The sequence below is a fragment of the Adhaeribacter soli genome (assembly GCF_008727925.1).
GTDB lineage: Bacteria > Bacteroidota > Bacteroidia > Cytophagales > Hymenobacteraceae > Adhaeribacter_A > Adhaeribacter_A soli.
This window is the reverse complement of sequence record NZ_VTWT01000011.1, coordinates 115,343-171,415: the sequence shown is the minus strand read 5'-3', so window position 1 is coordinate 171,415 and position 56,073 is coordinate 115,343. Positions and strand designations below refer to the sequence as shown.

At 47.1% G+C, this 56,073-nt stretch carries 31 protein-coding genes and 1 pseudogene (1 of these 32 running past the window's edge); 22 read left to right on the top strand and 10 right to left on the bottom strand.

Translation table 11 applies throughout. The features are described 5' to 3' along the window. On the bottom strand, positions 1 to 3,262 hold a 3,262-nt coding region (locus tag F0P94_RS17400), incomplete at its 3' end, for an FG-GAP-like repeat-containing protein (protein ID WP_191907088.1). Positions 3,263 to 4,291: 1,029 nt separating this feature from the next. Between F0P94_RS17400 and F0P94_RS17390 the strand changes: the two are divergent. The 3 genes and pseudogenes from F0P94_RS17390 to F0P94_RS17380 all read left to right on the top strand — a co-directional run bounded on the left by F0P94_RS17390 (position 4,292) and on the right by F0P94_RS17380 (position 15,738). Continuing rightward, positions 4,292 to 5,369 (top strand): annotated as a pseudogene (locus F0P94_RS17390) (IS3 family transposase). A 134-nt stretch (positions 5,370 to 5,503) separates the two neighbouring features. Beyond that, the gene (locus F0P94_RS17385) at positions 5,504 to 7,405 is read left to right on the top strand and encodes a 7TM diverse intracellular signaling domain-containing protein (protein WP_150905421.1); all 1,902 of its coding nucleotides are present in this window, start codon (positions 5,504 to 5,506) and stop codon (positions 7,403 to 7,405) included. A gap of 674 nt (positions 7,406 to 8,079) precedes the next feature. Continuing rightward, on the top strand, positions 8,080 to 15,738 hold the full coding sequence (locus tag F0P94_RS17380; protein WP_150905419.1) for a GEVED domain-containing protein: 7,659 nt from the start codon (positions 8,080 to 8,082) through the stop codon (positions 15,736 to 15,738). A gap of 632 nt (positions 15,739 to 16,370) precedes the next feature. Here the strand turns inward: F0P94_RS17380 and F0P94_RS17375 are convergent. Further along, positions 16,371 to 17,615 carry an InlB B-repeat-containing protein gene (locus F0P94_RS17375; protein ID WP_150905417.1) on the bottom strand — a complete coding sequence of 415 codons (1,245 nt, stop codon included), beginning with the start codon at positions 17,613 to 17,615 and terminating at the stop codon, positions 16,371 to 16,373. Between the two features lie 1,148 nt (positions 17,616 to 18,763). On the opposite strand from F0P94_RS17375, the gene F0P94_RS17370 reads away from it, so the two are divergent. Next, positions 18,764 to 20,008: an amidohydrolase family protein gene (locus F0P94_RS17370; RefSeq protein ID WP_150905415.1), complete on the top strand. Its 1,245-nt coding sequence runs from the start codon at positions 18,764 to 18,766 to the stop codon at positions 20,006 to 20,008. A gap of 653 nt (positions 20,009 to 20,661) precedes the next feature. On the opposite strand, the gene F0P94_RS17365 is transcribed toward F0P94_RS17370, so the two are convergent. Beyond that, the gene (locus F0P94_RS17365) at positions 20,662 to 21,834 is read right to left on the bottom strand and encodes an MFS transporter (protein WP_150905413.1); all 1,173 of its coding nucleotides are present in this window, start codon (positions 21,832 to 21,834) and stop codon (positions 20,662 to 20,664) included. 90 nt (positions 21,835 to 21,924) lie between these two features. Next, positions 21,925 to 22,908, bottom strand: a complete 984-nt coding sequence (locus tag F0P94_RS17360) for an adenylate/guanylate cyclase domain-containing protein (protein WP_150905411.1) — start codon at positions 22,906 to 22,908, stop codon at positions 21,925 to 21,927. 341 nt (positions 22,909 to 23,249) lie between these two features. Here F0P94_RS17360 and F0P94_RS17355 point away from each other — a divergent pair, with 341 nt between their 5' ends. Then, the gene (locus tag F0P94_RS17355; protein WP_150905409.1) at positions 23,250 to 23,912 is read left to right on the top strand and encodes an NADPH-dependent FMN reductase; all 663 of its coding nucleotides are present in this window, start codon (positions 23,250 to 23,252) and stop codon (positions 23,910 to 23,912) included. 731 nt (positions 23,913 to 24,643) lie between these two features. Continuing rightward, on the top strand, positions 24,644 to 26,275 hold the full coding sequence (locus F0P94_RS17350; protein WP_150905407.1) for a T9SS type A sorting domain-containing protein: 1,632 nt from the start codon (positions 24,644 to 24,646) through the stop codon (positions 26,273 to 26,275). Between the two features lie 301 nt (positions 26,276 to 26,576). Here F0P94_RS17350 and F0P94_RS17345 read toward each other — a convergent pair whose 3' ends face one another. Next, entirely contained in the window at positions 26,577 to 26,786 is a 210-nt protein-coding gene (locus tag F0P94_RS17345; protein WP_150905405.1) for a hypothetical protein, read from the bottom strand. 574 nt (positions 26,787 to 27,360) lie between these two features. On the opposite strand from F0P94_RS17345, the gene F0P94_RS17340 reads away from it, so the two are divergent. From F0P94_RS17340 to F0P94_RS17285, 12 genes are all read left to right on the top strand, one after another. Further along, positions 27,361 to 33,069, top strand: a complete 5,709-nt coding sequence (locus tag F0P94_RS17340; RefSeq protein ID WP_150905403.1) for a GEVED domain-containing protein — start codon at positions 27,361 to 27,363, stop codon at positions 33,067 to 33,069. Positions 33,070 to 33,613: 544 nt separating this feature from the next. Beyond that, complete coding sequence (locus F0P94_RS17335; RefSeq protein WP_150905401.1) at positions 33,614 to 33,844, top strand: hypothetical protein; 231 nt, start codon at positions 33,614 to 33,616, stop codon at positions 33,842 to 33,844. Positions 33,845 to 34,129: 285 nt separating this feature from the next. Then, positions 34,130 to 34,666, top strand: coding sequence for a c-type cytochrome (locus tag F0P94_RS17330; RefSeq protein ID WP_150905399.1), 537 nt, complete (start codon positions 34,130 to 34,132; stop codon positions 34,664 to 34,666). 43 nt (positions 34,667 to 34,709) lie between these two features. Then, a complete protein-coding gene (nosZ, locus tag F0P94_RS17325; protein ID WP_225307266.1) occupies positions 34,710 to 36,740 on the top strand; it encodes a Sec-dependent nitrous-oxide reductase in 2,031 nt (676 codons plus the stop codon). A gap of 100 nt (positions 36,741 to 36,840) precedes the next feature. Next, complete coding sequence (locus F0P94_RS17320; protein ID WP_150905396.1) at positions 36,841 to 37,446, top strand: hypothetical protein; 606 nt, start codon at positions 36,841 to 36,843, stop codon at positions 37,444 to 37,446. Between the two features lie 45 nt (positions 37,447 to 37,491). Next, on the top strand, positions 37,492 to 37,953 hold the full coding sequence (locus F0P94_RS17315) for a nitrous oxide reductase accessory protein NosL (protein WP_150905394.1): 462 nt from the start codon (positions 37,492 to 37,494) through the stop codon (positions 37,951 to 37,953). A 253-nt stretch (positions 37,954 to 38,206) separates the two neighbouring features. Beyond that, positions 38,207 to 39,466, top strand: coding sequence for a nitrous oxide reductase family maturation protein NosD (locus F0P94_RS17310; RefSeq protein ID WP_225307265.1), 1,260 nt, complete (start codon positions 38,207 to 38,209; stop codon positions 39,464 to 39,466). Further along, complete coding sequence (locus F0P94_RS17305; RefSeq protein WP_150905390.1) at positions 39,453 to 40,154, top strand: ABC transporter ATP-binding protein; 702 nt, start codon at positions 39,453 to 39,455, stop codon at positions 40,152 to 40,154. The genes F0P94_RS17310 and F0P94_RS17305 overlap by 14 nt, the downstream gene beginning before the upstream one ends. 14 nt (positions 40,155 to 40,168) lie before the next feature. After that, positions 40,169 to 40,936 (top strand): ABC transporter permease subunit, encoded by a 768-nt coding sequence (locus tag F0P94_RS17300; RefSeq protein WP_150905388.1) that lies wholly within the window; start codon positions 40,169 to 40,171, stop codon positions 40,934 to 40,936. A 286-nt stretch (positions 40,937 to 41,222) separates the two neighbouring features. Continuing rightward, complete coding sequence (locus F0P94_RS17295) at positions 41,223 to 41,594, top strand: hypothetical protein (RefSeq protein WP_150905386.1); 372 nt, start codon at positions 41,223 to 41,225, stop codon at positions 41,592 to 41,594. 117 nt (positions 41,595 to 41,711) lie between these two features. After that, the gene (locus tag F0P94_RS17290) at positions 41,712 to 42,134 is read left to right on the top strand and encodes a hypothetical protein (protein WP_150905384.1); all 423 of its coding nucleotides are present in this window, start codon (positions 41,712 to 41,714) and stop codon (positions 42,132 to 42,134) included. A gap of 63 nt (positions 42,135 to 42,197) precedes the next feature. Next, the gene (locus F0P94_RS17285) at positions 42,198 to 43,100 is read left to right on the top strand and encodes a hypothetical protein (RefSeq protein WP_150905382.1); all 903 of its coding nucleotides are present in this window, start codon (positions 42,198 to 42,200) and stop codon (positions 43,098 to 43,100) included. Positions 43,101 to 43,816: 716 nt separating this feature from the next. On the opposite strand, the gene F0P94_RS17280 is transcribed toward F0P94_RS17285, so the two are convergent. From F0P94_RS17280 to F0P94_RS17265, 4 genes are all read right to left on the bottom strand, one after another. Further along, on the bottom strand, positions 43,817 to 44,902 hold the full coding sequence (locus tag F0P94_RS17280; protein ID WP_150905380.1) for a YncE family protein: 1,086 nt from the start codon (positions 44,900 to 44,902) through the stop codon (positions 43,817 to 43,819). Between the two features lie 538 nt (positions 44,903 to 45,440). Continuing rightward, positions 45,441 to 46,640, bottom strand: coding sequence for a proline dehydrogenase family protein (locus F0P94_RS17275; protein ID WP_150905378.1), 1,200 nt, complete (start codon positions 46,638 to 46,640; stop codon positions 45,441 to 45,443). Then, positions 46,621 to 48,027, bottom strand: coding sequence for a cbb3-type cytochrome c oxidase subunit I (locus F0P94_RS17270; RefSeq protein ID WP_150905376.1), 1,407 nt, complete (start codon positions 48,025 to 48,027; stop codon positions 46,621 to 46,623). The genes F0P94_RS17275 and F0P94_RS17270 overlap by 20 nt, the downstream gene beginning before the upstream one ends. Next, complete coding sequence (locus F0P94_RS17265) at positions 48,024 to 48,458, bottom strand: c-type cytochrome (RefSeq protein ID WP_150905373.1); 435 nt, start codon at positions 48,456 to 48,458, stop codon at positions 48,024 to 48,026. Before F0P94_RS17265 ends, F0P94_RS17270 begins: the two co-directional genes overlap by 4 nt. 233 nt (positions 48,459 to 48,691) lie before the next feature. Here F0P94_RS17265 and F0P94_RS17260 point away from each other — a divergent pair, with 233 nt between their 5' ends. From F0P94_RS17260 to F0P94_RS17250, 3 genes are all read left to right on the top strand, one after another. After that, positions 48,692 to 49,324, top strand: a complete 633-nt coding sequence (locus F0P94_RS17260; RefSeq protein WP_150905371.1) for a thioredoxin family protein — start codon at positions 48,692 to 48,694, stop codon at positions 49,322 to 49,324. A gap of 9 nt (positions 49,325 to 49,333) precedes the next feature. Then, positions 49,334 to 49,780, top strand: coding sequence for a hypothetical protein (locus tag F0P94_RS17255; protein WP_150905369.1), 447 nt, complete (start codon positions 49,334 to 49,336; stop codon positions 49,778 to 49,780). Between the two features lie 194 nt (positions 49,781 to 49,974). Beyond that, positions 49,975 to 51,210, top strand: coding sequence for a hypothetical protein (locus F0P94_RS17250; RefSeq protein ID WP_150905367.1), 1,236 nt, complete (start codon positions 49,975 to 49,977; stop codon positions 51,208 to 51,210). 204 nt (positions 51,211 to 51,414) lie between these two features. On the opposite strand, the gene F0P94_RS17245 is transcribed toward F0P94_RS17250, so the two are convergent. Further along, on the bottom strand, positions 51,415 to 54,729 hold the full coding sequence (locus tag F0P94_RS17245; protein ID WP_150905365.1) for a vitamin B12-dependent ribonucleotide reductase: 3,315 nt from the start codon (positions 54,727 to 54,729) through the stop codon (positions 51,415 to 51,417). 598 nt (positions 54,730 to 55,327) lie between these two features. Here F0P94_RS17245 and ric point away from each other — a divergent pair. Further along, positions 55,328 to 56,073, top strand: the 5' portion of a protein-coding gene (gene ric, locus F0P94_RS17240; protein WP_150905363.1) for an iron-sulfur cluster repair di-iron protein. The gene runs 208 nt beyond the window's last position; 746 of the gene's 954 nt are visible here — the first part of the coding sequence; the start codon lies at positions 55,328 to 55,330; its stop codon lies off the right edge, out of view.

The following is a 56,073-nucleotide window of genomic DNA, read 5'->3' as shown; positions in this document are numbered from 1 at the left end:
TAACAAAATCTGCTTTGGCGGCAAAGCTTACCGTGCCGCTGCTGCCTATGTTCCGGAGCACTGAAACATAAGTGGAGCTAAGATTAGCGATAGCCAGGTCCGGCTTGCCGTCCCCGTCTATATCCCCGATGGCTACGGAAGTAGGCGCACCTCCTGTGGTGAAATCTGCTTTGGTGGCAAAACTTACCGTGCCGTTGCTGCCCGTGTTCCGAAGAACCGATACGCTATTGGAGCTATAATTAGCTGTAACCAGGTCGGGCTTGCCGTCACCGTCTATATCCCCGATAGCTACCGAATGAGGAGCAATTCCTGTAGTGAAATCGGTTTTGGCGGCAAAGCTTACCGTGCCGCTGCTGCCCGTATTCCGAAGCACTGAAACGGTATTGGAGTTAAAATTAGCGATAGCCAGGTCCGGCTTGCCGTCACCGTCTATATCCCCGATGGCTACGGAAAAAGGTTCATTTCCTGTAGCAAAATCGGCTTTGGGGGCCATATCGGCTGTGGTAATGCTGCCTTTGTTCGGGCTGAAGGTTGGCAGAAAGAACCGGCTGCTGTAAGTGGCCAGCGTGGTAGCTGTATTGAGCACCGTTATGGGGGCGTGGGCTGCCCCGGCCGGCACGGTTACCATTAAGCTGGTAGCGCTGGCGGCCGTTACCGTGGCCCGGGTTGCCCCGAAAAATACCACATTATTAGCGGCTGTGGCGTTGAAGTTGGTACCGGTTATGGTTACAGAAGTTCCGGGCTGGCCGCTGAGGGGCGTAAAGGAAGTTATAGTTGGCACTAGTGCCTGCCTGTCAACCGTTACCGTATAGATTGTAGCACTGCCATCCTGCGCTATTACCCTAACATTTATGGCATTGTTTCCGGTATTCAAAGCAAGTGCAGACGAAATATTGCCGCTTGCTACCGTTGAATAACCCTGGCTGTTTACCTGTACCTGAATAGTGGCATTGGTTTGGGTTTTGGTTGGCCTTACGGTAATACTTGAAACCGAATTTGCCACGCTGGCCGAATAAGAAGTGGTGGCTGAGGAAAATACCGGGCTTAAAGTGCCGGAACTGATTGTTAGGCCCGATAAAGTAGAAATATTGGAATAAGTAGTAGCTACGGTTGTACCCGAATTAGCACCCTGGCCTGTTACCGATGTTTTATCAGCCCGCACCCGGTAATAATAAGTAGTAACCGGAGAAAGACCCGTTACCGCCGACGAAGTAGCAGTACCCACATTTTTACTGTTGTAACCGCTTACGAAAGAACTGAAAGCTGAATTGGTAGAAACATCAAGCAAATAATTAGTTACCGTGCCTACTGCCGGAGCAGACCAGTTGGCTGTAAAGCCGGAAGCGGTAATGTTGCTGGCCGAAGCTACTACCGGGACCACCATCGCGTAGCTTTCCACCCAATTAGAGGTGCTGCCGCTTCTGGCCAGATTGGTTAACGTGCCATGGAAATTATTTCCGGAATGGTCAGTTAATGTACTTAAACCAGTATTATTTGCGCCAGCTGTTCCTTCATCGAAATTATAATATGCCATGAGCCCGGAAGCAGGCGAACCTATTGGGCTTACCATACCAGCCTGGATTTGCGCCTGCGACCTGGCAGTGTTCCAGATACGGATTTCATCCATAGCGCCATTAAAGAAGTTTGGAGCTTCACCATAATTGTAATTGGGCACACCCAACTTGAAATTACCAAAATTGTCGTAATGAGCTACGTAGTCGGATGCGGCTGTCTTGTCCGCACCATCGATGTACATCTTGGGTGTTCCGGAAGTGCCGGAACCTGCATAAGCCCATACTACGGCTATATGGTGCCATTTTCCATCATTCACAGCCTGGTTACTATTAATGTAATAATTGCCCCATCCTACAAATGTTGGATAGCCTGCACTATTAAGGTATAACACCTTCTCTCCCGGGTTCCAACTTGTACTCCCGTCAGAGCAAGTAACAATCCCACACGAAACTCCTGTTGTTTTGATCCAAGCTTCAATTGTAAAATTTGCTTTGCCCAACTCCGTAACAGAGGAGGTCATGTTTACATAATCGTTTGTGCCATCGAAATGCAGGGCTGTTTTTGGGGCCTCATATACGGTAACCGTTTTAGAAGAAACCCCGCTGCAGGTAGAATTAAATTGTATGGTAGCCGTGCCGGGGCTTATGCCGGTAACCAGGCCTGAAGAATTTACTGTTGCAATGCTGGTATTGCTACTACTCCAGTAGCCGGCGCTGTAATCTAAGTAGCGGATAATAACCACGCCTGAACCACCGGTGCCACCGGCGCCAACTTGGCCGCCGCCGCCGCCGCCGCTACCGGTATTTGCTGCCCCATTCGTAGCTACAGTCGGGTTGCCACCCCCGTTTCCACCAATACCGCTGCCGCCAATACCCAGCGTTGAATTGGTACAGGTCCGGCCGCCGCCGCCGCCGGCAGCATAAATTACCCCCGAGCCTGTGATGTAATAATATGATCCGCTTCCGCCATTGCCGCCAACCATATTTCCTGCTGCTGTACCAGGGCCGGCATGACCGCCGCCGCCGCCGCCGGCAGCATTGCAGCCAAAATCTGCCCAGGTGCCATTTCCGCCATTGTAGCCTTGTCCTGAAACACCGCTGCCTGCAGTAGCACCGGAAGGGTTCCCACCGGTTACGCCGCCGCCGCCGCCGCCTGAACCGCCACTCTGGGCAGCGCCGCCGGCATCGCGGCTGGCGCCGCCGCCGCCGCCAGCAACTGCAACGGTTGAAAAAATGGAATTCCCGCCGTTGCCGCCAATCGTATGAGCAGACCCACCTGCGCCGCCGGCACCTACTGTAACCGCATAATTCGTATTGGCTGTTAAACCGATTGTAACATTTCTGACCGCTCCGGCACCGCCGCCGCCGCCGCCGTTTCCGCCACCGCCGCCGCCGCCGGCCACTGTTAATACTTCTACAGAACCGCTAAAGCCAGCCGGCACACTAAATGTGCCCGATGACGTAAATTTATGAATGCGGTAACCTGAAACGGTAGTAACAGAGCCGCCGGATGGCATTGTTGGAGCAGTTGAGGTAATGCTGCCGCCGGTAGGCACCGTTGTAGCGCCGCCAATTGTTCCGGTTGGGCATTGGGCTGCGCTAAACTGTACCGGAATAATTACCAATAACACAAAAAAACAAAGCTTCTCCAGCATCTGGCAGCCTTTGGTTAAGAACCCTGTTTGCTTTCTGGTTGTAAAGACGGGCTGCCCGGAGTTGGCCTGGCGCGTTGGTACTGTTTTTCTCATATAGCATTAATAAAACATGACGTTTGTTGTGGCTTTTCAGGAAATTATACTTCCTGTGAAGCATTGTGGGTTTTGTTTATGTAAAGCGTAAAAATTAGTGAATAGCATTACCGGGCCAGCCTTCCGGAGGCCCTTTTTCCTGCGGAACGGTTAATTTGGTATGATTTTTCCGCCGTAATTGATTCTGGCAGATAATACTTGGGCACTTCCGGCTTAAAGCCCGGACTTAAATAAATTTTCAGACGCCGTACTACGCGCTGATCTCCCTTCTATTTTGAAGTGGGTTTGAGTTATTTATAACTGAAGAATATTTGATATTAGAAATCAGATAAAGCAAAAATCTATCGGCTAAATTCCAGATGGTCAAAAGTAGTATTTTATTTATTAATTTTATAATAAACAACCTTTAAATCTTTTAATTTCTTTCAAAACCTCAATCTCATTAAGATAAATGCATTTAATTACCTCATTTCTACACATCGTTATCAAGCAACAACTAGGTATTTATGACTTTCTTATATACAAGCTTATTCATAAAGACATGTTGGATATCATAATGAGTATTCCTGAATTTGATCCTTTTACTAGTAGACAAAAATCATTTTTCAATTTCAAATCATATATTTTGTGTCTAAAAATAGGCCACATCTTTGTGGATAAAGTTCGGTATTTCACTCCTTTGGTCAACTGAAACAAAAATCCTGCTTTCCATTCAACGAAGCAGGATTTTTATTTATCTAGCATCCCCTCGTGCATAAAAAATTTGACTTTAGGTTTTAAGTCCGACTTTCTGTGAAAAGAACTTTTACTTCTGAAGTAGAATAGTTGTCCCAGGCATCACCCCCAACATTTCTGCCTGCACACGGTTAATCTTGCTCCGTGTTTAATATTTGTTATTCTAAAATCAATACTTCCAGCAAGCTTAGCCTGCGCGTTAAAAAATTCTCCTCTTTAACTTCCCTCTGTAAGTATCCCTAAAAACGAGACAGTTTAAAAGTAGACAGAAATGTTTAATTTTAAACTGATAAGATGAAAAAGACAAGATTTACCGAGAGCCAGATTGTTAAGGCATTAAAGGAGCACGAAGCGGGGCCAAAGGCGGAGGACATTTGCCGGGAGCTGGAGAACAGCCGGGCGGCCTTTTACAAGTGGAAGAGCCGCTACGGGGGTATGGAAGCCTCAGATGTGCAGCGGCTAATAGAAGGGGAAGAAGAAAACCAGCGGCTCAAGAAAATGTTTGCAGACCTGAGCCTGGATCATGCTATTTTAAAGGAGGTAATCGACCCGATACTGACGCACGTCTGCGGGTCAAAAAAGGCTGGGGCTCTGGCAGCAGAAAGCCTTAGCTGAAGAGTTGGTTTCGGCATATGGCTTATCGGTTACCAGGGCCTGTAGTTTAAGCAGCCTTTCGCGCTCGAAGTACTATTATAAAAGCTGTAAGGATGATTCAGAAGTGATCACTGCCCTGCAGGAGCTGGTTGCTGCTCACCCGGCCTATGGCTTTCGGAAACTGCTCTCCTGCCTGAAAAGGGCTGGTAAAACGTGGAATCACAAACGGGTGTACCGGATCTACCGATTATTAAAGCTAAACAAGAAAAGAAGAGGCAAACGCAGACTGCCGGCCCGGGTAAAGCAGCCTTTAGTGCAGCAACCCGAACTTAATAGGAGCTGGAGCATGGACTTTATGAGCGACTCACTGGTGTCAGGCAATAAGTTCCGGACCCTGAACGTGATCGATAACTGCAACCGGGAAGCACTGGCAATAGAAGTAGCCACTTCCATTGCAGTTAAAAGCGTGATCCGCAGCCTGGAGCAATTAATAGACTGGCGGGGGAAGCCCAAAACGATCAGAGTAGACAACGGGCCGGAGTTTACCAGCGCTGATTTTACCTTGTGGTGTGAAAAGGAAAAGACCAGCATCCAGTATATCCAGCCGGGCAAGCCGATGCAGAATGGCTATATAGAACGCTTCAATGGCAGCTATCGCAGAGAAATACTGGATAGCTACCTGTTCTTTGACCTGGAGGAGGTCCGGCAGTTTTGGCCTTTAATATCCAATAACATATTATCCACACTTTTCTACCTTTCATTTTTAAGGCGATTCTAAGTTTATTTTATTATCAAATCACAAATAAAATATTGTGGCATTTAGTAATTTAATTAAAAAATTACACAGTAATTTTACATTGATCCTTTTTAAGTAAAGGGCGTACAGTCTTTTGACCTTACTACCTTATTATTTTGCCGCGATCTGCCAGCCTTCAGTTCTATTTTAAGTTAAGTTGTGTTTTTAGCTTTCTGGTAATTATCCTGGGCTGGACAACGCCTTTAATGGCCGCCGGAGAAAGCCGGGAGCCCAAAATAACCTGGCAGGTGCTGGAAGATAAGGGCTATACTTTTGAACGCGTAAGAACCGATCCTGCTTTAAAATTTATCCCTATCGATTCCTTGCGGGCCGGGAAAGTCAGTCGGTATTGGCTAAAAATAACTGCTGCCAACCAAAGCAGTTTTACCGCTTCCTATCAGCTTAGAGTGCTGCCATATTTGGACAATACCTTATTCCAGTTTAATCCGGATACTGAAAAATGGGAGTTGCAGCGGGCCGGCGTCTACGCACCCTCAGATAATAACAGAACCAGGGGCCGGTTTTCAATGCTTTTGCCAGGAAAATCCACCTCTGTTATTTATGTTAAGGTAAACCTGACCGGCCCTACCCCAATTCCGGCTGCCGTTAAGCTTTCCTTACAGTGGGAAAAAGAAGCTGAGGCCCAGGAGGCCGCCTACTTCTTTGGCGCCGCCTGGATAGTATCTCTGGCCCTGCTGGTTATTTTGTTTCTGAATAACCTTCACTTGTATTACCGCTTCCGCGATAGCACCATTGCGTATTTTCTGATACTACAGGTGGGCGGCATGCTATATATTACGGCCTACCGGTTCTTCTTTAATATCGCCTTTCCATCGCCGGTATTTAATCTGCGCCTAACGTCGGAAGGGAAAGCCAACTTTTATGATCTGAACCAGGTGCTTATGCATTTGAGCGTAGCTTTAATTTTGTTTGGAAGCGTACAATTCACCCGTTCTTACTTACAAACGAAGCTGAACCTGCCAAAGCTCGATTCCTGGCTGCGCTATGCGTTGTACACCTATCTGACTTTCACGGCAATAGTTATGCTCATAAACATAACGGTGTTTTGCATAAATCCCTATACTATAGGCTTTGATAATTTGCTTGTTTTGGGGGTAGTTACATTGTTAGTAATAACCGGAATTATAGCTTACCGACGCAATATTCCATTTGCCAAGCCCTATTTGTATGCTAACTTGGTGCCGATATTCTTCATTTTCAGCGTAGCCTTTTACCACGTATTTTTTAGCTCCGATAATGCGGGCCGCTTAGTTCTCCCGGATCTGGCCATAATTTCGCTGGGGCTATGCTTTTCGGTAGTTACAGTTTCCCGGTTGCAAACCCTGCGCGACAGCCTGGCGGTTAAAGAAGAAGAAGCCCGCCATTTGGCAAATGAAATAAGACGCAGGGAAAAGCTGCACCGACAAATAACCCTGGAAAATGAACAAATACAGGATGCCTTCCGGGAAACCGAAAACCAGCGGAATATAAAAGAACTGGAAAACCGGCAGCTCAACGTCGATATTCTGGAAGGAAAGTCCGTGAACAAAGAGCTTCAGAAAAAACTGGCCGACAATCACCGCGAACTTGCATCCATTACGCTCTATATGGAGCAGAAAAATGCCATGCTGGCCAAGCTGAAACTCCAGATTGAAGAGCTCCCTAAATTAAACCCGAACAACAAGCACAAAGAACTTTCCGAAGTAAAATCGCTGCTGCAATCTAACCTGCACCTGGACGATGACTGGAGCAAATTCAGGCTTCACTTTGAGCAGGTTCATCCTAACTTTTTCCAGGACCTCCAGGCCAAATACCCTAACCTTACCAAAAATGAACTGCGGCTCTATAGTTACTTCCACATTAACCTAACTACTAAAGAGATTGCTACTCTGCTCAACATCGAACCGGCAAGCGTGCGCCGCGCCAAAACCCGCCTTTTCAAAAAGATTGCCGAAATAGAAGAAGGCCTAAATCCTGAGAAACCGGAAGCAGAGAATGATGACGCATCTTCTGTTTGATAGCCTGCTTCTTTTTACTTTAATTGTCTCCTGAACAAAGATCTGCTATCTTGGAACCTTAAGTATATTAGATAGTTAGCGTCCGGTTTTTTGCCAAAAAACATACCGTTTGAAAAAGGAAGGTGTCTGTTTTTTCACCGAAATGCGTACTGATTTTAGTTTACATATTTTAAGGTATCAGTATTGCAAATTAGATAATCAGGCTTTAGGTAAAGTTACAAGTGATATAACAAAGTAATTAGTCATATTTAATAAGCTAATAGGGATTATTAATATTGGTTGAAGGCAATTTAACTGAAGGTAATTCAAAACTTAAAAATGCCTTCCGATCAGTCAGTTTCCGGCATTGCAGACTCAAGCTTTAACACCACCTTTTTCCCAAATCAGATACCGTTTTGGCAAATTTATCCGATCGCAATTTCCTGGATTTTAATTTCTCACTTCTGTCGCCTCCCCTTCCAACAATAAAAAAACAACCTGAAAGACAACGTATTACAAAATGTGTACACACTTTGTCTATGCCATTTTTTAGGATTTAAGTTATTATTTATTGAAACTTTGTTACTGGTTGGGTGCCTAATTCTGCTTCCTATTCTTTAACCATTGCCACGGGGTTTTACAGCAGGCCTTAGCAAAGCCCACTACAAAACCAGTAAATCTTTTTAATTGGCCTTATGCGGAATTCCTTACATTTCCTGGTTTCAACGGTACTTCTGACGTTGCAGTTTTTTTCTGGTTACGCCCAATGCCCTACCGGCGCTATCAATGGAAGTTCTGTTGTAAGTGTTGGAAGCAGCATTAATTTAACGGGCCCTGATCTTCCCACGGGGGGGACGCTTACCGTAGTAAATGGCTACCGCATCCATAGATTCACCTCCTCAGGTACCTTTACCGTACCCGCCGGCTTTAGTGGCAATGTGGGAATGCTGGTAGTGGCCGGCGGCGGAGGCGGCGGCTCTAATGGTGGCGGCGGCGGCGGCGGCGGCGGTGTGCGCAGCACCAATACCCAAGCCCTGGTTGGAGGAACCACTTATACAATTACAGTGGGTGGCGGTGGCGGCCCGGAAGCAAACGGTGGAAACTCTTCTTTTGGTACGCTAATGGTAGCAACCGGCGGCGGACGAGGGGCTAGCCGTGACGGCGGTGGAGCAGCCTATAGTGGCGGCTCCGGTGGTGGTGGCAGCGGCGCTTCCGGAGGCAACCCTACTGGTGCATCAGCTGGAGCGGGCAGTGCGGGGCAAGGAAACAACGGCGGAAATGGGACTGCGGCAGACTTAGGTTGTAGTGCAGCCGGCGGCGGCGGCGGCGGTGCCGGTGGAACCGGTTCGGCGGCATCAAGCGCTACCGGCGGAAATGGCGGCATAGGCAAGTTTGATTACATTACAGGCGTTGGGGTTAATTATGCGGCGGGTGGCGGCGGCGGCAGAACCTGTACCAATACTACTTTAGGAGTGGGTGGTTCCGGAATTGGTGGCAATGGCGGGGGCAACCCAACGTTGGCCACAAATGGTGTTGCAAATACCGGCAGCGGGGGCGGTGGCGGCGGCGGTATTGGCTTAGGCGGCTCGGGCGGCTCCGGCGTGGTGATTGTGAAGTACATAGATTATGCTTCTGGTAACTGGGCCAGCAGCAACACCGGCATTGCAACTGTAAATGCTGCCGGAGTGGTTACCGGAGTTGGCGCTGGTACGGCTACCATTTACTTAACTACTACCTGCGGCAGCTTTTCATCGAAGGTTATTACCGTAAATTCTACGAATGCGGACCTTTCCAACTTAACCCTCAGCAGCGGCACCTTATCGCCGGCGTTCGCCAGTACAACAACAAATTATACCGCATTAGTAACTAATGCTACCTCCATTACGGTTACCCCTACCAAGGCAGAGGCTAATGCCTCGCTTCAGATCCAGGTAAACGGGGGAGGATGGGCTCCCATTAACAGTGGTTCGGCTTCAGCTGCAGTGGTTTTGAACAGGGTGAAAACTACCGTTGATTTAAGAGTTACCGCCCAGGATGGCAGCACTACGAAAATTTATTCAGTAACCATTACCCGGGTAAACACGCTGGACAATGCCGGCCTTGGCAGTACCACCGGCGCCGCAGTTTACTCTTTGCGCAAACTTAGCAGCAATTATTCCGGATCGGCCATCCAGGTAATAAGAAGCAGCGATAATGCAGTGTACGATATTGGTTTTACCAGCGGCGGACAATTAGATACTGCCGCGCTGAAAGGTTTTGTGGGCAACAGTAACGGCTCTATTGTTGTTTGGTACGACCAGTCCGGTTATGGCCGCGATTTATTTCAGTTACTGGCAGCCACCCAACCGCGTCTGGTAAATGGCGGAGTTATACACCGCTTAAATAAACTGCCTGCCATTTATTTCGGCACCTCAAACCTGGCTACGGCAAAGGAAGTAATGTTCCCGGGTGCGGTAACAATGGTAGGCGTAGCGAAAGGCACCAGCCCTACCCCAGGCTCTTTTATTAGCAAGACTGGCACGGCTGCCGGAGCCAATACCAATTATCCAAGCCCCTTCGATTTTACGAATAATGGCGGCGATTTTTATATCGGAAACGCTGCTACGACCGTCGGTTCCGCCACAAGCCTTGCAAACGCAAATCCCCGCTCTGACATAAGCTCGTTGGTGCCGGCTTCGGTGTATTCCTTTACCAGCCAATTCGCTGCTGGCAGCACTACCTATTCTTACCGGAACGGAATTCAAACCGGCGCGTTTTCCGTGGCTGCTTACAGCGACAATGGAAACTCCCTCCGAATGGGTAATCGGAACGAACTTACCCAACAAGGAAATTTCTATACGCCGGAAATGGTTATGTTCAATACCGTTTTATCAACCTCGGAGCGTAATACCCTGGAAACCAACCAGAAAAATACATATATTTCTGCTGATGCCAATCTTTCCTCCCTATCTGTAAATAAGGGCACCTTGTCGCCGGTATTCGCTTCGGCAACTACCGGTTACTCCGTTACCATAGATAAATCGATGTTGCCATTTACCTTAACCGCGGCAGCTAGTCACCTTTATGCTGACGTGCGGCTACGGGTAAATGGAGGCACCTATGCCCCACTGGCCCGGAATACCCCTTCTGCTGCTTTACCGGTAACGGTTGGTAGTAACACCATTGAAGTAAAAGTAACGGCCCAGGACGGGTCTACCATTAAAACCTACACCATAAATTTAATTGTGGAGCAATATTGCCAGGCCGGCATATCTGTAAACAATCCAAAAATATCCAGCAACAATGTTCGGTATATCGATAATGTAAATTTTGCCGGAATCAACAACAATTCGGGCACTACCGGCGGTGGGTATCAGGATTTTACTTCTCAAACCGGGCAGGTAACGGCCGGCGGCACTTATACCTTTACAGCAACAAAAGCCCCCTCTAGCAATTGCCTGATTTATGTTTGGATAGATTACAACCAGGATGACGATTTTACGGATACGGGAGAGCTTATCTATTCTACGGTGGCAATAGCTGGGCCTTATACTTCTGCTATTACCATACCACTTACTGCTTCAGTGGGTACAACCCGTATGCGCATTCGGCTCGTTAATGATTCTTACGGCGGCAACTACACCCCCTGCGGCGACAGTTATTTTGGACAGGTAGAAGATTACAGCCTAAACATACTGCCTCCGCCAGCACCTGTTTGTGCAACCGGTATGTTCCCTGCTAACGGTACTGATCAGGAGTGCCTTGCTACATTAAGCTGGCAGGCTGCAACCAATGCAGCAGGTTACAAAGTTTATATGGGATCTTCGGCACAAACGCTGGTTTTGGTAAGCACCCAGACCGGTACTACCTATACTCCGCCAAGTTTACTGAGCGGTTCCACATATTACTGGAAAGTAGTGCCATACAACAGCGCCGCCGATGCTCCAGGGTGTAACATATATTCCTTTACAAAATATACTTGTTACTGTTCAACCGGCACCACGTATGCCGATAACCATCGGATTACGGAAGTACACTTTGCCGGGATAAACAACTATTCATATTTTTCAGGCAATGGGTATCAGCAATTTACTTCTTCAGATACCGGACGCGTAATGGCCGGTACTACAGTTCCTTTCGCGGCAGCCGGCAACGGGAATGGGTCGTATTCCAGGTTTTTGGCATGGATCGATTATAACCGGGACGGCGATTTTGACGATGCCGGGGAGCAAATTTATGCGAACAATACTGCGGGCCCGTACAGTGCTTCTATCACTATTCCGGTTACAGCTTCAATCGGAAATACCCGCATGCGGCTACGGCTTTTGCATACAGCTTATAGTAGCAACATCACCCCGTGCGGAACCAATGATGTTGGGGATGTAGAGGATTACACTATAAATATCCGGCAGCTTGCAGCGCCAAGATGCGCTGCCGGTTTCTCCCCTTCAGATGGCAACGAATTGTTGTGCAGCCGTTCTTTAAGCTGGCAATCCGTACTATATGCAGAGGGATACAAGGTATATACAGGCTTATCTCCGGCATCGCTTGCTCTGGTAAGCACGCAAACTACCACCACATATACTCCAACAGGCTTGTTATACGGCCATATCTATTACTGGAAAGTAGTACCTTATAACAGCGGCGGTGAGGCTGCCGGCTGCAGCACGAATTCCTTTACGGTTCAGCCTTTAGCTTGTGCAACCGGTATATCGCCGGTAAACAACGGCTCTGATAATTGTGGAACATCTACACTGAGCTGGCAGCCGGTTAGCTGCGCGACCGGCTATAAACTATACCTTGGCACTTCTCCTGCAGCATTATCACTCATCAGCAACCAAGCGGGTACTGCTTATTCTCCTTCCGGGCTAACAGGTACATCTACGTATTACTGGAAGGTAGTGCCTTATAACAGCAGCGGTGAGGCTGCCGGCTGCAGTGTGAATTCTTTTACCAAATCCATCTGCTATTGCCCGGCCGGCACCGATTATCCTGATGGTCAATTTATCAGTAACCTGAATTTCGGCGGAATAAGCAATAATTCAGGCACTTCAGGCGGAGGGTATCAGGACTTTACTGCAATTACCGGACAGGTTACCGCCGGCGGCACCTATAATTTTGATGTAAGTGGAACCGGGCATTTATATTCCAGCCTGCAGGCCTGGATCGATTATAATGGCGACGGTGACTTTACCGATGTAGGGGAACTTGTATATTCCGGCAATCGGGCGGGCCCTTACAGTTCTAATATTACTATCCCGCTTACGGCTTCGGTAGGCTTAACCCGTATGCGGGTACGGCTCGATCATACTACTAATGGCTATAATGGCACCTCTTGCGGAAACAGCTGGGTTGGGCAGGTCGAAGATTATACCCTTAACATTTTGCCGATTCCGGCGCCAGGCTGCGCTACCGGTTTTTCGCCTGCTGACGGCACCGAATTGATTTGCAACGGTTCCCTAAGCTGGCAATCTGTGCTATATGCCGATGGTTACAAAGTATATTTAGGCTTATCTCAGGCTTCGCTTGCCTTGGTAAGTACACAAACCACTACCACATATACCCCAACAGGCTTGGTATACGGCCAAACCTATTACTGGAAAATAGTGCCTTACAATAGTACCGGAGAAGCTACCAGTTGCAGCACAAATTCTTTAACGCTGCAACCGTTGGCCTGTGTAACCGGAATATCCCCGGTGAATAACGGTTCTGATAATTGTGCGGCATCAAAGCTAAGCTGGCAGGCGGTTAACTGCGCTTCGGGCTATAAAATATATCTTGGTACTTCCCCCACGGCATTATTGCTCGTAAGTGATCAGGCCGGCCTTGATTATTGGCCATCCGGATTAACAGGTAATGCTGTTTATTATTGGAAAGTAGTACCTTACAACAGCTCGGGGGAAGCCTCCGGCTGCAGCGTGAATTCGTTTACAAAAACCGCGTGCTATTGTGCGGCCGGTAGCAACAGTACGAGTAATCAATTTGTGAGCAGCGTGAACTTTGGCGGCATCAGCAATAACTCCGGCACTTCAGGCAGCGGTTATCAGGATTTCACATTTATTCAAGGGCAAATTCAGGCAGGTTCTACCGAAACCTTCGCTGCAACCGCAACCTCCCATTTGTATTCGGAGCTTATGGTATGGATCGATTATAACCGCGACGGCGATTTTACCGATGCCGGGGAAATGATTTATTCTTTGACGGGCTTCGGTCCGTATAATAGCTCTATTACGGTTCCTCCTACCGCTCGAGCCGGCCTTACGCGGATGCGCGTACGCCTGACCCATACTTATTACGGCTACAACGGTACTTCCTGCGGATACAGCGATTACGGGCAGGTGGAAGATTATAGCATAAACATATTGCCGCTGCCGGTACCGGTGTGTGTTTCCGGCACGGCTCCGGCAACGAATACTATTGGCTACCCGGCAAACCTAAGCTGGCAGGCTTCGCCGCTGGCCGAAGGTTACAAGGTTTATATGGGCCCATCGGCGGCCGCACTTACGCAGGTAAGTAACCAGACCGGGCTTTCCTACAACCTGAGCGGCTTAACAGGCGGAAAAACCTATTACTGGAAAGTGGTGCCATACAACTTAGCCGGCGATAATACGAATTGTTCTATATATACTTTCACTACCCCTAGAGCAACCACCTGGACGGGAGCTGTTTCCACGAATTGGTTTGACAGCGGCAACTGGACATCCGCAGTACCTGATTCGACCGCACTTGCCCTTATTCCGGCCAGTTTAACGGTTTATCCGGTACTGTTTTCGGGAAAGGCAGCGGCTAAAAGCCTGACTATATCCGGAGAACTACACTTTACCGGCGGGGAAATGAAAGTTTCAGATACGCTGACCTTAAGCAACGGCGGAGCGCTTACAACGGGCGGGCAAAGTATATTAACGCTGCAAAAGCAATTTACGCAGTCGGGTGGCACTTTTACGGCTACCGGCGGTACCGTTTCTTTTGTAAACCCTGCATCGTTTACGCTTCCGGCACTTACGTACTACAACCTGACTATTTATGGCGGACCAAATGCTGTAATAACCACTGCAGGAAATGCAGCAGCAAACGGCAATCTGACTTTATCGGGTTCAGGCGCGACCTTGCATAACGACTATGTGCTGGCAGTAAAAGGCAACCTGGAAGCGAATATCCCGCAAACCGGAACCGGAAAAATTAAACTGATTTCGGGCAAACTTACCGGTCACTTGCTTTCTGGCAGTGCCACGATTAATAACCTGGAAGTGGACGATATATTGGGCGCTACCATGATAGGGGACCTAACTTTAACTGGAGCACTTACATTATCCGCCGGCAATTTAACGGCTACAGCCGGCAAAACGCTTTCCCTAAATGGTACGATTTCAGAAGAAATGGGCCGTAAGTATAATGGGGAACTTGTTAAAACGATTTCCATCGGCTCCGGAATGGCCAACAGCCTTTTCGGTAACATTGGGGTTGGTTTGGATAACGCTGATGCGGGAAATTGGGGAGCCATAACGGTAACCAGGCATACAGGGACGGGCAGTTTTATTTCTAACCCAACCGCGCCAAATGTGCAAGGTATTAACCGTTACTGGAAAATTGAACCACAGTTTAGGCCAACCGGTAAAACCATTAACTTAACCTTAAGTTGGCTTTCGGATGAGAATAATGGCCTAACCTTCCCGAATAACCTGGCACAGGTCTGGAAAAGCGAAGACAATGGCCTGACCTGGATTCCGGTAGAAGGACTAAAGCCGGTAATTAGCAACGGCAACCTGCGTAGCGTAACGGTACAAACCAGCAGCTTCTCCTTATGGACGGTATCTGATGCGATGAATCCGTTACCGGTAAAGTGGCTGCATTTCAACGGTAAAGCAAATCTGGAAGGAAACCAGTTAAACTGGGCTACTGCTTCGGAAAAAGACAGCAAAGCTTTTGTAGTAGAACGCTCTCCGGATGGCCGTAGGTTTGAAGCAATTGGAGAAGTAGCTGCAGCCGGACAAAGCAACAGCGTACGGGAATATGGGTTTTTAGACAAAAACAGTAGCGTTTTGGCCGAGAAAGCAGTTTACTATCGCCTGAAGCAAATGGACTTTAATGGCCGTTATGAATATTCTTCCATGGTGGCTATTAAACGGGAAAAGACAGTCGAAATCACCGTATTGCCTAACCCTTTCCGTAGCAGTTTGCAGGTAAAACTCCCGGGAACCAGTATGGCCAGCTTTAAATTCACCACGGCAGAAGGTAAAACGCTATACCTGAAAGATAAAAAAGCCCTTTCAGGAATAGTGCAGCTGGATGATTTGCCGGTGCTGGCGCCTGGCATGTACCTGCTTCAGGTAGTGAGTGGCCAAAATGTTACGACTCTAAGAGTGATGAAGCAATAAGAAGTTCTTTTAAAACTATCATTGGAAAGCGAAAAGGTTTGGCTTGGGATTCTGGGAAGGTTCGCCCAGATAAAAAACTTAAAATAAACCAAATTGTTGTTGATAAAGTTCAATATTTTACACCTTCGGTCTACTAAAGATAAAAGAGCCGCTTTCCATAAAAAGGAGCGGCTTTTTTAGTTCGGCAAATCCCCTTTGTGTTGCCTGTTATTGCAGAATCCTGGCAGTCTCTTTGAACCTATATCCTTCAAAGGCTATTAGGTTAACTTAGTTCACTTATTGCTGAAGATCCTCGGCTACCCCACCCCTGACAAGCATTGAAACAGAAAGACAAGATGAAAAAGCAGGAGTTGTTAATAAATGGTGTTTCTTTTTCCAGGTCTTGCCACAAGACTGAAAAGATCCATGTAAATTATTACTTCTTAATTACGAAAACAAACCCATTAGAAACCATTTGAACTTTGCAAAGACCTTGATCGTGAATGTTCTAAAGGGATACAAAAGAAAAAAAGCAACCAGCTGTGGTTGCTATTTTTTTGTCGAATGAAATTCTGGTTTCAATTGGTGTAATTAAAAGGTACCAAAATGAACCACCTATTTTTTATTGGAATTCATTTTTATTTAAACAAAGATCAATGGTAGGTAGCGCACTTCAAGCTGGAAGAACCGAAGGAATTGTTTAAATCTTCTGATATCCAGGAGGCCGTAAGGGATGATTTACGTTTTACTTGTCCGCTGGAATTGAAGCCAATGTACTGCGAGCCATTCCAAACCACGGCTACTAAACTGGAAGTACCAAAGGTATTGCTCAGATCTTCGGATATCCAGGACGAGGTGAGAGTTGATTTGCGTTTAACCTGGCCACTGGAATTGAAACCGATGTATTGCGAGCCATTCCACACAACACTAACAATACTGGAGGTACCAAAAGAACTACTTAAGTCCTCATTTACCCAAACGGAGGTAAGAGTCGATTTACGCTTAACCTGACCGCTGGAATTAAAGCCAATATACTGCGAGCCATTCCAAACCACGGCTACTAAACTGGAAGTACCAAAGGTATTGCTCAGATCTTCGGATATCCAGGACGAGGTGAGAGTTGATTTGCGTTTAACCTGGCCACTGGAATTGAAACCAATGTATTGTGAACCATTCCACACCACCGTTACCAGACTGGAGCTACCGAAGGTACTGCTTAAGTCTTCATCGATCCAGGAAGAGGTAAGAGTGGATTTACGCTTCACCTGACCACTTGTATTAAAACCGAAGTATCTGCCACTCGGTGTGGAAGCACTATAAATTGCGTAAAGTGAAAGATTGCTCTGAATAGATGCCTGGGTGCCGGGAGAATAGGTTTGTCCGTTTCCATTAGGAGACGTATTCCAGCTTAAAAAGGCATTTCCATTCTGACTTAAACCTCCTGTATTACTTTTAACTGTAAATGAAGTTCCTGGAGCATAGCTGTTATTGTCAACAGGTACAGTGCCTGAAGAGTTACCGTTCCCTAAATAAGTAACCTGAAATTTAGTTGAAGCTGAATTTAACAACCACTTTGCGTACAAGGTTACATTCGATTGATTAAAAGTAAGTTTAGATCCCGCCGCATAGTTTGTACCAGTACCATCGGCTTTCGAATTCCATCCCTGAAATGAATAATTTGTTTTAACCAGATTCCCAACATTGCCTAATACAACGGCCGAACTGCCATTTTCATAAGTATTTCCATCTGTGGGCGCTACGCCGCCCGTATTCCCATTGCCACTGTATGTAACAGCATACTTTGCTCCTGCAGCCCCCCCAGGACTAGGTTTATCATCCTCTTTTTTACAGGCAATAAGTAAAATGAAGGAAAAAAGAAATAGTAAAAAATGCTTCATGTATAGGTTTTCTGTTGGTTTAGTCAAAAGTAATACTATGTTTTATTTTTCCAAAGCAGGAAACAGGTTTACATTAAAATGTTTAAACACTAAATGGAGACCATGGGCCCTGAAGTTCAACATCTTTTATATCTAAACCGAGCTGGTAATTGATCTGGTAATTTCTAATTTAGTAAGCCGTTGCGCGATCCTTTTCTTTCCGGCCGCTTAATTCAGCAATCTCAGGGGTATTTGCCGGTTTTTCGTCGTCGGGTTAACCTAGCAGTTGCCAAGAGGAGGAGGAGTACTGCAGCCCGGGCAATAGGTGTCATTCCCTTGAATTTCACAAGGCGGGCATTTTCCTTTGGTATCAAATTTATTTCAAGCATAGCCACAGGTGCATGGCCATTTGGGTTGCCATCAGGTGCCCAGCCGCCGACAAGGCATTCAGTCATTTGGCCAGGACCTTAATCTTAAAATTTTAACCTTCCAAAGCAGCGGAACCCTGGAGGATAAGGTCAGATATTTCAGTCTTTCGGTCTATCACAAAAAACTCTCCCTGGTAAATGGTGAGTTTTTTTTTGCTCGATAAATACCCTTTCCATTAACCTGCCCCTACCCTGGTAATAAAGATCTGATGAACCAATAAAATCTATCTTAGTGTACAATACACCTCATAGATTGTACTCTGCCGGTCAAGTTGATTGGTTCAATAAACCAACAATTTTGGGAAATCAGCCTAACAACCCACCAACTAAAACTTCGCTTAAATATATAAAATAAGCCTTTTTGTTTTGTATTCTCTAAACTTAAAAAGGCACCGCTAAAATATTACCCAAATTGGCAGGCACAACTTGCCCTTGCGATGGTATCCGATATAATAAGATTTGCCTTGCATACCTCAATACCCTATTAATTTTAACTGAATACCTTGAAATAAAAGCCTCTCTGGCACCATCCCGCCGGCCGTTTAAGGGAATTGCCTGAAGCGGCAAATGCCGTACTGTTCCAGGCAAGTGTTGATACTTACTTCATTTCCTGAAAAACCCTGCAAGTAGGTGGCGGTTATACTACTGTCCGATACCGGCAAAACCTACTGCTAAGATGCCCTGCTGCAACTGCTGAGGCAAAAAATTCACCTTTAAATTAAACCATAACCTTAATTTAAAATGAAAAAGAAGTTTTTTAATGCGAAACTATATCGTAATCCTTCGGCCACTGAAATAGTGGTTGAAGACGGAAAGATCACGGGGGTCGGTACCGATCTGCCGCAATGCGAAGAGGAAATAAACCTGAACGGGAAGCTTATTCTGCCCCCCTATGTAGATTCGCACCTGCACCTGGATTATGTGTATACCGGGCGGAACGATGGCGGTAAGATCAGGACCGGAACACTTTTCGAGGGCATTACCCGCTGGCATGACATTAAAAAATCGCAGACAAAAGAAGATGCCAGAGAACGGGCTCTGGCCGCGATCCGCGAAGAAGTTTCGCAGGGCGTACAATATATCCGCACGCATATCGACGTTACCGACCCAAGGCTTTTGGGAATGCAGGTCATGCTCGAGCTCCGGGAAGAACTGAAAGATACCGTAACCATCCAGATCGTATCTTTCCCGCAGGAAGGGATGTACGCTTATAAAGGCGGCTACGAACTGGTGGAGGAAGCGCTGAAGATGGGGGCCGACTGTGTGGGCGGTATTCCGCACTTCGAATGGGCCCGGGAAATCGGGGAAAAATCGGTGCACAGTTCGGTGGAGCTAGCCATGAAATACGGCAAAATGATCGATGTGCATTGCGACGAAACGGACGACCCCATGGCACGTTTCGTGGAGCTGCTCAATGCCCTGACCATGATAGAAGGGGTCGGGCACCGGACTGCGGCCAGCCACACCTGTTCTTTTGGCAGTGGCGACGACGCGTATGCCTACCGCATGATGGGCTTGTTTAAAGCCAACGGTATGAATTTCATTGCCTGTCCCACCGAAAATGCCTACCTGCAGGGCCGCCAGGATACCTATCCGAAGCGCCGCGGCCTGACCCGGGTAAGAGAGTTTCTCCGGGAAGGTATCAATGTCTGTTTCGGCCAGGACTCCATAAACGACCCCTGGTACCCGTTAGGGAACGGAAACCTGATGAATATCCTGGACAACGGCATCCACTTAACCCAGGTCGCTTCTTATGAGGAGCTGGAAACAGCCTTCGATCTGATCACCTACAACGGTGCCAAAACCATGATGCTGGAGGAGCAGTACGGGCTGGAAAAAGGGAAACCGGCAAACTTTATCGTGCTGGACGAAACCTCCGCGTTTGAAGCGATCCGGAAGCGGGCAGCCGTATTGGCATCGGTACGCAACGGCGAATTCCTGTTCCGCCGCAAAGAAACCGAATATGAGATTCCGTTGAAGCTGTAAGAAATGGTTTAAATAGTCAAATCGTTAAATGGAAGACGACAACAGCACATCGGAATTAGCTGAAGCCAAAATGGTAGTAGTGATCTTATAAATTCCCAAAACAGTTTTTTAAATCTGTCGTGACGAATAAATTTCTCTGTAGCGCAGGGTTTAGCTCCAATGCTGTCAACTTAAAAGATTGAAACTTAGAAATGCTGTTTCAGACATCTTTGTTTGAAACTAAACCTGGTGCGGCCTTCCTTGTCCGCGGGTGTGGTTACGGGAACAAGGATGTCTCCGGCAGATTACTTCCAGATATTGATGTCCGGAAGAGCAATATATTTTATATTATTGATTTCAAAAATAATCCAGATAAATAGCCTTTCCTCCCTCCGAAGGGCAGGGTTGTTTCACTCAAAACTAAAGCAGCTTTTTAGGATATTTTTATCCGAAAACTTCCTGCCGGGGATCTATTGATCCCCGGATTCTGGCCTGAAAATGGTCCACGCGGGTTAATAAACCCGCAACCGGATGTTTCCGGATCGATAGACCCGGAAGAGCAAACAGGGAGAATCCGCCAGAATGAAACGGCCCTGCCTCCAAAGGTTATCTGGATTTAGAGTTTTTAACCTAAAATGGATACCATTTTGCTTCAATAATAAGTCGTACAGCAATCAACTTAAGGTCTTTCTTGCCAAAAAGGAAATTACCATGCCCGGAACAGCTAAAGCAATAGCCATTATCGGTAATACCATAGGCGTATACTTGCCAAGCAGCAGGCCAGCCCCGGAAGTTGCCAGCATAATGGGAAAGTTGAAAGTAGAAGATTGCACCGAGGTGGCAACGTCTTTGGCTTTTTCTACCTGCTTGCTCACCGCGGCCTGAAAAAGGGTAACCAATGGGCCAAAGGAAAGTCCCCACAGAAAGAAAGCAAAATGCGAGATCCCGGTTGTTCCGCCGAAAAGGATAAAGACCACCATAGAAACGGCGAGCAAAGCAAACATGGCCACCGTTAAAAATCGCAGGTGTTGATCGGTGTATTTTATGGCCAGCAATAGGGAGATCAGCGACCCAACCCCAAAAAGTAGCAGTGCCCCTTCTATGCCGCCGGCAAGGTTAAGTTCTTCTACCAGGCTTGTGATATACACATACACGCCATAATGCGCGCTCACCCCCAGCAGGGTAAGCAAAAGCACAATTAATACTTCCGGGATTCTGAGCAGGGCAAAGGGCGAGGAGCTTTTGGTAAGTTTCTCGCCCGGAATGGAAGGCAGCATAAAAATGCACAGCAACGCAAGGACCAGAATAAATACCCCCAGCGCGATAAATTCTGTCCGCCAGCCAAATTCGTTCCCAATATAGGTTACCACCGGCATCCCCAAACTGATACCCAGGGTGTTTCCGGCCATGATCACCGCAATTGCTTTCCCGTGCTGGTTTGCATTTACCAGGCGCATGCCATAAGCCGCGATCATGGGCCACATGACGCCGGCACAAATTCCACCTATCACCCGCAGGATTATTATTACAGTATAGCTATGCAGGAGGCCCGCAACAATATTGGAAACCGCAAATCCGGCCAGCAGCAGCAGCAACAAAATTTTGCGGTTGAATGGCATGGTAAGGGATACAAGCGGTATCGCGAAAATAGCTGACGCAATGGCGTAGTATCCTACCAGATTACCGCCCTGAACCTCGCTGATATCCAGATCGGCCATCATTTGCGGAAGAACGCCGGAAGGCATCAGTTCAGAAAGGATCCCCACAAAAGTTACCGAAGACATCAGGATCATAATCAGCCAGGGGAAGACCTCTTTGCTCTCGGCTGCAGCTCGTTTTTCGCTCATGGTAGATTCTTTTTAAGCTGTTTAAAAGTTCTCTGAAAGGTGCTCTTTTTCGGTTATTATCTTTTATCCAGCCCGGTTAAGCCCTGAAACTTACAACAGGAACTGATCGGGAGGGCCGCTCAGGAGTTTGCCTGAGGATGCGTTTGAAGTACCCAGATAAGGGTGACCAATAAGTTGAACTTCATACGTACTGCTTACCCCCCTAAGGTTCAGGTGGCCGCAGCCAAGGGAATAAGGTGGTTTTTTCAGCAACCGGTACGCCAGGGCCGAGATCACAAAGTTGTTGTTGAGTTCTTTGGTGGCGGCCTGCAGCCGGGCTGCTATATTAACCGGGTAGCCCATAACTGTAAGGTTATGGCTCAACCCGATGCCTACGTTACCTACCACTACGTTGCCTGCATGCACCCCGATCCCAACTTCGAAAGTATGATTAAAGTAGGGCCGCACGTAGGTATTATTATAAATCCGGAGATCTTCCAGGATCTTAAACCCGGCCAGCACTGCCGAATCCACTGCCTCCCTTATTTTGCTATCGAGACCGAATACGGCATAAAGCCCATCGCCGGCGGTATCTATAATTTCCCCGTTGTACTGTACGATAGCATTCTTAAAAATACTCAGGATCCGGCGCATGAGGTGAATGACATCGAAAGGCAGGTTGTTTTCCAGAAAAGGCGTAAAGTTGCGCACATCAATGAAAAAGAGGGCCAGTTTACGGCGCTCGCCTATTTCGCCAATGGTATCGGCAACATTGCCGTCCACAAAAATTAACCGGTCTGTTTCGTCCCGGATCAGGCGCTGTACTTCCACGCCATCTTCCAATACATGCGTTTGGCAGGCAAGCCGGATATTTGCCGGGAACTTTTTTATATTCCTGATTACCTGTTCATTACCAGTAGGCGGGGTTAGCTTTTCTTTTCCTGTTAGCACCATTATGCGGCAGGTAGTACATTGTCCCTTGCCGCCGCAGGCATGGTAATGGGGAATACCGGCCGCAAGCGATGCCTGCAGGATCGTTTGCTCCTTTTCTACGGGAATCGCTTTTTCACCTTTAAATTTTAAGGAGAAGGACATGGGCTTAAAATCCTGATTATTTTTATTTGCTCCCGGGTTTTCCCAGGTTATTGTTCCGTGGAGCAGGCCTGATACCGTATTCCAACTTTAAGAAAACCTGTTTTTTTTCATGGCAAAAGAGGAATCAGGTTATACTTTAAAAACAAAAATTGGTCTGGCTTATACGCGTTCTTTAATGCCATAATTTTGCAGTTGGCCAAATTCGGCAGTTTAAAGAAACAAATATTTTAACCGAAGGCATTAAGTCCTGGCCTCCTTTTCCTTTTCTTCGTATCACAGGTTTTCAATGCTAATCACCTCCCGGAACCAGGTTAAATCTTAAACGCTATAAAGGCTTTCAAATGAACGAGCAACTAAAAAATAAGGAACAGGGCCAGACAAGCTTTCTGGTTTTCTCGGCTTCGTTAAGAACCGATTCGTTTAATACCAAATTAGCCAAACTGGCAGTTCAGGTCATTGAAAAACACGGTGGCAAAGTTGATTTTGCAGACATGAGAGAATTTGATTGCCCTACCTTTAACCAGGATCTGGAAGTAAACGACTATCACCCGGAAGGCGCGATAGCGTTTCGGGAACGCATTCTGGCCAACGATGCTTTTATTATTTCCTCGCCGGAATATAACGCCTCCATGCCCGGTTGCCTGAAAAATATGATCGACTGGGTTTCACGCTTTCGCCCGCAGCCTTTCCACCAGCACCATGCCTTACTAATGTCCGCTTCGCCTTCTATGGCCGGCGGGAACCGGGGGCTTTGGTCGTTGAGGATTCCTTTGGAGCACCTCGGCACCCGGGTGTATCCGGATATGTTTTCCCTGGCTTCGGCCCACCAGGCTTTCGATGAGCAGGGAAATATAAAAGATCCAGCCCTGGCCAAAAGGTTTGAAGATAACCTGGTGGCTTTCATGGATCAGGTAGAAGCCTCTAAACACTATCCTTGCATGAAAAAAGCCTGGGTAGAGTTCCTGGGAGAAAAGCTAACAAAGGAAACAGAGCGGGTGGAATAAGTCCGGCGGCAGGCTGCCCCGACTCTTCAAATCCGAACGTGAGCCATTACGTTGCTACGCTCAAATGCCATAGTAGTAGCCAATAGTTTAGCTTCGCTGAATCATCGATTTCTTCGGCAAGTTGCGGAGACCTGCTTTATTTTTTGCCAATTGGTCATAGTGTTTTCACTAACAACTACGCTTCAGCCTGCTTTTACCAGACAAAATAAAGCTTTATGAAGCACCAGTAAGATCTTTGGTAAGGATCTAATATGTATGATGCTTAAAAAGGTTTAGACCTGGTGAAATTAAAATGCTTCAGAACTTCCTCAATGCGGGCTTTTTATTTAAAATCGGTATCATTTTAACCTTAAAAACTGTTCATCATTCCTTTTAAACCCACTCCGGAGTTTTTTAGGAATAAACCAATTGTCGTGTTACCTACCACTAAGAATCTTCCAGGACCAGTAAATTCCCCTGGATACAATTCAATTTTTCTTTCCTTCGGTCTACCATGATAAAAGCCACTCCGCTAGTACCAGAGTGGCTTTTATCTGGTCTTTAAAATAAACTTTGGTTCCCTAAGCAGGCCTTCCTTTAATTCTGAAGAAATTGAATGATCAGGTTCGGATCATTGCCCGGGCTTTATAAGTTCAATTTATATTTTGTTCTGGTTATAAGTATCCATAATATTGGGAAAGATTAAGAGATTAAAAATCCATTAATTGCCATCCAAAATTCGGGCTATTATTATGAAAAAATTTACAAAACACGCTTCAATTCTCTGGCGGCCCCTGCTATTAGGCTTATTAGCAGCTCCCGTTTCCGAAACCCTTGCCCAGACCGCTCCTGCCAAATTGTGGGATAAAACGCTTGGAGGAACCGGCCAGGAAACAATTAGTTCGTTATGCCAAACCCTGGACGACGGAATAATCTTAGCTGGAGAAACAGATTCTCCTCAGGGAGGCGATATAACCGGCGTTAATAAAGGCATTTACGATGTCTGGGTAGTTAAGCTCAATTCCAACGGCGTAAAATTATGGGATAAGACCTTCGGAACGCCCAATGTAGACGCTATTTCTACGGTTGCTGCTACTTCAGATGGTGGCTGCATCTTAGGCGCGACCTCATCTGGTGGCATTGTTGGAGATAAAAGCCATGCTTCTAAAGGCGGTAGTGATTTCTGGATCATAAAACTCGATGCCGCCGGAAATAAGATGTGGGACAAGACTTATGGCGGCCCGGAGGAAGAGAGCCTGAGAGAGATCCACCAAACTGCCGATGGCGGTTATATTGTTGGTGGCACTTCTGATTTAAGCGGTGGTGACCGGTCTGCAGGTTTTGGTATTAAAGATAACTGGGTTCTGAAACTCGATGCTGCAGGTAATAAAATGTGGGAGAAATCTTTTGGTGGTAATAACGATGATTATTTCGCTTCCATAAAACCAACTGCCGATGGTGGATATATCATGGCTTCCATATCCGGTTCTCCCTTAAGCGGGAATAAATCGCAGCCGGGCCGTGGTTCAACTGATTTTTGGGTTATTAAAATGGATAATCTGGGAAATAAGGTCTGGGATAAAGTGTTTGGGGGCAACCTTAAAGATTGGCCAAGCGATGTAATACAAGCCCGCGATGGCGGATTCGTAGTAGTCGGCTATTCCCTTTCAGGCGTAGGGAATGAGAAGAGCCAGCCAAATAAAGGTTTCGAAGATTATTGGATCGTGAAACTGGATGCGGCCGGTAATAAACTCTGGGACAAGACCTATGGTGGCGATCAAACGGAAGGAGCCAATGCCATAACGCAAACCAGCGATGGCGGCTATGTGGTTACCGGATACTCGAATACCTGGTTATTCAATGCAGATAAAACCAGCAGAAGAGGGGGTATGGATATCTGGACTTTGAAGTTAGATTCTCTGGGAACGAGGGTTTGGGACCAAGCAACCGGCGGGGCTGAAAATGATGGCGCTACTTCCATGATCATTGCCAAAGATGGGGGTTTAATTCTTGCCGGCGAATCGCGCTCCAACATAAGTCATGATAAAAGCGAACCTAATTTAGGCCTTCGAGATTATTGGGTTGTAAAACTAGGTGGCGTTATTACTATTACGGGTATTGAAGAAGAAAAATCAGAGGCTAAACCAAACGTTTTCCCAAACCCTAGCCAAGGCAGATTTCAGCTGGAAATGAAAGGCTTAAAAAGCAGATCCGCTACAGTACATGTTTCCGACTTAGCAGGTAAAAACGTTTTAGAAAAACAGGTAAAAGTAGCAGATGGAATATTAAAAGAATCTTTTGATCTATCTGCTGCCAAAGGGGTTTATGTATTGCAAATTATTACTACCGACCATATTGTAACCAGGAAGATCCTGATAGAATAGTAATAGCAGCACAAATACGAATAAACCTGCATAAACTTTCAGTGAAAAGCCCGCTTAAGTACTTAAGCGGGCTTTTTAGATAAGCCTTAAAGCTGCAGGAGGAAGTCCGGTTGCCTTATTCTACCAGCAGCAGGTCAATTTGCCTGAAGCCTTCAGCAATTCTCTGAACATTGTAAATCCCCTTTGCCTGGTTTTCCAAATCCAGTATAATTTGCCTTTCGTTTAAGTCTGCATATTTATTTAAGACACCCTTACGCAGTGAATTTTAGATTTTAACCTGCGCAGCCTGCGGCTTAAACAACTATAAAGTAACTTTTCCGGTTGCTGGGTTTGGGTACAGGTTGAAACCGGAATTCTCTAACGCCTTGGTTCCCGGAATAATAAAGTTGTAATCCTGAGAAAAAGAAGAGGCGCAATTATCCCCATCTTTAACCCTTACCGAATAAGCACCGGATGCACTTACTTTCAATTTTCGCCTGGTTGCCGAAGTGGGGTATTGTTGTGTTTCCATTCGTAGCTGTTTCTCAACGTCGAAGCAATTAAAGTATCCGGGGAAATAAGGAAAACCACCGGCTGCACGAGCGGAGCTGAGATCACCACTTGTTGGATTGCTGTTCCGGTGCAGCCGTTTTGCGTAAAGGAATAAGTTAAGTTCTGGGTTCCTGCTAAGGCACTGGCTGGGCTAAATAAGCCGGTACTGCTAACACCGGGCCCAAATACCTCCCCCCGGACTGAAACCGAGTTCTGACTTCTGGCTCCGGAAATATTAGAAAAAGGATCTCCTCCCAATAAATACCCGCCATCAGCAGTAATACCCAGGCCGGCACAATTATCAGATGCAATCCCTCCAAGGATTTTATCCCAGATCTTATTACCGTTTGCGAATACTCACATCCAGATACCAATGTCTTTTTTCATTAAATGAACCGGCATTGTTATTTTTTTTATCCTCAGGCAACCATCCTCTCCTATTTCTGGTCTTGGCCATTACAGAGCCTTCCATTTGCTGTTATTCCCTAAGAACCCTTCTTTTATATGCCGCTTACAGTTAAAAAAATTAGAAACACAATCTTACTTTCTGACTTATGAAACAAAAATTACAGGTCCGGTTTTTTTATTTGTTAAGTGGAATTTTATTTCTGCTGCTTTTTCCGGTGCTGAAAGGCTTTGCCCAATGCCCGGTTGCTAGCAGTTGTACGCCCGGCAACCTGCCGGCCGGCAGCATTGTATTTGGTATGGGCATTCTGAATGTGAACCTTAATAACGGAGCCATTAATAATACCACGCCGGGAGTATCAGCCTCAACCGGCTATACCGATTATGCCTGTACTATTGGCGCCACCTTAACGGCTAATTTAACTTACCCGGTCAGCATTCAGACCAATGGTAATGTAAATGAAAACGCAGGTGTTTGGGTAGATCTGAACAACAACGGCACTTTTGAGGCTGCTGCAGAACTGGTTTTCAGTTCAACTAATAAAATGCTGCATACCGGCACCATAACGCTTCCGGCCACGGCCGTTACCGGTACCCCGCTGCGGATGCGCGTTTCAGCCGATAATTTTTCGGCCCCGGTACCTACGCCCTGTTCTACCCCGCAATATTCTGAGGTAGAAGATTACAGTATTACTATAATTTCCAATACTGCTGCGCCGGTGGCAGCATTTACCGCCGATTCCATAACCTGTACCAGCACCGTTGCCTTTACTGACCTGTCGCAGAATGGCCCGACTGCCTGGCGCTGGAACTTTGGAGATCCTGCTTCCGGAACAGCTAATACTTCTACCCTGAAAAACCCTGTACACACTTTTTCAGGGCCGGGCACTTACACCATAACCTTAGCCGTAACGAATGCCATTGGCTCCGATACCCTTACTAAAACCAACTACTTAACTTACCATACCAATGTACCGGTAGCAGCGGCCTGTACCCCTGGAACCACCAATTTCTGCTGCGGCTACGGCATTACCAACGTAGACTTCGGCAGCGGCCTTCTGGTAAATGCCTCGGCCAATGGTGCCGCTGGCTACCAGGATTTTACCTGCTCCAAATCTGTGACCGTGACAGCCGGGAACACGTATCCGGTTGCCCTAACTTCCGGCATTAATCCGCAGGATACCCGCATTTACATCGATTTAAACAACGACGGTAACTTTAGCGGGGCCAGCGAAATGGTGCTTCAGCTCCTGAATATGGTAAACCCGGCCGGAAATATATTAATCCCGGGCACTGCCGTAACCAACACGCCGTTGCGCATGCGCATTATTTCAGATGAGATCGGCAGCACCTTTACCGGATGCAATGGTATTATCAGCGGGCAGGCAGAAGATTATACCATTATTATTCAACCGAACCAGAATCTGCCGGTAGCAGACTTCTGCAGTAGCTTTTCTGCTTCCTGCGATACCGTTGTAGCCTTTACCGACCAAAGCACGAATGGACCCGGCAGCTGGCTCTGGAATTTCGGAGATCCGGCATCCGGCGCTTTAAATACTTCTACGCTGCAGCACCCGACCCACATCTATCATAACACCGGCACCTATACCGTAACGCTTACGGCAACAAATGGCAACGGAAGCAGCACCGTTGTAAAAACCAATCTGATCACAGTTGTAAAACCTTGCCAGACCGCCTGCACCGCCACCAGTAATGGCATTCAGGTCGTCTGGATCACGAATGTAAAGCTAAATAATCTGAATAAAACTTCAGGGGCGGCTCCGACCGGTTATTCTGATTTTACCGGCTCGTCGGCAGTCCTGATACCGGGGCAATCCACTACCCTGAGCGTGTCTAGGGGAGGTAATCTTAATTATACTTCTGTAAGCGCCTGGATAGATTACAACCGCAACGGTAACTTTGAAACCACGGAGCGGGTAATGACCGTAGATTACACCAATACCGTTGCCACAGCCGTTATTACCGTCCCATCCACCATCGCGTTAGGGTATTGCAGAATGCGTATCGTTACGGATTCGTATTTAACGGCGACTTCAAATCCCTGCTTTACCAGTAGGTTGCAAACCGAAACAGAAGATTATACCATAAACTTTCAGACGGACCAGCAGCCTCCGCTTGCAGACTTTACGGTAAGCACCCAGACCATCTGTTCCGGCCCGGTTACGTTTACCGATAATTCCATAAACGGACCAACCACCTGGCTCTGGAATTTTGGCGATCCGGCTTCGGGTGCAGCAAATACTTCTACCCTGCAAAACCCAATTCACATTTATTCTTCTCCGGGGCAGTATACCGTTACGTTAACTGTTACCAATGCGAATGGCTCAAGAACCCTGGTGCAACCCAATTTTATAAATTATGACCCGAACCACAGTTTTTGCACCACCGTTGTAATGCCGGCCAAGGGCACCGGCCTGACCGCTACGCGTTGCTCAGGGGCTATTTTCGATCCGGGCGGGCCGATCGGGCAGTACCCGGACGATGCAAACGGCACCCTTACCATTGCACCTACCGGAGCTGCAACCGTAACTTTAACCTTTACCGCTTTTAACCTTGAAAGTGGTAATGATCTGCTCCGGATCTACGATGGACCGGATACCAGTTTTCCGTTAATCGGAACTTATTCGGGCAATACCTTGCCAAACGGCGGAAGCATTACTTCTACCCGATCGGCTTTAACCCTGAGTTTTACCAGTAATAATCGTACCGTTATGGATGGCTTTCAGGCTTCCTGGTCCTGTACAGCGCCTGGGCTAAAACCGGCAGCTGATTTCTTGCCCGATCTGAGTTCTATCTGTACCGGATCAGTTTCTTTCCATGACAGGTCATCTAATGCTCCGACTTCCTGGTTATGGGATTTTGGCGATCCGGCCTCTGGGGCGGCTAATACTTCTACCTTGCAGAACCCGGTGCATACTTATCCGGCTGGCACGGCCGGCGCTTATACGGTTACTTTAATAACCTGTAATAGTATTGGCTGCGACACACTTGTGAAAACCAATTATATAAACATTGCGACACCCTGCTTAACTTATTGTGCTTCCAGCAATCACCGGAATGCTATTCAATGGATCAGCAACGTAACTGCCGGCACCATTAACAATACTTCGGCTGCTGAATTAAACGGATACGGTAATTACACTTACCTGCGTACCGACCTGATACAGGGGAATCCTTTGAACCCGGTTTCAGTTACCTTAGGTGATTTATCCGGAATTTCAAGGTATGTAACTGTCTGGATCGATTTTAATCAGGATGGCATTTTTCAAATTACAGAACGGGTATTAAGCACCCCGGCTCCTGCAAGCGGACCGGGCGGGCAATTTATGGCAACCGGCAACTTTACGGTGCCGGCAAACGCCCGGTTGGGAACTACCAGAATGCGCATTATTATGAATGCCTTTGCCGGTCTCTCCAACCCTTGTCAAATGAACCTTTCTTTAGGCGAAACAGAAGATTACACGGTAAATATTCTGCCGAGTACGTTCCCGACTGTAGCGGGTTTTTCCGCCGATCTGAATACCGTTTGTACCGGTACGGTACAGTTTACCGACGCTTCCGCCAACGGCCCGACATCCTGGTTATGGAACTTCGGTGATCCTGCTTCCGGGGCTGCCAATACCTCTACGCTTCAGAACCCAACGCACATGTATTCTACCACTTCCCCGGGCAATTATACGGTAACTTTAACGGCATGTAAAGGCGGCCAATGCAATACAGTAACTAAAACCAACTACGTAACTATTCCGGTACCTTGTTTAACGTATTGCGCCTCTGCCAATAATAATAATTCTGCCATGTGGATAAGCTGGGTGAAAATCGGAACAATTGACAATACTACTTCGGCTGAGTTAAACGGATACGGAAACTATACCTATTTAAGAACCAACCTGACTGCTGGCGCAGCCAGCACCCGGCTGCAGGTATCGGCAAATACATCAAGCCTATTCATCGGCGCTTGGATCGATTTTAACCAGGATGGCATTTTTCAATCTACGGAACAGGTTATGAGCGACAGGGCTTCTGCTACAGGCACCCCGCCTAATACTGCCCAAATTTATTTTACCGTACCTGCAACTGCACTGGCTGGTATTACCCGGATGCGGATTATAGGTACTACAACTACTTATCCCACCAATCCCTGCGCTACGAACCTTTCCAGCGGCGAGACAGAAGATTATACGATCAATATTATTTCTAATCCTCCGGTAGCCAATTTTTCCGGCACCCCTTTAGTTTCCTGTACCGGCCTGGTTAACTTTACCGATGCCTCTACGAATACGCCAACCTCCTGGCTCTGGAACTTCGGGGATCCGGGTTCCGGGGCAGCCAATACTTCAACCCTGCAGCACCCAAGCCATACGTTCTCTGCTCCGGGCACCTATTCTGTCACCCTAACTGCAACGAATGGTGGCGGTTCAAACACGGTCTCCAAAACCAACTATATTACGGTAAACCCGGCACCGGTGGTAAATGCCGGAGCTACCGAAACTGTTTGTTCCAATGCAGCTCAATTTCAGTTAACCGGCTTTAGTCCTGCCGGTGGAACCTGGTCCGGGCCCGGCGTAAGTACATCCGGATTGTTTACGCCAACTAACAGCTTAGCAGGAAATCAAACCTTAACTTATACCGTTAACCAAAACGGCTGTTCGACTTCGGCTACCAAAACAATTACCGTAAACGCGGCGCCTGTAGTAAGTGCGGGTACTGCCCAGGCAATTTGTGCTGCGGCCGTACCGTTCCAGCTTACCGGTTTCAGTCCGGCGGGTGGTACCTGGAGCGGTGCAGGAGTAGGTGCTTCAGGTCTTTTTACCCCAGCCACCAGTATAATCGGAAATCAGACCCTCACCTATACCGTTTCGCAAAATGGCTGCACGACTTCGGCTACCAAAATAATTTCCGTTACTGCTGTGCCTGTTGCAAGTACGGGACCTGCACAAACAGTATGTGCAAATGCGGCTCCGCTTCAGTTAACGGGCTTTAGCCCAACCGGAGGAAGCTGGTCCGGTCCTGGCGTAAGTGCTTCGGGATTGTTTACTCCAACGAACAGCTTAATCGGAAATCAGACGCTAACCTATACCGTTACCCAATATGGTTGCACCGTTTCAGCGAATCAGGTAATTACCGTAACTCCTGCGCCGGTAGTAAATGCCGGGGCCAACGATACAGTTTGTGCCGATGCTGCTCCTTTTCAACTCGCTGGTTTTAGCCCGGCTGGCGGAACCTGGTCGGGACCGGGCGTGAGCGCTACCGGTATATTTACCCCGGCCACTTCCCTGGCAGGAAACCAAACGTTAACCTACACATATACTGGTAATGGTTGTACTGTTACAGCTACAAGGCAGGTTACCGTTTCCCCGCTACCAATGAGACCAGCTATTACGCTTCTAACTCCCGATACCCTTATTTCTTCGGTAAGCGGCAGCGGCTACGAATGGACCCTGAATGCTACTACCCTGCCTACTAATACCCGAAAACTAAAAGCAACAGCTACCGGCACCTATGCCGTCCGGGTAATAGACGGCAGCAACTGTACTTCCGCTTTTTCACAAGATTATAGCTTTATGGTTTCAGGCATAAAAGAGGCGTCAATGGGTGAGATAAACCTGTATCCAAACCCAAGTACCGGAATCGTGAACCTGGTGCTGAAGGGGCAACCGACTGCTCAGGTTACTGTTTTTAATTCCATAGGCAGCGCTGTACTAAGCAAAACGGTACCGGAAAACGACAATAAAGAGGCCGTTCAATTAAACCTATCCGGTGTAGCCAAAGGAATTTACCTGATCCGGATAAAAACTGAAAACAAGGTACTCATCCGGAAAGTTGTAATGGAGTAAGGAATCATATTCAAAAAGACAGGACAGTTAACCACCTTAAAACCAATTGTCAGATCTAATATCCCGCTCAGCTTTAATTAGCCGGATAATAGATCTGATAACTTGTAAAGCGAACTTTCTTCCACTCGTTCCTTCCCCCTTTGGTGCAGGAAAATATTCAGTAACTGTGCGTTTAAATGTTTGGCTTTCTATTAGAAGAGAAGTAAATTAATTATTAAAACTTAGCCAAATCCTGGCAGACAAAGTCCGAAATACCTTCTTATGGTTTATTGAAAGGGAAAAATCTGGTTTAGCGCCGGTTTTTCCCTTTTTCATTGCTTTAAGTTTCTCTGTAAGGAAAGCCATTAAGCTAAAGAACTTACTTACAATTAAGGTTCGGTAACTACTATCTTCACTTCAAAATCCCTCCCGGAAAATCTCTTCGCTCACATTTATCAGCACCACCTGTTAAGAATCCGGCAAACTTCATTCCACTCTGTTAAAGAGACACTTAAGAAAACCCTAAATTAATTAAACCGTAGTTTCCCTAAATCTTCCTAAAACTATGAATAGAATTTTACTTCTGGCTTTAGGCCTCCTCATTTTCGGTTGTGAAACCAGTTCCAATAAACGGGACACAGAAAACAACGGCACCAGAAACAACGCCAACGAAGGCGTGCAGGAAGGGGCCGGCACCGAAATTTCGCCCCAGCTTGAAGGCGTTGAAGATTCAGCCAGCCGGCTGAAAGTAGATGAGATCCATTCTGCGGAAGAAGCGCACGAACGGGAAAAATAACGCCTGCCTTACCCACAGGCAACCTGTCTGTCGTGGCCCAAACTGCTGCCACAGAGGTATTTTCCTGAAATTATTTTTTCCAGCTGTTTTTAACGCTTTCAACTGCTCCGGCCCTGTTTCCGGAAGCTTTCTGAAAGTGCCTAGCCGCCTATTTTTTAACTGACAATTATCATATATAAAGGAGATAAAGGTCTTTTAATTCCCGGCCGCCACCGGGTTACTTTGTATCGTTCACAAAACATAAAGGGCATCTTCCGAAAACAAATTAACCATCACCATAATATTATGAAAAAAACAACACCCAAATCCGCACAGTACCTTAACCTTGCCGGGCTCCCAACCTGGTTCAGAAATGCGCTGCTTGGCGCCGGCTGTTTATTTATGGTAAGCTGCGGCGGAGACTCCAAGCAGGAAACCGCCCAAACCGAAGACCAGGAAGTACAATTAGCCGATGACCCGAATGCACCGGTGGAAGTAGAAGACAATGGTCTGGGAATAGGCCCGGTTAAATCGGTAGACGTTTCCAAATTCGATCCTGCTCTAGCTGATAAAGGCAAATCCATTTTTGAAGGGAAATGTTCGGCCTGTCACCAGCTTAGCGACCAGAAAATTGTTGGCCCTGGATTGAAGGGCGTAACCGGACGTCACAAACCGGAATGGATCATGAACATGATCATTAACCCGGTAGAAATGACCCAGAAAGATCCGCAGGCTAAAAAGCTGCTGGCCGAACATTTAACCCAGATGACCAACCAGGATATTCATGAAGAAGATGCCCGCGCGTTACTGGAATACCTGCGTCAGAACGACGGCGCGAAATAAAAACGCAATTAACTTTAATTCCTAACTATAATTAGTTAAAATCATGGACCCTAGATCCACTTTCAAAAAATTGCTTCCGGCAGCGGCTTTCGTAGCGGCACTGGCGGCAATGCCAGTCCTGCAAAGCTGCAGCAAAACCGATAATAAAGCTACCGGTGGCGCTACAGGCTCGGCTCTTTCTTCGGATGCTGCTTCGGCAGTTTACGTAGCGCCCGGCAAGCACGACGAATATTACTCTTTCCTTTCCGGCGGTTTCAGCGGTCAGGTTGCCGTTTACGGTTTACCATCCGGCCGTTTGCTGAAAGTAATTCCGGTTTTCTCGCAAAACCCGGAAAACGGCTACGGCTACAACGAAAACACCAAACCGATGCTGAACACGTCTTTCGGCTTTGTGCCCTGGGACGATTTGCACCACCCGAAACTTTCCCGCGCCAATGAAACAACCGACGGCCGCTGGTTATTCGTGAACGGTAATAATACCCCGCGCATTGCCCGTATCGACCTGAAAACGTTCGAAACCGTGGAGATCGTGGAAATTCCGAACTCAGCCGGTAACCACTGTTCGCCTTACCCAACCAACAACAACGAATATGTAGTTGCGGGTACGCGTTTCTCAGTGCCAGTTACGCCGGAAGGCAAACTGCAGGACGTTTCTTTGAAAGAATACAAAGATAAATTCCGCGGTACCATTTCGTTTTTGAAAGTAGATAAAGATCACGGCGATATGAACCTGGATTTCCAGATCATGGTACCTGGTTTTGACTATGACTTAGCAAACGGCGGTAAAGGCCCTTCTTCCGACTGGATCTTCTTTACTTCTTACAACACCGAAAAAGCCGGTACCCTGAAAGAAGTAGGCGCTTCTCAGAACGACAAAGATTACCTGCTGTGCGTGAACTGGAAACTGGCCGCGAAATACGCGGCTGAAGGCAAAGCCCGCGAAATTCCGGCCAACTACGCCCACAACAAAATGAACCACGAAACGAACCAGGCCACTTCTACCATGAAGAAATCGGTGAAGATCCTGCTTCCGGAAGAATGCCCGGATATGCTCTACCTGATCCCGGTGCCTAAATCTCCGCACGGCGTGGATATTGACCCGAGTGGCGAGAACATCGTGATCTCTGGCAAGCTGGCTTCCGTAATTCCGGTGCACTCTTTCTCTAAGATGCAGACTGCTATCAAGAACAAAGATTATATCGGCGACATCAATGGCATTCCGGTGCTGAAATACGAATCTGTACTGCAGGCTGAAGTGAAAGAACCGGGCTTAGGTCCGTTGCACACTGAATTCGACGGTAAAGGCAATGCTTACTCTTCTATGTTCGTTTCTTCGGAAGTAGTAAAATGGAGTTTGAAAGACTTTAAAGTGAAAGACCGCATTCCGGTTTACTACTCTATTGGTCACTTAATGATTCCGGGTGGCGATACCAAAAATCCGAGCAGCAAATACCTGCTGGCCATGAACAAGATCACCAAAGACCGTTACTTACCTACCGGTCCGGAACTTGCCCAGGCGGGTCAGCTGATCGACATCAGCGGCGAGAAAATGAAGATGCTCTTAGACTTCCCGCTCATTGGCGAACCGCACTACGCGCAAGCGATTGCCGCCGAAAAAATTGCGCCGAACAGTGCAAAAATGTACAAGCTGGACGCAAACAAACACCCATACGCCACTAAAAAAGAAGCCGACACCAAAGTGGTTAAAAATGGCAACCGGGTTGATGTTTACATGACTGCCATCCGAAGCCACTTAACCCCGGACAACATTGAAGGTATTGAAGTCGGCAACGAAGTGTACTTCCACGTTACCAACCTGGAACAAGACTGGGACGTACCGCACGGATTTGCGGTAATGGGTGCCCAGAACGCAGAATTGCTGATCATGCCGGGCGCTACGAACACCTTTAAATGGGTACCAACCAAAACCGGCGTGTTCCCATTCTATTGCACCGACTTCTGTTCTGCACTTCACCAGGAAATGCAGGGTTATGCCAGGGTTTCTCCGAAAGGATCTAACGTGCCGATAGCCTTCTCTACCGGCGAGAAAAGAAAAGCCCCAAGCCAACCTTGATGTATTAAATTAAATTCGGAGCGGCCTAAAAACCGCTCCTATTTTTTAACGGCCTTTCAAGTATTGAAAAAGCCATAAACAAACTTAAAAACATATCGCCATGAGCAATGTATCTAAAGTCTTGATGCTGCTGGCGGCCCTTTCCCTGAGCCTCCTGTTTTTCTTCCCGATGTGGAAAATTTACTTGGAAGCCCCGCAATACCCGGAAGGACTGGAAATGCACATTTGGGTAAATAAACTGGGTGGAAATACCGAATACACCCTCCAAAACTTCAACATTCTGAACCACTACATCGGCATGGAAAAAATAAACGCCGATTCTTTTGCCGAGCTGAAATACATGCCTTACATTGTTTATTTTCTGATCGGTTCGGGCATTATCGTTGCCTTTTTAAACAAACGCAGCCTGGCTTTAACCTGGCTTATAATGCTCATTGTTGGCGGAGCTGCCGGCCTGCTAGACTTCTATTTGTGGCTGGTAAAATTCGGCACGAACCTCGATCCGAAGGCACCCATAAAAGTACCGGGCATGACCTATATCCCGCCGTTTTTAGGCGAAAAACAATTGCTTAATTTTAAAGCATTATCACTACCGGATATCGGTGGTCTAGCCATTGGCTTAGCCATTCTATTAGCTGCCATTGCCGTTTACATCGAATTCATTTACCGGAAAAAAAGGTATGCCAATAAACTTCAGGCTGCTTGAAAATAATGCCGGAACCTAACGCTGAACTTAACTCATACCGCACATATGAAACCACTTTTTTTGCTTCTGACTCTATCGTTTTTTACGTTGGTTTTTACCAGCTGCGAAGTTAAAAAACAGCCCATTGCTTACGGGCAGGCAAACTGCGCCCACTGCCAGATGACCGTTTCGGATAAGCGCTACGGCGCCGAACTGGTACTGAAAACCGGCAAAGCCTTGTTCTTCGATTCGGCCGAATGCCTGATCCAGTACCTGGAAGAAAAGCCGGAAGAAAAGGATAAAACGCAAATGTTTCTGGTTACCAATTTCAACAAACCCGAAGACCTGCTGGACGCCGACAAAGCCATTTTCCTGCAAAGCAAAAACCTGCCGAGCCCCATGGGCATGTTCCTGACGGCCTTCGAGAATAGGGCGGCCGCCACCGAAATGCACAAGCAGCAGGGCGGCCGCATTTTAACCTGGAACGAAGCGGTACAGGCCGTAAAAAACAACGAAAAACCGCAGTAATTTTCTGCAGCGTTTTTTGGCTGAAAAGCATAGCGATCAAGAAAGAAGCTGCATACCTGTTCAGCTTCTTTCCGGCGCTTGTGCTGCCAAATTCCGTCCGCTAAAGCAGACGGCAATGGATATTTCAGCTTAAAACTGGTTTTTCATTAAGTAGGAAGGAACAAAAACCATGATTATTAACAGATACTTCCGTCCGCTAAAGCAGACGGCAATGAATTCACTTAAATTATTAAAACAACTTTATCCATTGCCGTTGACTTCAGTTAACGGAACACTTTTCCCGCTCTTTTTCCTAGCATTTTTCACTACCAAATCCGCTCAAGCAGCTGAACTTAAAGTCTGCAAAACCTGCGATTTCAAGACGGTAACTTCGGCGGTAAAAGCAGCCAAGCCCCATGACCGGATTCTGGTGCAGCCAGGCTATTACGCGGAAAGCAACATCGAAATTAAAAAGCCACTGCAACTGATCGGCGTGGGGAAACCGGTGATCGATGCGAAAAACAAAGGCGGCATTTTTCAGGTAGAAACCCGGAACGTGCTGATAAAAGGCTTTGAATTACGCAACGTAGAGGTAAGTTATTTGCGCGATTTTGCGGCCATAAAAGTGTACGAAGGCGCGCACGTGACCATAAGCGATAACCTCATCAAAAACGCTTTCTTCGGCATTTACCTGCAACGCACCGACAGCTGTACCGTGGCCCGGAACGTGGTGGAAGGACAGGCCCGCACAGAAACAACTTCGGGCAATGCGATTCACCTGTGGTATTCCGATTTCATTACCATTACCGATAATAAAACGAGCGGCCACCGCGATGGCATTTACCTGGAATTTGCCAAACGCAGCACCATTAAAGACAACCTGAGCTTCGGAAATATCCGGTATGGTCTGCACTTTATGTTCTCCGACGGCAATGTTTACACCCACAATACTTTCCGGAATAACGGCGCCGGCGTGGCCGTAATGTACACCCGCGACATTGTAATGCAGCATAATACGTTTGAGCACAACTGGGGTCCGGCGGCTTATGGTTTGCTGTTGAAAGACATCAGCCGGAGCACTATTTCCAATAACCGGTTCATTAAAAATACGGCCGGCATTTACATGGAAGGCTCCACGTACCTGCACATCGAAAAGAATACGTTTCAGGGAAATGGCTGGGCTTTAAGAGTGATTTCGAGTTGTTCGGAAGATACCTTCCGGCTTAATAATTTTATGAGCAACACCTTCGACGTTTCGACGAATGCCAGCAGCGCGAGTAATTATTTCAGCCATAATTACTGGGATAAATACGAAGGCTACGACCTGAACAAAGATAGGATCGGCGATGTGCCGTACCGGCCGGTGAGTTTGTACTCGCTGGTAGTGGAACGGGTGCCGAGCTCGATAATGTTCCTGAGAAGTTTTATAGTAGATTTAATGGACCGGATGGAAAAAGTTATTCCTTCTTTTACGCCCGAAATGCTGAAAGACGACAGTCCGGTTTTAAGACAACACGCTTATGATCACGCTTGAAAACCTGCAAAAAAGCTACGGCAAACTGCAGGTATTAAATAATATTTCCGCCCAGTTCAACACCAACCAGGTCGTTTCCATTATCGGCCCGAACGGTTCCGGCAAAACCACCATGATCAAGTGTCTGCTGGGCATGGTAATCCCTGATTCCGGCCGCATTCTGGTAGACGGCGCGCCGGTGATCCGGCAATGGGAATACCGTAATAAAATTGGCTACATGCCGCAGATCAGCCGTTTTCCGGAAAACATGAAAGTGCGCCAGCTTTTCCAGATGATGCGCGATATCCGGAAAACCACCAAACCGCTGGACGAAGAACTGTTCGGGATGTACAACATTCCCGCCATGTACGAAAAAAGCCTGGGTTCGCTTTCCGGCGGCAACAAGCAGAAAGTAAGCGCCGCTTTGGCCTGCCTTTTCGATCCGGAAATTCTGGTCCTCGATGAACCAACCGCCGGCCTCGATCCGCTGAGTTCCGAGATCCTGAAAACGAAAATCCTGAAGGAAAAAAGCAAAGGCAAACTTATTCTGATCTCTTCGCACATTATGAGCGAAATAGACGAAGTGGCCGACGATATTTTCTGCCTTGTAGACGGGAATTTCCGCTTTTACCAAAGCATCGAATCCATTAAAGACGTTACCCAGGAAACCCGTTTAGGAAAAGCAATTGCCAAAATGATGGCCGTTTAAAAAGCCACAAAATCATGAACAAGATCATTAAATACGTACTTTACGATATCCTGCGGAGCCGCACCGTTATCGGGTACACCGCCTTTTTATTTCTTATGTCGTTCGGGTTATTCAACCTGGAAAGCGACCCCACCAAAGCCGTTTTAAGTTTGCTGAACGTGGTGCTGTTAATCGTGCCGCTCATCAGCATTATTTTTGGCACCATTCACTTTTACAACTCCACTGAATTTATTGAATTGCTGGTTTCCCAACCCATAAACCGCCGCAAAATTTTCCTTAGCGAATACCTGGGCGTGGCGCTTTCGCTGGCCATGGCTTTTGTAGTGGGCGTAGGCGTGCCGGCCATGATCTTTAACCCCGGTCCTACTTCCATATACCTGGTAACTTCCGGCGTTTTCCTGAGCTTTATTTTTACCTCGCTGGCGTTTCTTTCTTCCGTTTTAACCCGCGACAAAGCCAAAGGAATCGGCATTGCCTTAATGCTCTGGTTCTATTTCAGTTTGCTCTACGACGGCTTGGTGATGTTCATTCTTTTCTACTTCGCCGATTACCCGCTCGATAATATTACCCTGGGCTTGCTTTCCCTTAACCCGATTGATCTGGGCCGGGTGCTGGTGCTCTTGAACGTAGATGTTTCCGCCCTGATGGGTTATACCGGTGCCTTGTACAAAAGCTTTTTCGGTAACTGGACCGGGATTGCCCTGGCTTTCGGATTGATGCTGCTCTGGACGATCGTGCCTATTTATATTGCGCAACGGAAGTTTGTGAAGAAGGATCTGTAACCATTAATTCCAAACCTTAACTTTAATTGTTAGCAAATAGCGAAAGGAAACCTGTCAATTTTCTTTCGCTATTTTTTGCATTTTACAAAGCGACTTCCTTCAAATATCCGCAACCGACTCCGGCAAAAAAAAGACAGGTTTACGAAGGAGCAAATGGGGCAAAAAGCTAAAACCTGATCAATTGCAAAAGATAAAATGATTGTTTTCACTTTTCATAAATTAGCTTTCCGGTAATTCTTTTTTAACCTTCTGGCTTTGTACCTTTACCATATCAATAATTCACCCCGTGAAACTTTTTATCACCATATCGTTATCGCTGCTGATCCTGGTGCAGCCACTCAGCAAAATGCTGCTGGTGCTCCATTACCAGGTGAACCGGGGTTATATTGCGGCGGTACTTTGCGAAAACAAAGCAAAGCCCCAGCTGCATTGCGAAGGAAAGTGTCAGTTAAAAAAAGAGTTAAAAGCTGCTGCTACCCACGAAGCAAAGTTGCCGCAACTACTAAAGGCGCAACATGAAATTTTATACTTTCATCAGCTCCCCTTTTTTCCGGTTTTTCAGCGTATTTTCGTATCATTTCAAATCCCGGTACGAACGTATAAAGCCGTAGCGTACGCCTCGCCGGACTTCTCTATTTTTCATCCCCCTCAGGTTTAATTTAATTTTCTGGCATCCTTCCGGTTTGGGTTAATCATGCCTGAACCCGTTACGAAACGGCCTTTTGGCTGCCCGTAGTACCCTTGTATTGCCTTTCAAATTTAAATAAAACCTGACATGAAATCTTTATTCCATAAATCCGCCTTTTCTTTTATTTCCTGCCTGTTCTTAATAGGTGCTTTTTCCTGCACCGAATCTTATAAAAACGACGATCCGGCGCCCCACAATAGTGCAGTTATTACCATTACCTCTCCTTCCGAAAATTACATGGGAATGCCTACCGATTCGGTACACATTACGGGCACCATTACCGGCCAGCAGACTTTACACGGCTACACTATTTCCATCCGAAAAAAAACCGATAATGCGGAAGTATTTTTTAAATCGGTTCACGACCATAAAACCGCCATTGAAATAAACCAGAAATGGAAAGCAGCCGGATTAGAGGGTCACACCGATCTGGTACTGGAAATAGTTACCACCCTGGATCATGACGGCAACAAGGCCAGCAAAAAAGTGAATTTTCACCTGATGCCCTGATTTGGATAAGCCAATTTTATCCATAGCGTTTGTCTTTCTTTTTCTGATTTAAATCGTACCATTATGTTCAAGAAAATATTTTTCCCGCTTTTACTTGGCCTAACTTTTTTGCAAGCGCCGGAAGTTCGTGCCTGTGATGCTTGTGGGTGCGGCGTAGGCAGCTACCAGTTCGGAATTCTGCCGCAACAAGCCAGGAATTTTGCTGGTATCCGCTACCAGTATAAAACCGACCATAGCACGCCGCATCACGATCTTAAAACCAGTGAAACATTCCGGACCACGGAATTCTGGGGGCGCTTTTACCCTACCAAAAAGATCCAGGTGTTTGCCATTTTGCCTTACAACTTCAACGAGCAAACAATAGAGAAAACCACTACCAATGTACACGGATTAGGCGATGCGCTGATTCTGGCCAATTACAACCTGATAAACAACACAGACAGCCTGTACGAGAACGTAAAGCATAACTTACTTTTAGGCGGCGGCGTGAAACTGGCAACTGGTAAATACAACAGGCAGACCGAAGGAAACACGCTCAACCCCAACCTGCAGCTGGGCTCCGGTAGTTACGATTTTGTGGCCAACGCCATTTACACGATCCGCTATAACCAGATCGGCCTGAACTCAGATATTTCCTGCAAATACAATACGGCCAACCAGGATGAATTCCGGTTCGGAAACAAGCTGGTAGCTTCTTCGCGACTGTTTTCGGTGCTAAAAATCAAGGAAAGCGCACTGATGCCGAATGCCGGTATCAGCACCGAAAGAACCGCCAAAGACACGCACTACGGCAGCACTCTAAAAGAAAGCGGCGGCTACGCAAATTTTCTGAACCTGGGCACCGAAGCTTACTTCAAGAAACTTTCGACCGGATTCACGTTCCAGAAACCAATATCTCAGCACCTATCTGAAGGATTTGTGGAAACCGGTAACCGCTGGATGACTCACTTAACGTATATGTTCTAGCAGTGTACCCTTTGCTGGTCACAGAAAACAGAACAGCTAAAATCAGATCAGCCTGCTTCCGTAGTTTAAACACTTTGGAAGCAGGTTGTTTTGTTGATAAGACTTCAAATAATACCGAATTTTACCTACTGGATTCTATAAAAATTAAATTTCAGAAAAATATAGCGCCAACATTGTCTTATGCTTACACCAGGACCTGAACTATAAAAGAGCAAACACAAGCGTACCCCTTATTCTGCCCAAATCCCTTCTGAAAAAAAATGATAATTATGGAAAAGCTGCAGCCAGGTAATTTAAAGTCCCCCTTTGGAGGCAGGGCTGTTTCATTCTCAAAAATGCTGGTTCAAGTTACCGCTTCGCTCAAACTTGAACCTACAAATAGCCTGAAGTCTTCACCTTCAGTGAGGTGATAGCCTCAAAAGGGCTGTTTCTGCAAGAATCAACTGGTAGTTTACACCCCTCCGGCTCACCTGAAGGGGAAAGTTTTGTAGAATGAAATGGCCCTGCCCTTTGAAGGGGCAAGGTGAGGATATTTACAGTATTTGATCTTCTCTAACAATCAGATAATTCTCCTGTCCTCCCCCTACCCCCTCCAAAGGGGGACTTTATCAGATATGCGTGTTGAAAGGGTTGTTGCAGAAAAGCTATGGGGCAAGATAAGGCGAACGCTTGCGCAATATTAAAAAAAGGGGTCCAGGAAAGTTTGTGATTATTCGCTACGGCATGCCGCCGGTTTCAAACCAGAAACTGATACCGTTTGGCGTAAAACCCACCGGTACGATAGCAATCACTTTTTCCGAATTTACATCGATTACCGAAACGGTGTTGCTGTTGGTATTGGTAGCATAGGCCGTTTTTCCGCTTTTACTAACTACTACGCCGTGCGCCGCCTGACCTACTTTTATGATATTGGTAATGGTTGCTTTTTCAATGTCGAGCACGAAAACTTTATCGGAAGCCGGCCGGTTCAGTAACACGCCCTGGTCACAGACGAAGAGCTTTTTGCTGTCGGGAGTTGGGTAAAGCTGGATGGGACCTTGCGCGGTTGACGGCAAGGGAATGCGGGTTAAGGCTTGCGTTTGCAGACTATAGCGTACTACTTCTTTGGTATCGAAAAGCGAGGCAAAAATGTATTTTCCATCCGGCGAAACGGCAGTTTGAACAGCCATACCTCCAACCGGAATCTCCGTAACCTGTCCAGAAACCACATCGATCTCCGAAATGCTTTTGCCTTCCATGTTCGCGACATAAAGTTTGCCTTTGTGGTAGCGAAGCCCGTGCGGTTGATGCGTTGCCGGAAGTGAATACACCTTGGAGGTATGATACGTTTGCGCGTTTACCTGCAACACTAACCCGGCATCGGTAGCGGTAACGTAGGCAAACTTCGATTCCGGATCTAAAACCACATGCGCCATGTGCAGGTGCATAGGCATGGTTTTACGGTAAATTACGGTATCGGCCAACGCATCAATTATCACCAGTTTTTCGTCGGTAGTGTGGTCCATGGGTACGCCGGTTACCCAAACGGTTCTGCCGTCCGGGGCCACCTGCACGTTATGCGCCATCAGCTCCGTAGAAGTTCCCGGATTGATATTGATGGTTTTCCGGACTTTATTGGTAGCCGCATCGATCACCGAAATACTGCCGGCGTGTTCGTTAGCCACGTAGATCTTTCCGTTTTCCGTCGGCAGAGCTGGTTCAGGATCTTTCTCCGTTGCCTTATCTTTACAGGAATTCAGGCCCAGAAAGAGCAAACCAATTATTATAACCAGTTTTTGGAAAAGGTTTAAGTTAGCTTTCATGCTTTTTTCGTTAAAGATTGAAAACAAAAGCGTAAACCCGGAATGATTAAAACCGGGTTTTAAGTAGAACAATTCAGACAATTTTAACCGGAAACGCAACAGCAAAACACCATATTTTTCAGGCAGAAAACCTGACTACTGCTTAAGCTTTTCCGCACATTTTGCTCCAGAAACTCTCCAAGGAATCAAGGCTGTTTCATTCTGGCCAATGACTATCCCCTTGAGCATACATAGGGGTGTTAACACGTTATTTGATAAAAATCAGCAGGTGTAAACACCCCTCTGTGAGCTACGCTCGCAAGCTCAAAACTCCCGTTTTGGCTTGTCCTCAAGGGGAGAATCCACTAGAATAAAACGATCCTGTCCTAAGAAGGATTAATGAATTGAGCTTCCGTAGCCAAAAAACACTATAGTCTCATGCATGAAAACTGCTTACCTCATGGCTTTATTTATAGCTTTCATTGCCGTCTGCTTTAGCTGACGGCAATGGTTTACTCGCATGCCGCTTTGCCTTTTCTGGCCCGAAACCCAAGCATTTTTATAAATTCCTCCGCTTCATTTCGGCTTCCAGCAGGTTCAGTTCGCGGCTCATTTGTCCGGCGATAGCGGTGTTCTCTTCGGCGCGGCGCATGAGGTAAGGCATGGCTTTTTTCACTTCGCCGTAGGGTAAATATTTGGAGGCGGAAAAACCGGCTTTCGCCAAGGCAAACGTCAGGTTATCGCTCATGCCGTAGAGTTGCGAAAAGTGCAGCACTTTATGGTGAAAGCGGATGTTGCTATTGTTTATTTCGTTTACCAGCAGTTCGGTGCTTTTCTGGTTGTGCGTGGCAATGCACAGGTGCACTTTGGGCAGGTGGCGAAGGCAAAGCAAAATAGCATCGTCGAAGCTTTTATCAGTACCTTCCTTGGTATCGAAAACCGGCGAGGACTGACCGTTTTGCGCGGCGCGTTCCCGTTCTTTTTCCCAGTAAGCACCCCGCACCAGTTTAATTCCTAATAAACCCGGCCGGTCTTCCATGCGGTGAATGAGATCTTTGAGATATGCCAGGCGGTCGGTGCGGTACATTTGCAGCGTATTGAAAACCACGGTGCGTTGCTGGTTGTACATGCGCATCATTTTCTCGGCCATGTCGTCGATCGGTTTCTGGATCCAGCTTTCTTCGGCGTCGATGTACAGACTGATGCCGGCTTCGGAAGCGCGTTTGCAGATCTCGTGCAGGCGGTAAAAGGTGCGTTCCATGGAGAAATCTTCTGCCTCCGAAAGCTTCCTTCCTAAAGTTACTTTTTCGAAGATATCGGGGTTGCCCAATCCAGTCATTTTCACGCTGATGTAGCCAATGCCGGGGTTCTTTTTAGCGAGCGAAATATTATTCAGGATCTGGTTTTTTACGTACTCAAAACCTTCTTCGGTCACTTCGGCTTCGGCAGCGTAATCGAGCACCGTGCTTACCTGAAAATCGTGCAGTTTGTCTACTACGTGCAAGGCTTCTTTCACGGTTTCGCCGCCGCAAAAATGCCGGTAAATGGTGCCTTTCAAAAGACTTTTAACCGGCAACCCGAAATTCAGGCTCCACCTGGCAGCGGTGGTAGAAAACTTCATGAGCGCCGGAATATTCACGACCTTAAAAAGCCAGTAAGCCAGCCGGAGTTCGTTATCGGATTTATGCGCAAAGGCATTTACCAGATTGTTAAAATCGGGTTGGGCGGCACTTTTAGAATTAAGCGTATTCGTTTGCATATTCTTTCTTTTTAGATGTTTCTGAAATTTCAGTTGGTAAAATAATGGAAGGATCTGCCGGCGTTTTTTTACCGGAAATGAATTGTTGCAGCAGCGGGAAAACAACCAGCGCGAAACCGATAAAAAGGAAAATTCCGGCAAGGACGAAAACAGCAAAAAACGGTACCAGTTGCTGCATTAAAAGGGCGTGCGGCATGTCCGGTTCATACCATTGGAACCAGGCATTGGTTAAACCCGCGCCCATTAAGGCCAGCCAGAAAACCAGCAGACTGCCGTTGCTCAGCCAATACCCGAACTTCGCTTTGGTTAAACCTTTCCCAGAAAGCGGACCGAAAACCTGACCGAAAATGTAGTATGCCAGGGCAAGCAGGATCATGGAGTTAATGCCGATGGTGGTTCCCATGGCGTGCGCTACCGTAACGTGCGTGCCGTGCGTGTGCAGGTTCAGGGCCGGTATGGACATTAAAATCGCTACACCTAAATTCAGAAAAACCCAAACATCTGCGGCAACTAAAAAACGATAGGGAATCCGGTAGAAATACTGCCGCATTTCACTTACGCTGTGTTTCCACTCCCAGAGAATCTTTCCGAAGATCAAAAGCTCCGTCATACTAATAAGGTAAGCCGTGTGCTTGATGAAAGGCGAAACCGGCAGCGCGTAAATGTGGTGGCCCCAGTTGAACATAAGATTGGTTAAACCCAGGAACCAGAAAAAGAAGGTTTTGCGCGAAAAAGCAAAGCTGTTGTCGCCGCTAATTTTGGCCATTAAAAAAAAGGCCGCGCCGTAAATGAGCTGGTTCCAGGAACCTACAATCGCGCCGTAGCTTTTCCATTGCACGGCCATGTCGCGCACCAGGTCGCTGCCGAAATAAGGCAGCAGCCACAAATACGATTCGGCCAGGGAAAGAATAAAAAACACGATTCCGGTAAGCCACATCCAGTAATAAACCGGCCAGCGTTTTACTTTCCCGGATACCGACCGCCAGAAAACGCCCAGAAAAACGAACCAGGCCAGCACCAACGGAATGGCTAAATACGGCGGAAATTCCCAGTATTCGCGTCCGCCAAAGTTACCCGTAAAATAAGCGACGGCGCTGCCAATGGCTACGAAACAAACCAACCCGTAATGCAGGAATATCCATTTGCGGATGCGGCGTTTCAGCAGTTTTTCAGCCCCTAAAAAATAATATACGCAGCCCGAAGCCCCGAGCAACAACCAGAAAACCACCATGGAAACGTGCAGGGGCCGGAGCTTGGTAAAAGGCAATGCTTCTTTCAGAAAACCGGGCAACACGTATTGCGCCGCCGCCAGCATGCCGAAGAACATACCCAGCAGCAAAACCGCTAAAGCTGTGGCAATAAAAATAGTGGCCGGGTTTCGTTTCATTTCCGGGTTTCTCCTTCCGAAGTTATGGTACCATCCCGGCCAATTTTATAACTGTGCACGCGGTTGTTGCCGCTTTTATCGGCGTGCTCCAGAAAGGCCAGCAGCGCTTCAATTTCGGCATCGTTCAAGTGGAAATCAGGCATAACCTGGGTACCGCTTTTCATAATGGCAGCGGCATAATCCCGGCCTTTTCCTTTAGAGGAAAGGGTATTGGTAAGGTCGGGTCCGAGATAGCCGCCCAAACCGTAAAGCTGATGGCAGGAACTGCAATTGTGTTGTTGCCAGAGCATTTTTCCCTGTACCGCTTTTGAGCTTACAACCTTATTATTTTCCGGAACGGCCTGCGTATATACAAAGCCCGAAAACACCACGAAGGCGATACTCAGCAAGGTATAAATAAGGCGGTAGCGGGTAAAAGTGCGTTCGGACATAGGCAGGAAGCGTAAGAGGAAACGGCCGCAAAACAGGGAACATCTTCGGCCCGAAATTAGAGTTGATTCCCTGCCGCATCTATGATGGTTATCAACCTAAATAATGACTTCAATCACTTCCACCCTTTTCTAAAGGTACCTTCCTGAAAGGAAGACAAATGCATCTTTTTTACTGATCAGGATCATTCTTATAGCCAGTGCATTAAATTAAACTTGCATAAAATACCTGACTCATGAGTACAACTTTCGAAACGGCCCCTACTTTGGTAAATCCGCTTACCTATAATCTGTATTCCATATTAATAGAAGCGCTGGTAGCTGCCGGCCAAACTACCGGACCGGAGCAAACCGAAGAGAAAATTGCCTTCACCAAACTGAATGCGCAACGCACCAAACGGGTGCACAAAACCTTTGCCTTGCTGCCCGAACTTCGGGAAACCCTGCAGCAAATTCCGGCAAAATGGGACTGGCTTTTAATTACCGAAAGCTGGTGCGGCGATGGCGCCCAACTGGTGCCGGCCATTGCTGAAATTGCCACCGCTTCCGCTAACATTGAACTTACCATATTGCTGCGAGACGAAAATCCGGAACTAATGGATCTGTACCTGACCAACGGCGGCCGCGCCATTCCGAAACTGATCTGCCAGGATGCAGAAACCGGCGAACCGCTTTTTACCTGGGGCCCGCGACCAACAGCCATTCAGCAAAAAGTAAAGGCATTTAAAACTGAAAACCCCTACGCCGATAAAGAAGAATTGCACCAGCAACTGGCCATTTGGTACGCAAGAGATAAAAGCGAAGCCCTGCAGCGCGACCTGCTTCACCTGATGAAGGAAGCGCTTTGCCGGTCTAAACCCGTAAATTAAACCAAAGCTATGAAACAGTTATTTATTCTACTTTTGCTCGTAGGCCTTACGTATTCCTGCACCAGCGAAGCTGACCGCATCCCGACCACCAATATTCTGGATGCCGCTGTAGCTTCCGATTTGAAACTGGACCCGAATAACCAGAAATGGCGCGCCGACGAAGCCACTACTGCCAGCATTGAAAGCATGCAACTACTCCTGGAAACGTTCGATACCGGTAAAACCGCCGGCGACGTGGTAGCCTTTCAGGAATTAGGAAAAACCCTGAACGGCGAACTAAACACCATTTTCCGGCAATGCACCATGACCGGTCCGGCCCACGACGAGCTGCATACTTTCCTGACGCCGATCATGAAAGACGTTCAGATTCTGCAGGGTGATGACGTTGCTGCTTCTACTGCCGCGCAATTACGGCTTCAGGATCGCTTAGGCGTTTACCAGACGTTTTTTGAATAGTGCTGTAGAGACGTAATTTATTAAGTCTCCATTCGATGCACAGAGATTAATTCCAATCCCGGGGTTTTCAAGGAAACAACAAAGGCCAATCCTATAGGAATCGTAATTTCCCTAGAGACGTAATACCTGTGGAGATGTAATATTGTGGGAGACGTAATAAATTACGTCTCTACATTAGACAAACAAAAATTATTTTGAAACTTGCCTGGCTTAAAATTGCATTCCTGAATTTACTGGTGGTAGCCTTGCTGGGTTTGTTTTTGCGCTGGCAATTTGTACACCCTAAAGAGGGCGTAAATTTCAAATACTTTCTTCATGCGCACAGCCACGTAGCCTTATTGGGCTGGCTTTTTTCTGCATTTTTCATAGCCTTTTTGCCTTCGTATTTACCGGAAAATCTGTACCGGAAAAAGATCTACAGTTGGCTCTTCTGGCTCGCGCAGGCTTCGGTTTTAGGAATGCTGATCAGCTTTCCGATGCAGGGTTATGCGTTGTTTTCAATTACGTTCTCCACGCTGCACATACTTTTCAGTTACGCCTTTATTTACCAGTTACTGAAAGATTGCAAACACTCAGAACTGGTAAAAACCCAACATGCCTTCTCTTTCAAATTCTTTAAAGCCGCCCTGTTTTTTCTGGGGCTTTCCAGTTTAGGCCCTTGGGCGATGGGTCCGATCATGGCTTCCGGAAACAGCTTTACTAACGTCTACTACAACGCCATTTATTTTTACCTGCATTTCCAGTACAACGGTTGGTTTAGTTTTGCGGCGCTGGGTTTGTTTTTCTGGCTTTTAGAACACTACCATATCCCTTTCAACCGCCAAAAAGCAACCTTATTTTTCCGGTTGTTTTTCTGGGCATGTCTGCCGGCCTACCTCCTTTCCGTGCTCTGGACCAGGCCCGATTCATTGGTTTACGTCATCGCCGGTTTTTCCGCTTTGGTGCAGGTTGTAGCGCTGTTAATTTTCGGGCGGGTTTCTTTAGCGTTTTGGCCTCAACTTTATGCAAAATTAAATGCTTGGAGCCGAAGTTTATTATTGCTTTCCTTTACTGCTTTCGCCTTAAAAATTCTGATGCAGGTTGTTTCGGCCATCCCCTATTTTGCAGAACTGACCTATAAGTTACGGCATTTAATTATCGGGTATCTGCACCTGGTTCTTATTGGGTTTATTAGTTTATTTTTGTTTGGCTGGTTTCTGCAAATGCGCTGGATCTCGTTGAAGAACCGAATTGCCAAAATTGGGTTGGTGGTGTTTTTGCTGGCATTTATTTTAACGGAAGGATTGTTGTTTTTCCAGGGAATATTTTTTTGGGCAAAGCTGGGAATGATCCCGAATTATGATTGGTTGATGTTTGGGTTGAGTGTGGGGTTGCCGGTTGGGTTAGGATTATTCATTATTAGCAATTCCTTCAAGAAAAAGCTAGCTTAAAAGCTGTCCTCCTGAGCGCGAGCGAAGGACCTTGTTGGCGAGTTGCACTGCCGTTCTATCGCGAAAAGTCCATTCAACTTCATAGTTTACCTTTTTCTTTCAGCCGACGAGGTCCTTCGCTCTCGCTCAGGAGGACAATAAAAAACAGGTAGCGAAGGGTTTAAACCCTGCGCTACCTGTTTTGCTTTCAATGTAGCTCACTTCCTAACTACACCCCAAACTACTGCCGCAATTCAAACACTTATAGCAGGTACCGGAGCGAATGGTAATATGCCCACAAGTCGGGCAAGCCGGCGCATCGCCCATCATGCTGGCTAATACCTGCTGGGTTTGTTCGAACATAAACGTTTGCTTTTTCTCCAGAATTACCGGCTTGCCGTTGGCTCCGGAGGCATCTCCAACAGGAGCGTAAGCTATTTCCTTTTCAACGGATTGTTGCGGCGCTTCTTCGGGCAACTCTTCCGGTTTTACGTGTACCAGATCGTGGCGCTCCAAGTATTCAAAAGCGAGCAAGCGGAAAATGTAATCGAAAATGGAAGTGGCTTGCTTGATGTTGGGGTGCTCTACACGGCCGGCCGGTTCGAAACGGGTGAAGGTGAAACGGCTCACGAATTCATCTAAGGGCACGCCGTATTGCAAGCCGAGCGACAACGAAATGGCAAAGCAGTTTAGCAAGCTCCGGAACGACGCTCCTTCTTTGTACATGTCGATAAAAATCTCCCCAAGGGTACCATCGGAATATTCGCCAGTCCGGATGTAAATGGTATGGCCGTCTATTTTAGCTTTCTGGGTGAAACCGTTGCGTTTGTCGGGCAGGCGTTTGCGCTTTACGATCTCTGATAAAGCCCGCTTGAATTTGGTATCTTTCGATTCGGCAATAATGGCCATCGCAGCTTCCAGTACCTGTTCTTCGGTCAGCATTTTCGGGGCATCGGGTGCGGCAGTTTCGGGGGCAAAAACCGTAGCTTTTTCCGGATTTTCTTCGTCCTCAGCTTCCTTTTTCTGCTGCATAAGCGGCTGTGAAAGTTTGCTGCCGTCGCGGTACAAAGCGCAGGCTTTCAGACCTAACTCCCAGGCTTTGCGGTTAATATCAGCTACTTCTTCCACCGTAGTTTCGTGGGGCAGGTTTACCGTTTTGGAAATAGCGCCGGAAATGAAAGGTTGGACGGCGGCCATCATCTGCAAATGCCCCATCGGTTTGATATAACGCATACCATTTTCGCCGCAACGGTTGGCACAATCGAACACGGCGTAATGCTCCGGTTTCAGGAAAGGTGCGCCTTCCAGGGTCATGGTGCCGGCTAGATATGCGTTTGCTTCGTTTACTTGTTTGGGCGTTAGCTTCCAGTAGTTAAGTAAATCGAAATCTGGTCTGGAATGTTGCTCAAACGGTATGCCCAAACGATCAAAAATTGCTCCGCCTAAAACGAACTTCGTAAACGCAAACCGGATGTCGAAGGCCGTGCTTAAGGAATTTTCAATCTGCTGAACTTCTACTTCGGTTAAGCCTTTTTCAGTCAGGAATTCCGGATTTAGATACGGCGCCTTTTTCAGACTTCCGCTTCCCTTGGCATAGGTAATAATTCCTTGAATTTCCGCTTCGGAATACCCTAATTTCTGCAAAGCCGCCGGCACCGCCTGGTTGATTATCTTGAAGTATCCGCCGCCGGAGAGTTTCTTGAATTTCACCAGGGCAAAATCGGGTTCTACACCGGTGGTGTCGCAATCCATAAGCAGACCGATGGTGCCGGTGGGCGCAATTACAGTAGCCTGGGCGTTTCTAAAACCGAATTCTTCTCCCAGCGCCAGTGCTTCGTCCCAGCTTTTTTGTGCCGCCTTCAGTAAATAATCCGGACAAATTTTCGAATTGATATTTTGTGGTTTTATGGAAAGGTTAACAAACTCCAGGTTTTCATATGCCGCCGCCCGGTGGTTTTTGATGACCCCCAGCATGGCGTTTCTATTTTCCGAAAACTTCGCAAACGGACCTAATACGGAAGCCATTTCCGCGGAAGTTTTGTAGGCCGATCCGGTCATGATAGCGGTAATTGCAGCAGCTATATTTCTGGATTTTTCGGAATCGTAAGGCAAGCCTGAAACCATGAGCAGGGCGCCTAAATTGGCGTACCCCAAACCAATGGTTCGGTAATCGTAAGATAATTGCGCAACATCTTTAGCCGGAAACTGCGCCATTAAAACCGAAATTTCCAGCACGATGGTCCAAAGGCGGCAGGCGTGTTCAAAGGCTTCGGTGTCGAAAATTCCGGTTTCGGGATTGTAGAATTTCAGCAGATTCAGCGACGCTAAATTGCAGGCTGTATCGTCTAAAAACATGTATTCGGAGCAAGGATTAGAGCCTTTTATGCGGCCACCTTCCGGACACGTGTGCCAGTCATTAATAGTAGTGTCGAACTGCAGACCGGGGTCGGCGCAATGCCAGGCGGCTTCATTTATTTCGTTCCAGAGTTTTTGGGCGGGCACTTTCTTTACAGTGTGGCCGTCGGTGCGGGCTTTCAGCTCCCAATCCGAATCGGTAGCCAAAGCGGAAAAAAAACTGTCGGGTACACGCACGGAGTTGTTGGAATTCTGGCCGGAAACGGTGCGGTAGGCTTCGCCTTCGTAATCGGAAGCATATCCGGCGGCAATCAAGGCAGCTACTTTCTTCTCCTCCTCTACTTTCCAGTTAATGAAATCTTCAATTTCCGGATGGTCCAGATCGAGGCTTACCATTTTGGCCGCGCGCCGCGTGGTTCCGCCCGATTTTATGGCCCCGGCAGCCCGGTCCCCTACTTTCAGAAAGGACATCAAGCCCGAAGAATGCCCGCCGCCGGAAAGTTTTTCGATGCCGCCGCGAATGGAGGAATAATTGGTGCCTACACCGGAGCCGTATTTAAAAATGCGGGCTTCGCGCACGAACAGATCCATGATACCGCCTTCATTTACTAGGTCGTCTTTCACCGATAAAATAAAGCAGGCATGCGGCTGTGGTCGTTCATAAGCCGATTCCGATTCTTTCAGTTTTCCGGTTTCAGGATCTACATAAAAATGCCCCTGCGAATCGCCTTTAATGCCGTAGCTGTGGTACAAACCGGTGTTGAACCATTGCGGCGAATTCGGCGCGGCATATTGGCCCAGCAGCATGAAAACCACTTCGTCGTAAAACGTTTGTGCCGCCTCTTCCGAAGCAAAATAACCATAGCGTTGGCCCCAATCCTGCCAGCAGGCTGCTAACCGGTGTACGACTTGTTTTACGGAAGTTTCGCCGCCAGACGTGCCATCGGGTTGCGGTACGCCGGTTTTCCGGAAATATTTCTGCGCCAGAATATCGGTAGCAATTTGCGACCAGGTTACCGGCACTTCCACGTTATTCATTTCGAAAACTGCTTCGCCGTTGGGGTTTTTAATGGCAGAAGAGCGGAAGCTGAATTTGAAATGGTCGTAGGGATTTGAATTTTGGGCTGTGGTGAAATAGCGCCTGATCGGCAGGCCTTTGGTGTTGGAGGTAGGCTCTTTTTTCATAGGTAGTTATTTGGCCGTTGACTGAAGTCAACGGCAATGGATATTTTGATTTGAATTTTTGTAGTCCTTTCAGGTTTTAATTTTCTGAAATGCTGAAGTTTTGGAGGTAAAAAGCGTAGGTTTTTTGAGCCGGCTTTTTCGGGAGAGTTTGTGCGATTCAATTGCCCCTGCCTTCAGGCAGGGGATCAGGGATAATTATTTGGTTTTAGCCTAACCAGAAATTCTTGAACATATAAAGTAAGTTTGGCTGAAGCTAAGGGCAATTCATTTTTTAAAATTCTTGTAGCGTAGGGTTTAAACCCTACGCTACAAGAATTTTAAACCACTGCTGAAAGGTAAAATCTTCTTCCAAAAAAGAAATCCACAGCCCCCACCGCCATATCAGAAAATATATTTTTTCCGCTGACATCTATCACTTTTCAGTTTGATGCAGGTCATTCTGCAGCGCATTTTCACCCGTTACATTTGTATTGTCAGGCTGAAGCAATAGCGGACTCCGCAAGCAAAACGGAGATTTAAAAACCTGACGAATAATAAAAGACAAAAACATCTTTTATTCTGAAACCAAAGAACATTCATCATAAAACCCATTTAAATTATGGAAACTACCGAAGTCTTTATTGATGTAACCATCCTAGAACCGCGCATGAAGCACCCTACTATTTTTGCGCGTTTCGACGAGTTGCAGGGCGGCGAAAGCCTGATCATTCACAACGACCACGACCCGAAACCGGTTTATTACCAGTTACTGGGCGAACGCGGCAATATTTTCAAATGGGAATACCTGGAGCAAGGCCCGGAGATCTGGGAAGTGCGCATCACGAAAAATACGGCCGAAGAAGGCGAAACCATTGGCGAACTGGTTGCGAAAGATTACCGCAAGGCTCAGGTGTTCAAAAAATATGGTCTGGATTTCTGCTGCGGCGGTAAAAAATCGGTACGCACGGCCTGCGAAGAAAAAGGCATTGATGCCGATAAAGTAGAACGCGAACTGAACGCCTTTACCGATACGCCGGCTGCTAAAACCGAAAATTACGACAATTGGGGCCTGGGCTTCTTAGGCGATTACATCGTAAACAAGCACCACGCCTACGTAGTGGAAAGCATCCCGGCCTTAACCGAATACACTACTAAAATTGCCCGCGTGCACGGTGGCCGCCACCCGGAATTGCTGGAAGTTGCCAAACACTTTGCAGCCGTAGCGGCGGAATTAACTTCGCACATGCCGAAAGAAGAGCGCATCCTGTTCCCTTATATTAAGCAACTGGAAGAAGCGAAAAAGAACGGCACCCCTATGGATCGTCCGGCTTTTGGCACCATTCAGAGCCCGATCAACATGATGGA

Coding starts and splice junctions, on each gene's coding strand:
- F0P94_RS17380 (WP_150905419.1), top strand. CDS start 8,080: ATGCGGAATTCCTTACATTTCCTGGTTTCAACGGTACTTCTGACGTTG.
- F0P94_RS17375 (WP_150905417.1), bottom strand. CDS start 17,615: ATGAAGCATTTTTTACTATTTCTTTTTTCCTTCATTTTACTTATTGCC.
- F0P94_RS17370 (WP_150905415.1), top strand. CDS start 18,764: ATGAAAAAGAAGTTTTTTAATGCGAAACTATATCGTAATCCTTCGGCC.
- F0P94_RS17365 (WP_150905413.1), bottom strand. CDS start 21,834: ATGAGCGAAAAACGAGCTGCAGCCGAGAGCAAAGAGGTCTTCCCCTGG.
- F0P94_RS17360 (WP_150905411.1), bottom strand. CDS start 22,908: ATGTCCTTCTCCTTAAAATTTAAAGGTGAAAAAGCGATTCCCGTAGAA.
- F0P94_RS17355 (WP_150905409.1), top strand. CDS start 23,250: ATGAACGAGCAACTAAAAAATAAGGAACAGGGCCAGACAAGCTTTCTG.
- F0P94_RS17350 (WP_150905407.1), top strand. CDS start 24,644: ATGAAAAAATTTACAAAACACGCTTCAATTCTCTGGCGGCCCCTGCTA.
- F0P94_RS17345 (WP_150905405.1), bottom strand. CDS start 26,786: ATGGAAACACAACAATACCCCACTTCGGCAACCAGGCGAAAATTGAAA.
- F0P94_RS17340 (WP_150905403.1), top strand. CDS start 27,361: ATGAAACAAAAATTACAGGTCCGGTTTTTTTATTTGTTAAGTGGAATT.
- F0P94_RS17335 (WP_150905401.1), top strand. CDS start 33,614: ATGAATAGAATTTTACTTCTGGCTTTAGGCCTCCTCATTTTCGGTTGT.
- F0P94_RS17330 (WP_150905399.1), top strand. CDS start 34,130: ATGAAAAAAACAACACCCAAATCCGCACAGTACCTTAACCTTGCCGGG.
- nosZ (WP_225307266.1), top strand. CDS start 34,710: ATGGACCCTAGATCCACTTTCAAAAAATTGCTTCCGGCAGCGGCTTTC.
- F0P94_RS17320 (WP_150905396.1), top strand. CDS start 36,841: ATGAGCAATGTATCTAAAGTCTTGATGCTGCTGGCGGCCCTTTCCCTG.
- F0P94_RS17315 (WP_150905394.1), top strand. CDS start 37,492: ATGAAACCACTTTTTTTGCTTCTGACTCTATCGTTTTTTACGTTGGTT.
- F0P94_RS17305 (WP_150905390.1), top strand. CDS start 39,453: ATGATCACGCTTGAAAACCTGCAAAAAAGCTACGGCAAACTGCAGGTA.
- F0P94_RS17300 (WP_150905388.1), top strand. CDS start 40,169: ATGAACAAGATCATTAAATACGTACTTTACGATATCCTGCGGAGCCGC.
- F0P94_RS17290 (WP_150905384.1), top strand. CDS start 41,712: ATGAAATCTTTATTCCATAAATCCGCCTTTTCTTTTATTTCCTGCCTG.
- F0P94_RS17285 (WP_150905382.1), top strand. CDS start 42,198: ATGTTCAAGAAAATATTTTTCCCGCTTTTACTTGGCCTAACTTTTTTG.
- F0P94_RS17280 (WP_150905380.1), bottom strand. CDS start 44,902: ATGAAAGCTAACTTAAACCTTTTCCAAAAACTGGTTATAATAATTGGT.
- F0P94_RS17275 (WP_150905378.1), bottom strand. CDS start 46,640: ATGCAAACGAATACGCTTAATTCTAAAAGTGCCGCCCAACCCGATTTT.
- F0P94_RS17270 (WP_150905376.1), bottom strand. CDS start 48,027: ATGAAACGAAACCCGGCCACTATTTTTATTGCCACAGCTTTAGCGGTT.
- F0P94_RS17265 (WP_150905373.1), bottom strand. CDS start 48,458: ATGTCCGAACGCACTTTTACCCGCTACCGCCTTATTTATACCTTGCTG.
- F0P94_RS17260 (WP_150905371.1), top strand. CDS start 48,692: ATGAGTACAACTTTCGAAACGGCCCCTACTTTGGTAAATCCGCTTACC.
- F0P94_RS17255 (WP_150905369.1), top strand. CDS start 49,334: ATGAAACAGTTATTTATTCTACTTTTGCTCGTAGGCCTTACGTATTCC.
- F0P94_RS17245 (WP_150905365.1), bottom strand. CDS start 54,729: ATGAAAAAAGAGCCTACCTCCAACACCAAAGGCCTGCCGATCAGGCGC.